Origin of the sequence: Shewanella mangrovi (assembly GCF_000753795.1) — a bacterium.
GTDB classification, from domain to species: Bacteria; Pseudomonadota; Gammaproteobacteria; order Enterobacterales; family Shewanellaceae; genus Shewanella; species Shewanella mangrovi.
Genome location: NZ_JPEO01000002.1, coordinates 519,041 through 576,711 on the forward strand (window position 1 = coordinate 519,041; position 57,671 = coordinate 576,711).

Consider the following 57,671-nt stretch of genomic DNA (forward strand, 5'->3'; position numbering starts at 1 on the left):
ATATCAGATAGTCCGATGGCAGGTCGCGATGGCATTTACTCCACCTTTTTAAGTGTGGTTTACCAATTTTAAGGTGTCATTCGTGGGTTAAGCCTATGAAAATGTGATGCCTTTGATCTGGCTCTCTTTTGCGTTTTCAATCGATGTGCTTCTATAAGCCATCAATTGAAAACGGAGCCAGCACATGAAAGATGAAACCCTCGCGATTCACTACGGTTACGAAACAGATCCCACCACAAAATCGGTCGCTGTACCGATTTTTCAAACGGTAGCCTATGAATTTGATAGCGCGCAGCACGGTGCAGATCTGTTTAACCTTGATGTGCCCGGCAATATCTACACCCGCATTATGAATCCCACCAACGATGTGTTGGAAAAACGCTTGGCCGCACTGGAAGGCGGCATTGGTGCACTGGTCGTCAGTGCCGGTAGCGCAGCGATTAACTACGCCATACTGACCTTAGCCAAAGCTGGTGACAATATTGTGTCGACGCCGCAGCTTTACGGCGGTACGTACACCCTGTTCGCCCATATGTTGCCAAGCCAAGGCATTGAGGTGAAGTTTGCCAAAGATGATAAGCCTGAGAGCCTCGCCGCCTTAATCGATGACAACACGAAGGCGGTGTACTGCGAATCTATCGGTAACCCTGCTGGCAACATTGTGGACTTAGGCAAAATTGCTGAGTTAGCGCATGCCAAAGGTGTACCGGTAGTGGTCGATAATACAGTCGCCAGTCCGGTGCTATGTAAACCGATTCAATTCGGTGCCGATATTGTGGTGCACTCCATCACCAAATATGTTGGCGGTCACGGCACTACGCTGGGCGGCGTAATAGTGGATAGTGGTAAATTTCCGTGGGCGCAGCATGCCGACCGCTTCCCACAATTTAGCCAACCTGAGCCGTCTTATCATGGCGTGGTCTACAACGATACCTTTGGCCCCGCCGCCTTCATCGCCCGCGCCCGTACGGTTCCACTACGCAATACAGGTTCTGCATTATCGCCAATGGCGGCCTTTATGCTGCTGCAAGGCATCGAAACTCTGCCGCTGCGAATGGAGCGCCATGTCGAAAACGCTATGAAAGTCGCGGAGTTTTTACAAAATCACGACAAGGTCAGTTGGGTGAGTTATGCCGGTTTACCTGATTCGCCGTATTACGCCCTCGCGCAACAATATATGGCGGGCAAACCATCGGCCATTTTGTCATTTGGCTTAAAAGAGGGCTATGAGGCTGGTGTACGTTTTTACGATGCGCTGCAGATGATTAAACGCTTGGTGAATATAGGCGACGCTAAGTCGCTCGCGTGTCACCCAGCGTCTACTACCCATAGACAGATGGAGCCACACGAACAAGCGCAAGCCGGGGTGAAACCGGAAATGATCCGCCTCTCCATCGGTATCGAGCATATTGACGACATCATTGCCGATCTCGACCAAGCGCTGCACGCCTAATCCGCGCGTTGGTCATAAAAAAGCGCGTCTCAGACGCGCTTTTTTATTAACACTTTCAATCGAATTACCAGCTTACCACGTCATTTCACCAGTATTCACTTTGGCACTCATCTCCAGTGATTGCTCACCGGCAATCGCAGGATATTGTGATTTCATTGCCGCAATCACGGCCGCTGAACCTTTAGCGGTTTGCAATACATCATCAAAGGTTTGCAGATATTGTTTGGTAAACGTCAGCGCGGTGGTGCCACTCGGCATTTGCGCAATATAGTGTCCGGGGATCACTTTGGCAGGGTTCAGCGCCAACATTGCATCAATATCGTCACGCCAACCTTGTCTTGCCGCCACACTTTGGGTATCGGCAGTCCACACATGTTGACCATACACGACACCAACACCACCTAAGATTGTGCGGGTTTGCGGAATCCACAGAAACGCTGCGTAATCATTAGCCTTATGTAATTCAACTGCCTCGCCATCGACCTTAAAAACACGACTATCGGTCGCCTGAGGTACGATAATTTGCGTTGGCGCACCGTCTTTTAATATCGGGCCCCAGTAAGCGATTTTAGCCGCTTTGGTGGCGTTGATATGATCAACAACCTTTTGCGTGGCAATCACTTTAGCATGAGGAAACGCCGCCACAATCGGTTGCAAACCAAAGTAAAAATCTGGATCGCCACAAGTGATCAAAATCGTTGTCAGTTGCTTACCGCTTTGTTTGATGAGCTCAACCAGCTTTTCCCCATCTTTGATGCTGAACTGTGCATCCACGAGCATCGCTTCGTGTGGCCCGGTGATCAGCGTCGAACTGATCGGAAAAATGCCCTGCTGCTGCGGATTATACGTTTGCAACTGCAGCTCCGCAGCATTCACTAGACTACTCAGACTTGCCAACAACACGGCGCTGGCGGCCAGCCAAGATTTGATAAAACGTTTCATCTTGTACTCCTGTTTTGCGGCTGAAAGCCGTTATGCACTCAGCGCTTGTTTAAGTTGGTTGACTAAGGCGGCGGGCTCACCATAAAAGCGGTTCACTGGTACATTGATAAACTGCTCGCCACGTTGCACTAATAAACTTGGAAATCCTTGCGCACCTGTCTGTGCCATCAGTTGCCGGGTCTGCTCAATCGCCTTGGCGGCAGACTCACTGGCAGCCTTGCTACTGAGCTGCTGCCACATGTCATTCGATATCGCCAGATTTGCGGCGATATCTTCAAGCACCGCTGTCTGGGTAATGTCTTTACCTTCAACATACCAAGCGTGTTGCGCAGCACTCAGAAACGCTAATGCGTCTGACGCACTGAAATGCTGCAACTCCAGCATTACAGCGCTGGCCGGCAATGAGTCCAACACCACGGATTGATCGCGGCACAACTGCTCTCGATACTGGTCACCAAACGTTGCGCCTGTCAGCTGCGCGATACGGGCATCATGGTCACGTACATGCAGATGCCAGTCGGCATCAATACGCCGACGGCTATACCCCATAAACAAACCACCAGCATGCAATTGGTTTTGCGCAGGCCACGCATCAGCAGTCGCCTGCAACAGCGGTAGTGCGCCATAACTCCAACCACATAGTGGGTCGATAATCCAATGCAAGGTAAATTCTGTTGCAGTACTCATGAGGAAATCTCCGGTGTTCAATCTATGCGTCTATTTTAAGTTTCACTTTGAGAAACAAAATCCTCATAATGAGACATAGTTTGTTTCATAAATCGAGCAGATGAATGGATAGGATCACTGCAGCACAGGTGTTTAATCGCATTTGCGAGCTCGGCAGTTTAAGCGCTGCCTCGCGGGCGATGGGAATGTCGCGACCGATGATTAGCCGCTATTTGGCCGAAATGGAAGATTGGGCCGGCACCCGCTTACTGCACCGTTCGTCGCGCAAGTTAAGCCTTACGCCTGCGGGCGAGCAGCTATTGCTACAAACTCAGGCACTGTTACAAGTGGCAGATGGCATCAGTCAGACCGAACTGCAACAAACTGTCGCGGGCACGCTGCGAATTTCCTGCGCCCACTTCACCACCAAGCGGATTTTAAATCCCTTGTTGCAGACATTTTTAAACCAGCATCCTGCGCTCAAAGTGGAAGTGCAGATCAGCAACCAAAACGTCAATCTTGTCGCCGATAGAATTGATTTGGCCATCAGAGTCACTAACGAACTCGACCCCAATATTATTGCCAGGCGCCTAGGGGATTGTTATTCGGTGTTGTGCGCCAGCCAACGCTACCTTGCCGAATATGGTACGCCGCAGTCGCCTGCGCAGCTCATCCAGCACAACTGTTTGCATTACAGCAATTTTGCCCATGGTTTCTGGCAGTTTAATGCGCCTGATGGCACGCCTATTCACGCCGACATCCAAGGCAATCTCAGCGTCAATGAATCTTCCATTTTACTCGATGCAGTGCTGAATGACGCTGGTATTGCCATGTTGCCGATACTGGATGCTGCCCCCTATATCGCAAAGGGACAACTGACGGCATTGATGACCGAGTACCAACCCCAACCGTTGGGGATTTATGGCATTTATCGCAGTCGATTACACCAGCCACTCGCACTTAAATTGCTACTCGAAGCGTTGAAGACGGCGATTCACAGCGCAAATCAGCAAGCACTCGCCAGCATTGGTGTTGAAACCCCATAAAAAAACAGCGCATATTGCGCTGTTTTCTAGAGATATATTGGCACTCAGACGACTAGCGCTGCGCGGCACTGTTCCAGCCCATGCCTGCGCCCATATGACGTCCCATCTTGCCGTAATGGCGGCCTTGTGGACATTGCTGACCACGATGGAATTTGCCATGGTGCATGCCACGATGCCCCTCGGCAAATCGCGCATGCATTTTTTGATGCCATTGCTGACGCGCCTGAGGATCGTTATGCATTTTCTCGCGCCACTGCTGCATTGCTTGCGGATCATGACGCATGTTTTGCATTGCTTGATTACGAGGGCAATCCACGGTGGTGGCACTACGGTTAGCGGGCATATTGTCAGCAACAGCAAAGGCGCCGGCAGATGCAGTCAGAGCAGTAACAAAAAGTGCTGCGGTAATTAAGGTTTTCATATCGGTTCTCCTTTCACTGTGTTCGTATGTATTACAGCAATAATTACCGTGAAAGGTTTGTCGCAAATCCCTTCTTTTCTGACAAAGCATGGCAAACACCAAGATTGACAAACTTTGCCACACTTTTTTATGCAATCTGTATATAGTAGTTAGCAACAGAGGTATGTAAGGTTTTGATATGGAACGGGCTTACCAGATATTAGTGGTTGATGATCACAAAGATATTCGGGACTTAGTGCAGCGCTTTTTGCAGCAACATGGGCTGCGGGTTGTCACCGCCGCCGATGGTGTGGAGATGTTCAAGCAGCTAAACGCCCAACGCTTCGATTTGATCATTCTTGACCTGATGCTCCCCGGCAAAGATGGCGTCACCCTGTGCCGTGAAATTCGCGCGAACAGCAATATCCCCATTATTATGCTGACCGCCTTAACCGAAGATGTGGACCGCATTATCGGGTTGGAAGTGGGCGCCGACGATTACATTCCCAAGCCGTTTAACCCGCGCGAACTGCTGGCACGCATCAAATCGGTCTTACGCCGCCACTTTGCCATTCCCAATATTGAAGAAAACGCAGGCTCAGCGCCAAGTCATTATCAATTTGCGGGCTGGCAGTTAAATGTTACCAGCCGCGAACTGCGTGACCCGGCCCAAGCGTTAGTCACCCTGACCTCAACTGAATTCACCACCCTAATGGCGTTTCTCTCACACCCGAATGTGGTATTAAGCCGTGATGATCTGCTGAAACTGATCCAAGGTCGTGGCGCCGATGTTTATGATCGGGCCATAGATACCTTGATTAGTCGCCTGCGTAAAAAAATCGAGCAAGATCCTAAACAACCCAAACTCATTAAGACCATCTGGGGCGGCGGCTATCAATTTAGTTGCGAGGTTAACCATGTTTAGCTGGTATCAAAGGCAAAAACTGATCCATCAGATTGGACTGGTGATTTTACTCGGCTTTGTACTGAGCTTTTTGCTGACGCTGTTTTTACTGTCTTATGATAAGTCGCAGCGGCTCAGCCAACTGTCAGTATTTGCAGCAGTGCAGCGGGTGATTTCAGTAGCAGACACACTCGCACAAACAGAACCGACGCTGCATGACACCATTTTAACAGCCAGCAGTAGTTCAGATTTGCAGTTGTCGTTGTCGAATGCACCGCGCGTTGCCCAGCAAACCAGTAACGATGGTCTATCGCGCAAACTGTTATCTCGGCTAAAAGCCGCGGGTATTGAACAGGCGCATATTCTGCTGGTATCGCAAGCTGAACGGCCGTTGATGGATTTACGTGCCATGAACGCCATGCACCGCAACATGATGGGCAGCGATAGCCAAACCAGCATGATGAACCAAAGATTTTCGCCGCGGCATCGTGGTCAGCGCCTCAGCTATAGCGCCACGGTCGATGGCTCAGTACAGCTCGCTAACGGCAAGTGGCTGAACTTCTCTTCCGGCATCGAAAACGATATTACTCATTGGTCAACCAGCGTGTTGATCGCCCTTATCAGCGTAATGCTGTTAACCGTGTTTATTGCCCTGCTGATCACCCGCAAGGCGTTGCAGCCGATAGCCGAACTCGGCAAAGCGGCACAATCGTTTGCCACAAGTAAACAAGTCCATAAAGTCAGCACACAAGCGCCGCAGGACTTAGTGCCCGCCATCAGCGCCTTTAACAACATGCAGCAACAACTTACCGATTACATTAAAGAGCGCACTAAGCTGCTGGCGGCAATATCGCATGACTTACGTACGCCACTGACTAGCCTGCGCTTACGACTGGAATTTATAGAACCGAGCGAAGATCAGCAGCAGGCGCTGCGCACGGTTGAAACCATGGACAAAATGCTCACAGCCACCTTACGTTTTGCCAAAAATGATGCTGAGCAAGAGCCAAGACAAAACACCAATATCGACAGTCTGCTGCAAACCATTGTCGATGAGTATGGCGACAAAAATGTACCGCTGCAGTATCAGTGTCAGCCGGGACTCGTCGGTAATGTTGCCCCATTGGCACTGCGCCGTATGACCGAAAACCTGATCAACAATGCCATTCAGCATGCGGGAAGCGATGCCGAGATTCGTATCTGTGTCGCCAGCGACGACGAACAGTTGCAATTGAGTATTGCCGACAATGGTGTTGGCATTCCTGAAGATAAACTGCAGGAAGTACTCAAACCCTTTACCCGATTGGATGATGCGCGCGATACCGACAGCGCCAATGTTGGCCTAGGGTTGTCCATCACCCAATCATTGGTCGCTAACTATGGCGGCCAGTTACAATTGCAGTCAAATCGCCCGCACGGATTGGTGGCAACCATCAGCTTGCCCTTGGTGTAAATGGCCGCTAAACAGAATTCTGCGGCTTAGGTTGCCATAGGCACGACTTGCTAATTGAGTAAGTTTTAAACAAAGGTGAAAGATAATGAATCCCGCCAAGGTAATACGCGCAAATGTCACGCAGCTCACCGACCTGCCGAATGTGGGCAAAGCAACGGCTGAAGATCTGCGCTTGCTGGGTATTGAGCAGCCCTCGCAACTGCAAGGCCAAGACCCATATCAACTCTATCTCAAGCTATGTGAACTCACCGGTGTACGCCAAGATCCGTGTGTGCTGGACGTTCTGATGTCAGTGGTGAGCTTTGCCGATGGCGAAGCCCCTCTGGCATGGTGGCACTTCACCGATGAACGAAAAAAGTTATATTCAGTTTAGGTTTTATAACTAATAACTTTCCAAAGCCGACTGCAGTAAGGCGACAGCCACTGTGACATTTTGAAAGTTAGTTACTAAAGCGTCACATTTTGACCAACGTCAACGTTTCGCTATGCCATTTTCCTTATGTTTAATTGCCCTATCTGGCAAATCATTCAGCCTCCCCAGCCTGACACTCGGCCCAGCACGATGATTTCAGCTTGATCAATTTTGACTTTGTAAGGAAAGACAATGAAAACTGCAGTATTGGTAATCGATGTGCAACGTGCCTTTTTTGAGCAGGAAACACTGCCATATGACGCTGCTGCAACCATCAACAACATTAACGCTGTCACTGAATGGGCTCGTGCCTCTGGTGCTCCAGTGGTATTTATTCAGCATCAAAATGCGCAAGTCATCGCGGGTAGCGATGCATGGCGCTTACAACAGGATTTAGTGGTACAGCCGGCAGATCAATTCGTGCAAAAATGCACGCCAGACGCTTTTCAAAACACCATTTTGAAACCACTTCTCGATCAACATGATATTGATCATTTGGTCATCTGTGGTTACGCCACCGAGTTTTGTGTTGATACTACGGTACGTCGTTCAGCAGCACTCGGCTACGCTGTCGATTTGGTTGCCGATGCTCATACTACCGATAACAAGCCACATAGCAGTGGCGAGTTTATTCGTCAGCACCATAACTGCACCTTGCCAGCAATCACCAGTTTTGGCGTGCCAGTAAGAGCGTTAACGACGGCAGAACTGACTCGCCCAGTTATCGCAACTCAGGCAATGTAACTGCTATCTGTCAGATACGACTGTGCAAAACCGCGGCATTAACCGCGGTTTTTTATTGCCTGCATGGCTGACATTCGTTCTGCTAATGCTAACGTCCAGTTAACTTGTTGATAATCATCGGCATCTGCTGTCGCATTTCATCCACAAACAACCGCAGTTTTGCAGGATAAAAACGCGCATAGGGATGGATCAAATACACTGGCAGCGGTTCAATCTGCCAGTCAGTGAGCACAGGTTGCAGTCGTCCGGCGCTGACATCTTGCGCCAACAACCATTCCGAGCCGACACAAAAACCCAAACCATTAACCGCAGCACTGCGTAACGCATACAAACTATCGGTAAAAAAACGTGGTGTTAGATTCAAGGTAAATGTCGTTTGCGGCTTTAGATGCTGCAGTGTTAATTGCCGACGATAGAAAGTTTGTAACGCCAACCAAGGTCGGTTTTCCAGTTGGCGAGGATGCTGCAAAGCGCCAGCGTCCGCGACCACCTCAGGGGCAGCCACCAGTATGCGCGGGACTTCAGCAATTTTGATCGCCACCATATTGGCGTCACTCACTTCACCTACTTGGATAGCACAATCAATATCTTCGGCAATAAAATCGTGAATAGCGCGATCATCATGCAGTAACCATTCAACACTTAGTCGCGGATAGCGCCGCATAAAGCCCGCCAGCGGTCCTACCAAAGCATCTTGTCCAAAAGCATGTGGTGCGATCACACGTAAGGTGCCTTCAGGTTCACGCAGGGTACCGGTCAGTTCACTATCGAAACGATCCCAACGTTCAAGCAACTCACGCGCGCCTTGATAGTAACGCTCGCCAACCTCAGTTAAGCGAAACTGGTGGGTGGTGCGATTGATAAGCCGAATACCAAGTTGTTGCTCCAACGCCTTTAAGCGACGGCTAACCGTGGGCTGCGTGGTATCGAGTTGTCGCGCCGCGGCCGAGAGCGAGCCAGCTTCTACGATACGCACTAAGGTACGCATCAATTCGACCCGATCAGGTACTGTGGTTAACGCCATGATATCTCTCCTCAATCGCCAGCAACGCCACTCATCGATGTCAGCATCATCCTTCAATGGTCAGAGTATAACGCCACATATACGCATTACGTATATCAATTGTTCAAATAAGCCATCTACAACACCAGTTATACATAGCAAACAATAGCGCTCAGTTGAGACACATAAAAGGATACTCACCATGCAGCCTAAAATCCCCCAAGCGCCAGCGCAGTTGTCGATGCCGCTAATGCTATTACTCTCTATTGCCTGTGGTGTCGCAGTCGCGGCGCTCTATTACAGCCATCCATTATTGCCATTGTTCGCACAATCACTGTCTGTCAGTGCCCAGCAGATCGGCGCCTTACCCACACTAACGCAAGCCGGTTATGCCCTCGGTTTACTGCTGTTAGTCCCGCTTGGAGACAAATTTGACCGCCGCAAGGTCATTGTCGTCAAAGGCTTAGCTCTTACCGCTGCATTGGCGCTTACGGCCGCCAGCCACGGCTTACCGCTATTGCTTGGCGCCAGCCTGATTGTCGGAATCACAGCGTCTATGGCGCAGGATATTATTCCAACCGCCGCGCACCTTGCTCCAGCAAATGAACGAGGCCGAGTCGTCGGCTTAGTCATGACCGGTCTGCTTAGCGGCATTTTACTGTCGCGAGTGGTGAGTGGCTTACTTGGCGATATCATTGGTTGGCGCGGCGTTTATTGGACCGCTGCCGTTGCTGTGCTGCTGCTGACGATTTTACTGTGGCGCGCCCTGCCTGCTACTGCGCCGCAAAGTCAGTTGTCAGCCGCAGAGGTATATCGCTCGATGTGGCGGCTACTGAAAGATCAACCGGCAATTCAAAAGGCGGCGCTTTCGCAAGGGCTATTAAATGCGGGTTTCAGTGCCTTTTGGACCACATTGGCGCTGATGCTGAGTCAGGCATTTCATCTTGGCAGCAGTGCGGCCGGGCTATTTGGTTTAGCTGGCGCTGCCGGCGCGCTGGTTGCCCCGGCAGTGGGGAAACTTGCCGACCGTTATGGCCCGCATAAATTAGCGCGAGTCGGCGCCCTATTCGTCAGTGTGAGTTTTGTGGTGATGCTGGTGCCGGTTTTCAGCCTGCCGATGCCAGCCTATCTGGCGCTGTTGGCGGTATTGACTGTCAGCTTTGATTTAGGGGTTCAGATAGCACTGATTTCCCATCAGACCATTATCTATAACACTGCACCAGCGGCGATGGCACGCGGTAATGCGTTGCTACTTGTCGGTGTGTTTATCGGTATGACCGCTGGCAGTTATGCCGCCAGCCAACTGTATACCGCCTTTGGTTGGCTAGGTGTAGTGGCATTTGCGTTACTGACATCGTTAGCAGCATTAGTATTGCGACTGCTGCCGGATAGCCATAAACCGAAACAGCTTAGCCTGAAGGCCAACGCCGAATAACAGCAGAAACAAGCGGGTAGTACGAAAAAAGGCCGATACGATATCGGCCTTTTTACGCTGTCAGCTCAACGGCGCTTGCTTGAATTACTCAATCAAAAAGTGCGCCCGCGCGGTGGCAATCAGTTGCTTACGACTGGTTTGCCAGCATTCAATATGCACGTTGGCCACACGGCGCCCCTGACGGGTAATGTGGCATTCAGCAAAACTGTCTTTATGGTAACCGGCACGCAGATAGTCGATAGAAAAATCCACCACCTTAGGTACTTTGCTGGTTTGCATAAACACCATCAGTTGGATAATCGCCGACATCTCCATAAAGCCGGCAATCACTCCGCCATGCAACGCAGGCAACACAGGGTTACCAATGTTGTCGTCATTGGCCGGCAGTTGAAACACTAACTCATCACCAAAGCGATTAACCTGCATGCCAATAAATTTGGCATACGGCACATGGCCGATAAGATCTGCAAAATCATTGGTTTCAGCAACCCGTGCCACCAGCGTTTTTACGTCGGTCAGCGGCTGTTTCGGCTCAGTCATACTGCGCCTCCTCGCCCATCAACGCCTTACGGAAGCTATCACCGATCATTTCCGGGCTGATGCGCATGAACGAACCCACCGCATGAGCAATCGGATCATCCACACTATCCTGATAGGCAATGGCGCGGGTAAAGGCGACACTAGATGACAAACGGTAGCATTCGGCCATGCCAAATATCGGCTTATGCGGTTGCGCGGGCTTCATATAATCGACCCGCAAATCCAGCGTCGGCGAGATTTCCAAGGTGCCAAATTTCTCTTTAATAGCGCAGACCACGGCACAGCCACTGCCCGTATCCATCAAGGTGGTGATCACCCCACCGTGCAATACACCAGTATCGGGGTAACCAATCAACTCTTCGTTATACGGCAGCTCTAGCAACACGTGATGCTCGCTGGCTTCGTGCACTTTAAGCCCGAGACGGCGACACTGCGCCAACTGTTCCACAAAACGTGTGGCCAGCGCCGTCATCGGAAAATAATCAGGATTTGTCTTCATTGTTCTCTTTTTTTCGACTCAACATCGGCCCTAACGGTTTACCACCGAGCAGATGCATATGCACATGGAACACCTCTTGGCCAGCATGCTGGTTGGTGTTCACAATCAAGCGAAAACCGTCTTCGGCAATGCCCATCTCAGCAGCGAGCTTAGCCGCCACCGTAAACAGGCGCCCAAGCGCAGCTTCGTCTGAGGCTTTGACATCATTGATGGTGGGAATGACATGGTTAGGCACAATTAACAGGTGCGTGGGGGCTTGCGCTGCAATATCGCGAAACGCAGTCACTAGGTGATCTTGGTAGACGATATCAGCGGGGATTTCACGTCTGACAATCTTACTGAACAGGGTTTCTTCAGCCATTTTACACTCTCCGGTGATTATCAATGTCAGTGACACAGTGTAGCAGTTGTGTCATCACGAAACGTCGGCGCAGATTTCTGCAGCGCTCATTATACGTTGATAGATAAGCGAATGCGCCTCATCACTAACATAACAGCTTCAATCGCCAGCAAGAAGCTGTAAAGTGATGCGAACACTTATGCGCAATAAAACAGCAACCGCTAGCAGATTGCCGAAAAAGCGATTTATTTCTGCTGGTCAGATTGCCGTGACAGGCGATTTTTGGCAGCATGTTGAGCACTTCCTCACACTTCAAATTAAGCATTCCAATGATCAGTTATCAAATTACCGCCGTTGATCCGGTGGCTCATTTATTTGAAGTATCGATGCGCGTTGACGCGCCAGCAAAACAACAAGAATTCTGGTTACCAGCTTGGTTACCCGGCAGCTATATGATCCGCGATTTCGCCAAAAATATTATTGGCTTACGCGCTTCAGATGAGATTAATCGTCCGCTACAAATTCAGCAACTGGACAAACAGCGCTGGCTGATCGAATCCGACGCCGATGTACTGCATTTACGCTACAAAATTTACGCGTGGGATCTGTCGGTGCGCACCGCCCATCTCGATCAAACCCATGGTTTTTTCAATGGCAGTAGCGTATTTCTCGCCGTGCGAGGCCAAGAACATCACCCGCACGAAGTTGAAATTCTGCCACCGAATAATATCAGTGACTGGCAAGTTGCCACCACACTGCCACGTATTAAAGGGGATGATTTCGCCTTTGGCCGTTTCCGCGCCGCCGATTACGACGAACTGATTGACCATCCGGTGGAAATGGGCACCTTTACCCTTGGCAGCTTTGAAGCCTGCGGTGTACGCCATGATGTCGTACTCACGGGCCGTCACCACTGCCATATGCCGCGCTTACTCAAAGATCTGACCGCCATTTGCGAAAGCCAGATCACGCTATTTGGTACCCCGGCACCGTTCGAACGTTATCTGTTTATGACGCAAGTGCTGAAAAATGGCTTTGGTGGTCTGGAACATCGCGCGTCAACGGCCCTGCACTGCGCCCGTAACGAACTACCAAAATCGATGGATGCGCCGGTAGATAAAGACTATCGCAGCTATCTCACCCTCTGCAGCCATGAGTATTTCCACAGCTGGAACGTCAAACGCATCAAACCGAAAGCGTTTATTCCGTACCAACTGGAAAGCGAAACTTATACGCCGCAGTTGTGGGCCTACGAAGGCATTACCTCGTACTACGATGATTTGATGACGTATCGTAGTGGCCGGGTGGATAAACAAAGCTATTTAGAACTGCTCAGCCAGACCTTTACCCGCGTGTATCGCGGTACTGGCCGACTGCAGCAAAGCCTAAGCGATTCCAGTTTTAATGCGTGGACCAAGTTCTACAAGCAGGATGAAAACGCTGGCAACGCCATCGTCAGCTACTACACCAAAGGCGGTTTATTTGCCCTCTATCTGGATCTGACGCTGCGCCTAGAAACCAACGGCGAAAAAACGCTCGACGATCTAATGCGCTTGTTGTGGCAACGCTTTGGCCAAAAGGCGATTGGGACTGACGATGATAGTCATCAGCAGCTTTATAGCGAACTGCTGGGCCGCGATGCCAGCGCCGAATTTGCCTGGATTGATAAAGCAGAAGACCTGCCGCTGGCGCAGCTACTGGCCAAATTTGGCGTGGAATTGAAACTGCGCGCGAGCAGCAGTAACAGTGACCAAGGCGGGGGCGAAGCTGAAGGGCTCAACGTTGGCTTCGGCGCTAAATACAAAGCTGAAGGCATGGGCATTCGTATCGTCAGCGTTGCCAATGGCTCACCTGCTCATAAAGCCGGTTTGAGTGCCAAAGACTTATTGATTGCCGCTGACAACTTGCAAGCTGGCGCGCAATTTGAGCAATTCCTGCAACTCTATCAGGAACAGAAAAGCGTCACGCTGCATTGGTTCCGCGACGATGTGTTGATGAGCGGCGAGTTGCCGATTGAAGTCGCGGCAAAAGATACTGTCTCGCTGTTGATTAGCGATGAAGAGAAAATCAACGCTTGGCTTGGCTAAGCGCGAAAGTCATTCGCTGCAATTAGGCGAATTCAGCATAAATAGAGAGCGGCATTGCCGCTCTTTTTTTGGGCTTATTTTCTTTGTTTAACAACTTATAAACGCACTTATGGCGCGTTCACCCGCTTCGCCAAATCGCTTAAATTTCAATAAATAGCAGCTTCGCTCACACTTAGGTCGCAATGACTGTCGCCTCTTATATTTGTATGATAATTATGCAGAATTAATACTCACACTCGGGTTCAACAACAAGGAAACGTCATGTCAGTATTACGCTTAGTAGCCGCCTGTGTACTTGTCTCAGCATTGTTTATCAGCGATGCCCAAGCAACGACGTCCGACCGTATAACGCTCAACTTCAACACAGGTTGGCTCTATTACCCAGGCGATATTGCCAATGGCCAACAAGCGGCGCTATCCGAAAGCCGCTTTACAGCTGTATCACTGCCACATGCCAATAAGTTAATGGACAAACATGCAGATGTTGATGCCGACGCGTTTCGCTTTGTGTCTTGGTATCGTCGTCATTTTGCTCTGCCAGAGCGCTACCAACAAAAACGGGTACTGCTCAATTTTGAAGGCGTCGCGACGGTCGCCGATGTGTTTATTAATGGTCATCACATTCAGCAACATAGAGGCGCTTACAGCGAATTTACTGTCGATGTGACCGATTATGTTCGCTTTGGCAGTGCCCAGGACAACCTAGTCGCGGTGCGCGTTGATGCCACCAAACATAGCGACATTCCGCCCGAAGGTGACAAAGTCGACTACATGCTATTCGGTGGTATCGTTCGTGATGTCAACATGCTGCTGACTAGCCCTGTGTATTTAAACCATAGTTTTGTGCGTGCCACGTCGCTGACACAGACAAAAGCTGAGGTCGCCGCCTCCAGCAACATCATCAATACCACAGGTAATCCACAATCGTTGACCCTGCGGAGTGAACTGCGTGATGCCGCGGGGCAGTTAGTGGCCGAAAATACGCAAGAGCTGCAAATCAGCGCTGCGCCAACGACAACCACCGCCGATCTGCTCAGCCAAATAACGACACCACAGCTGTGGGACGTAGATGCCCCTTATCTTTACCACGCCACGCTGTCGCTGCTGCAGCATGGCAAGCTCATTGATAGCGAGCACTCGCGCCTAGGACTTCGCAGTGTCAAATTCGCCCCTGATGGCTTTTACCTGAATCAGCACAAATTGCCGCTGATAGGACTTAATCGACACGAACAATGGCCATGGCTTGGGCGAGCGGTGCCAAATCGCCTGCAAGTGCGCGATGCCGATCGACTCAAATATGAGCTTGGGCTCAACATCGTGCGCCTGTCTCACTATCCACAAGATCCAGCATTTTTAGATCGCGCCGATGAAATCGGCCTGCTGGTACTGGAGGAACTGCCCGGTTGGCAACATATTGGCGATAGCGCTTGGCAGCAACTGGCGTTAAACGATCTTGAAGCGATGATCCTCCGTGATCGCAACCATAGCGCCATCATCTCTTGGGGAGTTCGCATCAATGAATCCGCCGATAACCATGATTTTTACCAAGCGACCAATCGGCTGGCACAGCAGCTAGATCCCAGCCGTGAAACTCATGGAGTGCACACCAATGAAAATCCCGATGGTGAGTATCTCGAAAACGGCTTTTATGGTTACAACGACTATAACTGTTGGGATGGCACCCACGACTTAAAACCGCCGCGCAGCATGCCTTGGTTAATCACCGAAACTAACTGCAAGTGGAAACTGGTATTACCCAACGCCAGTGACGCAGCGTGGGTTGAGCATATGAACGAGTTTGCCCGCATCAGCAACGACGCGCTGGCTAACCCACATATCCTCGGTGCTATCGGCTGGAGTTATGTGGATTACAACACTGAAGTTGACTACAACAACACCCACAAGAATTTTTATAGCGGCGTCTATGATCTGTTTCGCTTACCCCGTTTTGCGGCCTATTTTTATCAATCTCAGCGCGATCCGGCGCGCTACGGGCCTATGGTGAAAATTGCCAGTTTCTGGAACCAAGACTCACCCGACAAGGTCACCATTGCCACCAATGCGGAAGAGGTCGAATTATGGCTCAATGGCAAATCGCTTGGGGTTTTCACACCTAACCTCTATACACAACTGCCTCATCCGCTGCTTGAAGTACCCGTCACGTTTGCCGCTGGCGAACTGCGCGCTGAGGCACGTATTCACGGACAAATCGTGGCGGTAGATAGCGTCTATTCCGCCAACACAGCCAGCCAACTCAAGCTCAGTGTCGACGACAAACAATTACAGGCCGATGGCGCTGATCTCACCCGTGTCATTGTTGAGGCGCAGGATAAACAAGGGCATTGGGTCGCCAGCAATCACAGCGAAGTGACGTTTGCGCTGCAGGGCGTCGGCACGTTATTGGGCGAGAATCCGCTCAAGCTCGAAAATGGCCGCGGCATTATTTTTGTGCAAAGCGACTATCTGCGCACCGGGGCGATCACGGTCAGCAGCAGTGCTGCGGGGCTGAAAACTGATGCTGTTTCACTGCGTTCGGCGTTGCCGACGGCAACTTATGTACCACTACCAAGTGCTCAAGGTCAGCATTAATGGCAATGTGGCTAAGCTGGCGATAGTGGATAAGGTCAAACTGGTGACCGGAAATTCGGTGTTCTTGCCCGTAAGCTGCGCAAAAATCACCGACATTCCGGCGACCGGGCAAGCACTCAAAGCGGTGACCACAATCAGCATATCGCCGCTGATGCCGAGCGCCAGCAGTGCCAGTAACACAACCCCAGGAAACAGCAAATTCCGCATAAATACGCTTATCCACGCCATGCCGCTAAACCAGATACGACCAATTCTCACTGGCGCCATTGCGGCGCCGACCAGAATCATGGCGAGCGCCGTGTTCATTTTCCCCACATGACCAATGGCATCATGCAACGCGGTTGGCAAATGCACTGACAGCACGAAGAAGATGCAGCCCACAATCGCCGCCAGTGTATTCGGGTTTAACACCACTTTGATTAATGCGCTGCGATCTAACCGACCAGAGTGCGTTAATAAGCCATGGGTCCACACAAAAATGCCGTTGACGGCAATATAAACGGAGCCGTAAAACGCGCCATTACTGCCGACCAAGGCCACCACAAACGGCAACCCCATAAAGCCACAGTTTGAATAGACCGCGGTAAACTGCATCTGCTCGGCGATGCCGCGTTGCTGCAACGCTTTGCCATTGAGCAGCAGTTTGCTCATCACGATAAACAGCATATGAATGCCAAAAGACAGGCCGCCCACCAGCATAAAGTTGTGCCACAGTTCAGGCGAGTATGGAATTTGAAAGGCGTTAAATACCAGACATGGCATCACCACGTAACACAGTAGCCAGGTCAATTTATCACAGGCGGACTTATCTAAAATTTTAGATCTGGCGAGGCCGTAACCGAGTCCCATCAGCAAAAACAGCACCATTATCTGATTAACAATTACGCCAACACCCATGTTCTTTGTAGTCGCCTATCCTATTGAAAGGGATAGTATACGCTGTTATTGACGCTTGTTAATGGCTCATTAACAGCGTCGAATTTTGCGGCCCTAGAGCGGCGCAGAGTTTTATCAGTATTTCCGCAATTAAGCTGCGGCAGTTGCGGGGCTTAGCGCGACAAACATTTCGTGGGCTGGTTATTTTTTATTCTACATTTGCCAGCTATAGTGAAGTTAGCTCGGCACCTGTAAGCATGACGACTCGCAGGCAAGTTTCGCGCGACACCTCGGATGTTATGGGGTGAATTTTCCGCTGACTATTTGGAATGGATGCAAATATGGCTCATGAAAAACACCTCGCCAGAACCATCGACGGCGCACTTATCCATCTACTCGACAAAGACAACACCATTAAAATATCGCCTTCTGCGTATTTCAAAAAATACGTAAGAGTGCTGCTGCCCTACGCGATCACGCCGTTTAGTAACACTGGGCGTATGTTTCTGGTCAATCGCGAATATAAGCCGCTCGGCATTGGGGATTTTAATGAGTGGGTGGACTATACCGAATATCAGTGCAGCCTGTCTCAACAGAGCTATGAGCAGTTGAGCGAGCTGCCGTTAGTCGACGGCTTAAAAAACGCCGCTGGTATTTTTCTGTACCAAGACTCTACTTGTCCGTGGGATGCGCAAGCGCATATGGACAGTTATCATCAAACCTTGAAACAGCTGGTGACCATTCTAAAAAGTAACATTATCTGCGGCTGACATTAGCCGACTCATGGTTTAAATGATTCAAATTCATAACATTAATGAATAATAAACATTAGTCATCACACTGGTCTATCAGGGTATTATGGTGTGATATAACCAAATGCTGAGTCTACATCTTGCTGGATAGCGGATGCGTTATGTTAAATCCACAGCAACACTCGTGCATAACGTGATAACGACGCCATTCTGCATCTTATCTCGTGAATACCTTGGCCATTCATTATGGTGACGCTAATACTTTCTGGACGCAGTCACATCATTTGCTGATGCTGCAGCTCATTGTTTATCGCATGGCCAATCCACTTGGTGCCAATAAAGAACTGGAGATCACATGAATCACAAACTGACGTCACTACTGTTAGCCGCAGGTTTTTTAACCGCTGCTAACGGCATTGCTAACGCCGCAGAACCCGCCAAAGCTACGGGTCAGGAACTCTATCAAGCGGGCACCCAAGGTCATTTTAAAGGGCCTGAAAAATACTTTACCGGTGATGTATCGGTCGACATGATATTCCCCGCCAACGATACCGCCCATTACTCAGGAGCTTATGTCACCTTCCAGTCTGGCGCTCGCACTGCTTGGCATTATCATCCAGCAGGTCAACATATGATTGTGACCTCAGGTGTCGCACTTACCGGTACCCGCGATGGCAAAATCATCAAGTTTAAAGCTGGTGATAGTGTCTGGTGTCCACCGAATATTGAACACTGGCATGGTGCAACGCCAGATGCACCGATGACCCATCTGGTGATCACCGCCAGCAAAGACGGCCAGAACGTGGTTTGGGGTGACAAAGTGACCGATGCCGAGTATCTCGGCAAGGCTAAGTAGTTCGCTCACTCACAAGCGTTAGCCAAGCCACCTCAGCAACCATCGCTATCGTATTTAGCGATGACCTTGTTGCTTGGGTGGTTTTTTTATTGCTGAATTCCGCAAAAAACCACCCATTTAGCCAGCCCAAACACGTTAGTGCCGACCGTTAAATTTGTGCCTGATAATCCTTTAGGCCCCGCGCAATGTTGGGATGCAGTAGTTGCTGCACCATCCACGGACTAAACAGAAATGCCTGATGTTCAACCGCCTGCAACAGCCGCGCAAAATCGACCCACTGATATTGATCAACCTCTGCCGCAACCGCGTTCACCTCGCCTGCCGCCTGCGCGGCAAAAATCGGGCAAAACTCATGTTCGACAATGCCGTTGCTGTCACGAGCGTAGTAACTAAACTCATCAAAAATCGGCTGAATATGCTGCAACGCTAATCCCAATTCATCACCTGCTCTACGCGCAACCGCAGCTGTGAATACCTCCTCCGGCAGCGGATGACCGCAAAAGGAGTTGCTCCAGACGCCCGGCCAGGCGATTTTGTGTAATGCTCGGCGGGTGAGCAGTAGTTGCTGCTGCGAGTTGAACACATAACATGAAAATGCGAGGTGCAGCGGCGTGTTGTGGTTGTGGAGCGTGGCTTTATCGGCCGTACCAATGGGTGAGAATGCATCGTCCAGTAACACGACGAGTTCTTTAGGTGGCATAAGTGTCATCCTATTACAACTAAGGTTATCTCTATCCGTTCCTGATCCACTATCCTAGTGCGCCGTCCTGAGCGTAATTTTAATGGCGATAACATCGGCATCAATTGCCAGCGTCATTCCAAGTGTAGACGGGTTCCCTTGCTGTCAGCCAGCTATCCCCCACAGGCAAAACAAAGGGCGATAATGAATATCGCCCTTGAGATACTTATCACAATCTGAACTTAGAACGTCGCCGCGTCGATAACGTAACGATAGCGCGCTTCCTTGTTCACAACACTTTCCCACGCGTCGTTAATTTGATTTGCTTTGATCTTTTGGATCTTAGGCAGAATATTGTTCGCCGCGCAGTAGTTCACCATCTCTTGAGTTTCTTTAATGCCACCAATCAAAGACGCATTAAAATTCACGCGCGAGAACGCCAGATACAATGCATTCACTGTCACTTCGGACTTAATCGGCATGCCCACCTGAGTAAAAGTACCGTACGGCTTCACTATCGCAGCGTAGGCCGCCACATTGAAGTCATATGGAATAGTGCTCAACAAGTAGTCCATTTGGCCGTTGTATGCGCCCAGCTTGCTCAGGTCGTCTACCACCACGGCTTCTTTTGCACCGAAAGCCAAAATATCTTTCACTTTAGAAGGCGACGTCGTGAACGCGTAAACTTCGGCACCTTTCGATACCGCAAACTTAATCGCCATATGGCCCAAACCACCAATACCGGCAATGCCCACTTTCATACCTGGCTTGATATCAGCACGCATCAGTGGTGAATAAGTCGTGATACCGGCACACATCAGTGGCGCAGCTTCTTCAAAGCTGATGTTTTCAGGCACATGCATCACAAAGTTTTCTTCGACGACGATGTTGTTTGAATAGCCACCTTGCGAAATACCGGTTGGTGAGCGGTCATCCGGATAGCCATAAGTAAAGATGGTGTCTGGGTTGTACTGCTCTTCATCGGTGTCGTGATGATGGTTGTGGTTACCGACCATACAACCTACGCCAGCACGGTCGCCCACTTTAAATTTAGTGACGTTTTTACCCACGGCAGCCACCACACCCACGATTTCGTGGCCCGGTACTTGCGGATATTTCTGTTTGCCCCAGTGACCTTTCTCTTGGTGAATATCAGAGTGGCAGATACTGGCGAACTTAATGTCGATCAGTACGTCATTATCACCGACTGGACGACGTTCAAATTTCCACGGTTTCAGCTTGCCTGATTCATCAAAGGCGGCGTAGCCTCGTGATTGAATGTTGCCAGCGGCTGGACTAGCAAACACGTTCATTGGGCCGGCCAACATAGCGCCCATACCGACAGCGCCGGTGAATTTCATCACTTTTCTTCGGTTATGATCATGATCTTTACCGTCACACATTCAAAATCTCCTTAGTCAGGTTGGTCATCTTCCGCGATGCCATGTGTTGCACCTATACGTCATAAATCATTGATTGATTAATTCTTTATGAAATAAGGTCTGTTATTGTTTAACGTTAACGCTAAACCACCACAATTCGCATTATCGTCGCCGCTAGCAGTAGCAAAAACTGGCAAGGTTCTGCCATGTTTCCAGCATTGTGCATACGCCTCGCCGTGCAGAATATCCACATCATTTTAGCTACTGACATTGTCAATGAATTTGCCAATATCCAATAGCATGTTCCTGTAATTTTCTTGCCCGATTTTACAAATTTGGCGCTTAACACGCTAAATCAGGCAACTGAAATTAAGATGAAGACGGCTCTCGGTTATCGACGCCATTCGTTAAACACCACCAGTGCCGCGGCCAAACTCAGCGCTGATGCCTTCAACCAAAAGGTTACTTTTTCATTACGCTTAATTAACTGTTAATCTTTGCTCTCTAGCGTGAGCCGATATTCGTTGCGCTGCATTCATACAGACATAGCGCTTTTGTCTTAATCAACAACAATAAATAATAGGAATGCGATGAAATCTTTGCCGCTAACCCTCAACGCCGCCTTGCTGTGTGCCACCGCCTTTTTGACTCAGAACGCACTGGCAGCTTCCACCGTAGAAACCTCAGGCGATATCGGCCTAGTGGCCATTCCCGTCGCCGCATGGGGTCTGAGCCAACTGAAGGACGATAGCGAAGGTCAATATCAGCTTTATTGGGGCGTTGGCGCCACCTTCCTCACCACCGAACTGCTGAAGTACACGATTCACGAACGCCGTCCCGATGGCAGTGATAACGACAGTTTTCCTTCCGGTCACACCTCGATTTCATTCGCCGCCGCCACCTATGTGCAGCAACGTTATGGCTGGAAGACGTCCATCCCCTTCTACGCCGCCGCCACTTATGTCGGCTGGTCACGGGTTGACTCAGATCGTCACTACACCAAAGATGTGGTCGCCGGTGCTTTAGTGGGTTATCTCAATGCCCGTTATTTCACTGAGCCTTTTCACGGTGTGCAGGTTGCCGCGTATTCAGAAGGTGATGCTGTCGGTATTAAGCTGCATATGGCATTCTAAGCTTATTGAGATTAAGCAACGGTAGACTCCGTGAAAAACCAGTCGTTTATCAAAAAGTTGGGCTACGCCATTAACGGTTTTATCTACGCAGTTAAAACCGAACACAATATGCGCCGCCATCTTGCCGCGGCGATATTGGCCGTCGCAGTATTTGCCTGGCGCCAACCCAGTGCCATCTGGTGGGCGCTGATTGTGTTGTGTATCGCGCTGGTGTGGGCGGCGGAATTAATCAACTCCGCCGTTGAAGGCCTGATTGACCATCTCCACCCAGAGATTCATCCGCAGATTGGCCATATCAAGGATATGTTGGCAGGTATGGTGTTGGTGTTCAGTCTCGCTGCCGTGGTGGTTGGCGTATTGGGCTTGTATTCGACCCTGTAATCAGTCGTCAATCAATACCGCGCGGTTTATTCATAATCATAAGGGGTGAAATTAATCCCGTAGCCAAAAGGTTTGTCACTCGGCGCTTGTTCAGGTTCAGTCGCAAAAATTTTGATGTCGCCAATGATTTCAAAGCCAATCTGGCGGCCAATGACATCCAGCATATCGGCGCTTTGATCCGCATTGAGCGCCCATGTTTTCATCGTCATAATCGCGGGGCCCCGCGGACATACAAAGCCATCTTGTAACTCGCCGACAATACCATCGCCTAACACAGTAAAGTGGCTAAATTCGGTGGTTTCTGGCTGTTTACTCATGAGTTGTCCTTTTCGTTAGTCGCATTACACAGATCAAAGCCGATGCAGGCAAAATTAGCTAGCCCAGCTATTATCTGTTTGCCTGTCCATCATATGCAAATTGCCATCTCGCAAAAGTTAGAAGGCATTATCACCTTTCGTAAATTTGGCCGTTACACCGCTGCCCCGACGTCGCGAAATACTACGGCGCGCCGAAGGGAATTGGGTATGCTTGAAAGTTGGCAATTTCATCTGTTAAGAAATCCGTTGCTTTTTTGCACGATGTGCTAAATCACCTGCGGTGGGCGCATGCACACGCAGTTCAGTGGCACGCTGTGAACACAATCCCTGTGCGCTCGACGCCAGCATCGACGTACAGGATGTACTAATGCCGTAGAGCACACGGATGTGCGAGAACGGCCATGCTGGCGACGGTTACTGCCCCGCATGTGCTGGAAAATTTCGGTGAATTCCTGTGAATTTGGGCGTGGCTGCACGTCCGACTAAGATCAATTTTTAGTATCGCAGACGGCGAGTTGTTGTAGGTCACTGACGGCGAGATCTTCGAGGAATGGGAAGAAAGCTTCGTTGGAGTTGAGCTTGAGGTACAACTTACACTATGATGCGTTATTTAAGGTAAACCATTTAAAAACAACAGCTTAAATAACAATATTATATTTCAACAACAATTTTTTAATGACCTCAATATTCACCTCCTTTTTATGTCATCAAAACGTGAGGAAAACTGAATCCCAAACAGATCACATCATTAACATTTCTCAATGAATGTCTTTAGTCACTAAGACAAAAAGTAACCATTTTTGGTTACTAGTGGCAATAGTAACACCTTAGAGTTACTATCATTAAAAGTAACCATTTTTGGTTACTAGCGGCAATAGTAACACCTTAGAGTTACTATCATTAAAAGTAACCATTTTAGATTACTAGTAACAATTTTAGGTTACTAGTGGCAATGGTAACACCTTAGCGTTACTATCATGAAAAGTAACAATTTTAGGCTACTAGTAGCAATAGTAACACCTTAGCGTTACTATCATGAAAAGTAACAATTTTAGGTTACTACTAATAAACACGATTATGGTTGGTTTTATGGTGAAGGTGAAAGAAAAAATAGTTGTAGAAAGAAACGAGCTTAACACTCCCATAGCAGTACTAAGTGGGGACATCATTCGCTCTACAGACCTATCAGACGAAATGTATGAAGATTTGCTCTACACATTACATAACCAACTAGCTTTAATTAGAACCTCTGACCCAAATAATAAATTTGAAATAAGTAGAGGAGATGCGTTTCAGATTTTTGTTAAAGATGCTAAGAATGCTGCAACTTATGCTCTTCTCATTAGAACTAGTTTAAGAAGCAGAAATAGTCGTTATGATTGTCGGATAAGCGTAGCTATTGGAAATAATGAAGGCATGGTGTTTAGAAACTCTTTAGGTAGCTCTACAGGTAACATATTTACACTATCTGGGAGAAACTTGGATAGTATGAAGCCAGCCACTTTAAAAATAACCACACCCATAAAATCTTTTAATGAAAATTTTGAACTGCTAACTAAATACCTAGATAATCAAATGTCTGGATTAACAGAAAGACAGTCTGAAATTGTGTATGAAATATTAAAGAATATCACCCTAAACAATAAGAATATCACTCAAAAAGAAATAGCCGAAACTTTAGAGGTTAATAGAGTATCAGTAAATCGCTCGATTAATTCTGCAAATTTAAATCTAATAACTGAATATGTCGAATTTTTCTCAAAAAAAATAACGGAGTATTTTATTTGAACAACTTCCCAATATTATTCACCTCGCTAATTATATTGCATATATTAGGTGACTTTTATTTTCAACCTAATAGCTGGGTTAAAGATAAAAACAAAAATCACATAAGTTCATTAAAACTGATTAATCATGCTGTTATACAGGCAATTATGTCTTGTATCCCAATATTATATGTAACAACTTATTGGAAAACGATTCTTTGTACATTCTTTATAGTTGGTATTACACATTGGGCGATTGACATTTTGAAAACTTACAAGAATGGCTTACGCTATTTAGTCGTAGATCAAATCCTGCATTTTTCAATCTTATTTCTAATATCTATACATGCATCACAGTTAGATTTATCATCAATAGAGATTAAAAACTATGTTTTTAATAAATACATTTTAAGTTTGACTTTAGGATTTCTTCTTATTCTTAAGCCAACATCGATATTTATCGGAACAATGCTGAGCAAATATTCTTTATCCATTGATGAGAATAAAGGCCTTATTTCTGGAGGGGAGACCATAGGGTATTTAGAAAGAATAATAATCCTTATATTCACAATTACAGGCGAATTTTCCGTCATTGGCTTTATATTAACCGCTAAGTCAATATTTAGATTCGGCGATATGAAAAGCGCTCAAGATCATAAGCTAACCGAATACTTTCTCCTTGGGACATTAATTTCTGTAACAATTACAATAACTGTTGGACTAATAATAAAATACTTTATTTTAAAATAAAATATTTTACCTATGGAGATTTTTGGCAACACCAATTCCCCTCGGCGCGGCGAAGGTGCGTTGGGCAGACATTGAGCAAGCGAGGCATTCGCCGTTCCCGCACATCCATGTGCTCCACGGCATTAATACATCCTGTATGTCGATGTCTCGAAGCTACGCTGCGGAATGGATTCCGAATCAGAGCGATTTGCGAAAATGGCAAACCAGAAGCGCCGTAGCGTTTCGCGACGTCGGGGCAGCTGGGGGATTGACAAGGGGGCGAGGCTGTCCAGCCCCCTTGTCCTCTGGTGTGGAGCGAGTAGCTCCACGACTTTGGCAAACGCAGTTTGCTATCACGCAGTGATAAGCCCAACGGGAAGTTTGAAGGCATCACCTTCAACCAAGCAACGCAAGTAATAACCCCAAAATCACCAAAAACTGAACCCCACATACCAGCTTAAAAAACTTCAACGGCTCCCGTTGCAGTAACGGCACAAACTGCCCTGCCACCGCCACCCGCGCGGGCGTCGACAGTGCGGTAAAAAACTCATGGGTATCAGCATAACGATCAGCCGGATTAATACTCAGCGCACGGCGCACCGCTGCATCCATCCACGACGGCACTTCGGGCGCTAACTCAGCGATAGATTGGTATTTGAGTGCGGCAAAATCTTTCGCGCTGCGGCACTCGGCCAACTTGCCATAAAACGGCAGTTTGCCGGTGAGCATCTCAAAAGTGATCACCGCCAGCGAGAACAGATCTGACTGCATACTGCCGATGTGGCCGAGCAGCAACTCGGGTGCAGAATAATCGGCAGTGCCGAGAATATGGTCGCGCTCGATGGGAGAGGCGATTTCCGCCAAACCGCGCACATAACAGGAGCCGAAATCCAACAGTTTCACCCGTTTGTCTTGGCAAACCATCACGTTACCGGGCTTGAGATCACGGTGCACCATCTCTCGCCGATGCAGCGCTCTTAGCCCTGCTTCCATCTGGCTGACCAGATGCAGTGTGGTGTCAGGGTCGCATTTTTTGCCCGCCAGCCAGTTATCTAAAGGCTGGCCGTTGAGGTATTCGGTCAGGTAATACAAGGCAGATTTAGGTTGGTCGTGATCCACCAAAGCCACCACGTTTTGATGACGAATGCGGCTGCCAATCCAGCTTTCTTGCATAAAGCGCTCGATGTAGGCGGCATCATCAATGTAGTTGACCGACGGGGTTTTCATTACCGCCAACTGCCCTTGCGGGTTTTGCACCAGATACACCTGACTGCGCTCGCTTTCGTGCAAAATTTTACGCACGCGATAGCCGTCAAGGCTTTGCCCGAGAGACATCGGTGGTGGGAAGGGTTTGCTGGATAAACGCAGATAGAGGTCGTTTTTATCCATCGACGGCAAGCTGGCCACTTGCAGATATTGGCAGCTGAGGTTGTCGTCACTGCCGGCGGCTAACGCCAGTTCCACCAGTGAACGGCACAGATGCTCGCAGTCTTCATCATCTTGGACGGGATGATTGACCAGATGTTCGACCAAGGAGTTATGGCTTAAGTAGCCATGAATGCCGTCGGTCATCAGCAAAATAGCATCACCTGCTTGCAGGGCTAAGCTGCTGTAATCAATTTCTAATTTTGGTTCTAGCCCCAATGCACGGGTTAAGAATGTGCCCTCGCCTGCGCTGCCTTTACTGCAAGCATGATCGCGTGTCAGTTGGCGTAATTCGCCTTGACGCCACAGGTACACCCGCCCATCGCCCACATGCATCAGATGCAGGCTACAGGATTTAATAATGGCGGCACTAAAGGTACATACGTAACCCCGGCTGGCGTCGCGAAAATCGCGACCCAAGCCGAGTAACCATTGGTTGATGGCGGCAAGCACTCGCTGGCTGGCGGTTTGTACCGACCAACTGGCTGGCGTGGAATAATAATCGGAAAGGAAACTACTGACCGCTGTGCGCGCCGCTTGCTCGCCCGCTTCGGCGGCGCTGACGCCATCGCAAATCACTGCCGCAATCCCTTTATTGTGCAACAACTCAGATTCAGGCACGCGAATGCCGATGGCATCTTCGTTGCGCAGTTTGATGCCTGCGCTTGAGGCTTGTCCCGCCAGCAAGTGTAAGCCGCTGGCGAAGGGGAGTTCTGGCTGGCTCGCGGCAGATGTTGCCGCGCTGGCAAGGGTTCGCGCTGCAGCGTTGGCGTCTGCTGGCACTTTCATTGACGAATCGGCTGGCGCATCGGTTGCCACATCTTTTGCCACACCTTTTGCCAACTCTTTTGCCACATAAGTCGCTGAGTTCATCGGCGCTCCTCCCTTCCATTTTCACGCCAGAAACGCGTTACCCGCGCCCTTATGACTGGCGCGGGTTTCATACGGTTTACCGCAGTAAACGGCGAACGTATCGCTTGGATTAACTGACGCTGATCAGCGTCACTTCGCCGTTTTCATCCACTTCCGCCATATGGCCTTGCGGCTCGCGCATCAGCAGCAAACAGGCCACACCGAACAGCGCGGAAACCGCAATGGTGTAGAAGAAGGCTTGTACTGACACTAAAGAGTAGACGGTCAGGAAGAACACCGCACCCACGTTACCGTACGCGCCCGTCATACCGGCGATTTGGCCAGTTAAACGGCGTTTAATCAACGGCACTGCGGCGAATACGGCACCTTCACCCGCTTGGACGAAGAATGAGCAAGCCATTACCGCAACAACCGCTAACGGTAGGCTCCAGCTGGCATCAATCTGTGCCACGGTGAAGTAACCCGCAGCTAAGCCTGCAGTTAAAATCAACAGGGTCGATTTACGGCCAAAACGGTCTGAAATCCAACCGCCGCCTGGGCGAGACATCAGGTTCATAAAGGCGTATGAAGAAGCCACCATACCCGCTTGCGCCAAACCTAAGCTGAAGGTTTCAGCGAAAAACATTGGCAACATCGACACTACCGCCAGCTCAGAGCCGAAGGTCGAGAAGTACAATACGTTCAGTACGGCCACTTGCTTAAATTGATAACGTTCAAACTCAGGCACTTCTTTTTCAAATACATGACGGTTAACTTGCCAAGTATTATAAAAATCAATCACTAACAGTACAGCTAGCACCACAATCACTGCCGTAACCATGGTTGGCGTCAGCATTTTCACGCCTGCTGGAGAGAGCTTCCAACACAGCAAACCGAGCGTAGCGTACATTGGCAGTTTCATCAGCAGCAACAACCAGAAATCGCCTTTGCTGGTCACTTCCATCGCGCCAGATTTCTTTGGCTTGAAATAAGTTGAGCCTTTCGGGGTATCACTGGCACCGATGTAATAGATCACACCGATGATAATGCTCATTACACCAGTCAGCGCAATTGCTACACGCCAGCCGTAAGGTTCGCCAATGGCCAGTGCTAACACAGGCAAAGAGAACGCAGCTGCCGCTGAACCAAAGTTACCCCAGCCGCCGTAGATGCCTTCTGCGGTGCCCAGCTCTTTGGCAGGGAACCATTCACTGATCATGCGGATACCCACCACGAAGCCTGCACCAATAAAGCCCAGCAGGAAGCGAGCAATCGCTAACTGGATGAAGCTGTCAGCAAAGGCAAACAGGAAACAAGGCGCTGAACAGATAATCAGCAACGACGAGTACACTTTGCGCGGACCGAATTTGTCGGTCACCATGCCGATGACCACCCGCGCAGGAATAGTCAACGCCACGTTCAGGATCAACAGGGTTTTGACTTGCTCCTTGGTAAGCCCCAAGCTTTCGCTAATAAGGCTCATCAACGGCGCAGCGTTAAACCACACCACGAATGACACAAAGAACGCCATCCAACTCAAGTGCATGATTTTCATCTTGCCCTTGAACGAAAACAGATTAAATTTTTCCTGACTCATGATTATGCTCCTGCCAGCCAAACGCCGGTTTCATCAATTCGAACAGCCACTTTCTCAGCGCTGAGCTGTGGTTCTTCCAAACACTCACCTGTGGTGAGGCGATAATGTTGCTTATACAGCGGTGAGCAGACGTACAACTCACCGGCTAATTCACAAATCTGGCCGCGTGCCAGCAGGCTAACGCCGCTGGCTGGGTCACGGTTATCCAGCGCAAATACGCCTTGTTGTCCCAGATTAAAAATCGCCACAGCACGCCCAGCGACCCAGGCGGCGATACCTTTTCCTACCGGCAATGCGGAGGGATCACATACTCTTTCCCAGCTCATAGGGTTTCCTCCTCAGCTGCTGGTGTTAGATTGATGGCGGGAATACGTTGCCCGCGCACCCGTTGGTATGGCAAAGCAGCCGCAGTTGGCGCCGCTTGCGGATTGACAAACTCACTGAAGCGCGCGCGCAGTTCAGGGGTTTCAACACTGGTTTTCCACTCGCATTGGTAGCTATCCACCACAGCTTGCATCTGGCTTAACAGCTCATCGCCGATGCCGAGCGAGTCTTCCAAAATCACTTGTTTGAGGTAATCAAGGCCGCCGTCGAGGCTTTCGAGCCAGACGGAGGTACGTTGCAGCTTGTCAGCAGTGCGCACGTAGAACATCAACACTTTGTCGATAAGCTCAACCAATTCGGCATCGTTCAAATCGCTGGCGAACAGGTCGGCGTGACGGGGTTTCATGCCACCGTTACCGCAGACATAGAGGTTCCAGCCTTTGTCGGTCGCAATCACGCCGATATCTTTGCCTTGGGCTTCGGCGCATTCTCGGGTACAGCCCGATACCGCCATTTTCAGTTTGTGTGGTGAGCGCAAGCCCTTGTAACGGTTCTCTAACTCAATCGCCATGCCGACTGAGTTTTGCACCCCGTAGCGGCACCAAGTGCTGCCGACACAAGACTTCACGGTACGCAGTGATTTTCCGTAGGCGTGGCCGGTTTCAAACCCAGCGGCGATCAGTTGCTCCCAAATTTCTGGCAGTTCAGATAACTTGGCGCCGAACAGATCGATGCGCTGACCACCGGTGATTTTGGTGTAGAGGTCGTAACGTTTGGCCACTTCGCCGATAGCAATCAGTTTGTCGGGGGTGATTTCGCCACCGGCGATGCGCGGTACGACGGAGTAAGTGCCATCTTTTTGCAGGTTGCCGAGGAAAGCATCGTTAGTGTCTTGCAGTTGATCACGGCTGTCTGACAACACATGGCCGTTGTAGAGCGAGGCAAAAATTGACGCGGCCGCAGGCTGGCAAGTGTTACAACCCACGCCATGCACGTGTGATTTACCGTGTTTGGCCAGCAAGGTGGCGAAGTCTTTAATACCTTCCACTTGGCACAGGTGGAACAGCTCCTGACGGCTGTACTCGAAGTGGCTGCACAGGGCTTTGCTCACTTCAACACCTTGCGCGCTCAAGCCTTCGTTGATCACCTTCTGCACACTGGCAGAGCAACCACCGCAGCCAGACGCCGCTTTGGTACAACGCTTGATATCACCAAGCGACGCCGCACCATCGGCCACGGCTTTGAGAATGCTGCCACGGCTCACCTGATGACAAGAGCAGATCAAATCGTTATTGGATTTTGGCAAGGCAGGCGCATCACCCGACAGCAACAAGGCGGCCGCGCTACCTTCAATCTTGTGGCCGCTGAGATAGAGGTTCAGCAGCGTGCCGTAATCACTGGTATCGCCCACCAGCAGCGCGCCGGTGATCACGTTACCTTCATCATTGAGCCACAGTTTTTTGTAGATGCCTGCAGGCTCATCCATCAGTTCAACAAAACGGCTGTCTTCGCTACCGCGGCTGTTACCAATGGCAGCCACATCCACGCCCATCAATTTGAGCTTGGTGCTCATATCGGCACCTAAGAAGTCACCGTGGTGTTTTTCGGCAATTTCAAGTGAATGAACAATATGCCCTAACGCCACTTTCGCCATTTGGTAGCCGGGTGCGACTAAACCAAAGATGCGGTCTTGCCAGCTGGCGCATTCACCAATGGCGTAAACATCCGCCACTGTGGTTTGGCAGAAGTTATCGACCGCGTAACCGCCGCGGGCGCCTTTTTCCAGCGCGCAGCTGTCAGACAGGTTGTCGTATGGGCGAATACCGGCAGAGAACACCAGCATGTCAGTATCGAGCAATTCGCCATCGGCAAACTTGAGGCGCAGACGGCCAGTTTCACCATCAACGATCTCTTGCGTCACTTTGCTGGTGTGGATTTCCACCCCGAGAGCGGCGATTTTGGCCTTCAGCAGTGCGCCAGCTTTGGCATCCAACTGTACCGGCATCAACTGTGGGGCAAACTCCACCACGTGGGTTTTTAATCCGAGCAGTTTCAGCGCATTGGCCGCTTCCAAGCCGAGCAGACCACCACCAATTACCACACCGGTTTTGGCATTTTTAGCGGCCGCTTCAATCGCCAGCAGATCGTCAGTGGTGCGATACACCATGCAACCTTCGCGATCGCGGCCATTAATCGGTGGCACAAAACCGTAAGAGCCTGTGGCTAACACCAGCTTGTCGTAACTTTCACGAGTACCATCAGCCAGTAGCAGTGATTTGGCGTCATTGTCGATGCCGACCACAGTGGCACCCAGTTTCAAACTCACGCCCCACTCGGCATATTGCTCGGCGGTGGTCATGGCTAAATCGTCCAGCGCAGCGCCATTAAAGTAAGACGATAGCTGCACGCGATCGTATGCCACGCGTTTTTCGGCGCCGATGACTAACACATCCAGATGCTGCTGCAGGCCTTGCTCGCACAGCTGTTCAACAAAGTTGTGGCCCACCATGCCGTTGCCGACGACCACTAATTTTGGCTTTGATTCAAAGTTTGACATACCTTTCTCCCGTGCTCACTGGCCTTACTGGTATTGAATCCGCTGCGAACAGCGATGCTTCAAACTGATAAAAATGCTGTAAAAACAATCTACAAAAACAAAAGGCGCCAACCTGCCCTCGCTCGACAGCCGCGAATTCGCGAGCTCACTGAGCGTGAGGAGATTGGCGCCTTTGCCATGGTTAAATTTTCAGTTAATCCGCGCGATGCCCCTTGGGTGCTATTCGCTGCGGTTGCCCCCCGAAGGTGGCCAAACAATATCGGTAACGCTATCTACGCGGCAGCAACGTGCTGCAACAACTGCTGTGCTAACTTGTCCATGCTGATGCCGCAGTGCATCGATTTCTGTCTGAGCAGTTGAAATGCTTCTTGCTCATCACGGCAGCCTTGCTTAATCAACACGCGACACAGGGCGTCGATTGCTGGGTTGGCCAGCCCTTTACCACTGGTGGCTAATGCCAATGCCGAGTCGGCTGTTGCCGCTTTGCCAAGCAGCAACAAAATGGCGGCCAAGGTGGCATTCACCGCGGCGGCTTGCAGGCTGTTATCGCTGGCACCTGGACGCGCCATATCTGCAAAACGGGCTAATACTTCGTCATCGGTGCCGAGCAGTTGTAACTGTGCTTGGGTACCTTGTGGCGCACATGGGTGCAACAGTTCACACGTCACCGCACCATTGCGCCAAAACACCAATTCATTCTCAACTCGTGGGTTGATCTCCGCTTCACCTTGATGACCACGGAAAATCAAAATTTGTTGTGGCTGACTGTATGCCGCCATCGCGCTCAGCACCGCCAGATAGTGATCATCTAAGCCGTGATGGAAATAAGTCCGCACACCGTATTGGCAGTTTGCTGGGTTGAAGAAACGCACCGCTTGAGTCAGTAAGCTACGTAAGCCCAAGGTACGATGCAGTTCACGAATACGTGACCACAGCGGCAGCATGCTATCGAGCGCCATATAGACGACGCCTTTGCTATCGAGCGCTTTGGCAGCACTCTTGGCATCAATCGCAGTAGGAATGCCCGCTTGTTTCACAAACGCCGCCACATGATTGCGCTTAGGTGAGGCTAATTCATCACCATGCAGCAATACCCGTTGGCCTTTTTTGCCAAGACGCAGTGCTGCAAACAGCAACCACGGAAACTGCTCGCGCTTACCGGCATAACACGGCCAATCCAAGCTCACCGCCAGCTCAGGTACGCTGACAAATACACTGAAATCCCGTAAGCCCAGCGCCGCACCGGCGACTTCCTCGGCGGTTTCGCCGCGATGACGCATGATCATCAGCAATGCGCCAAATTGCAGGTCATCCATGTCACCCTTGGCCCATAAGTGGATCATGGCGCGGGTTTCGTCGACCGTCAGCGTGCGCGCTTTCTTGGGGCCAGCGGCCAAGGCATGCACCAGTTCACGGGCAGTGATGTTAAACTCAACATTAACCGGCGATAGCATGGCGCAGCCCTCCGCTCACAGATACCTTCTGTTCGCCAACGTCGATGTCGTTGAGCAGCTGTTGTAACTCACGCCCCACGGCAACCACTTCACCGATGATCATCAGGGTTGGGCCTTCGCTGCTGATGGTCTTTGCCACCGCCGCCATAGTGCCCACTGTGGCATAGTGCAGTTGTTGGCTGTCACGGCAACCGGCGCTGATAAACACCATAGGTAACTCGCTTGAACCACCAGCGAGCAGCAAAGACGCCGCGATTTTCTGCGCTTGGTCTTTGCCCATGTAGAACACCAGTGTGCTACCGAGATCGAGCAGTGCACGCCAGTGGTGAGTAGTGTCGCCACTGGCTTGATGGCCCGTCACTAAGGTGACCGAGCGTGATACACCGCGATGGGTTAGCGGAATTGCGGCAGCCGCGGCACAGCCTAATGCGGCAGTCACGCCCGCCACAAATTGCGATTTAATGCCATGCTCGGCTAAAAACAGCGCTTCTTCAGTGCCACGACCAAACACATTGGGATCACCGCCTTTGAGGCGCAACACTTTTAAACCCCGTTGTGCCAGCGACAGTAGCTTGTGGTTGATTGCATCTTGGCTGGAAGATACCTTGCCACCGCACACTACGCCGCCGCGTTTGCCCATGTCGTAACGCTCGCAGCTTTCTGGCAACAGCCCCAGAATGTCGCTATCGACCAGCGCGTCAAACACCACAGCTTCTGCTGTACTAATCAATTTGAATGCCGCTAAGGTCAGGTTGCCCAAACTGCCACAGCCTGCACCGACTAACGCCACTTCACCCGCAGCTAACTGTGGCAATTGGCTACTCGCCAACATCGCTTGCATGTTATGCATTGTGTGCTCCCCCCAAGGTTACCGCCACGGTGGACTCAGCAAATTCGCTGTCCAAAATCGCGATTAATTCACCGCGGCAGCTGCCGCAACCGGTACTGCAGCCGGTGAGCTGCTGCACGCCTTCAATACGGCATTTGCCGGTAAAGCTGTGTGCGACGGTGAGGATTTGCTCACGGGTTACGCCTTTGCAGACGCACACCAGTGGGCTGTCACCCGCACGCACTAAGGTTTCAATATCATTGAGTAATTTGGCGCTGACGTTTTGCCCAAGCAGCTTGACCATCGCGTCTTTATCAATCGCAATTCGCAGTGGTGAGATGAGGATAATCGCGCGGATACGACCACTGCTGAGCTCGCACTGAATGGTCACGCCATCCAGTTGCCAAGTGAGCGCATTACCGCTAGCGAGCGCTGAGTTTGCTAATGCCAGATGTTGGCAACTGCCCTGCTTTAGTACCTGTTCAAACAGATACAAGGCGCCGCTAATGTTGCCGTTCGCATCCAGCATCGATGCTGGCAACTCGCCCCACACCATGGCTTGCTGAAGTTCGCGGCGGCTTTGCAGCGTGACCGGTTGGCCTTTAAAAGCAGGCTGTTTTGAGATCGGATCGTGGCGGCTATCGAGTAGTTGGTTAACGCTAAAACTGCCTGTCTCGCGGCCAGTCCAATGCATTGCCATAAACAGTTGGTTGGTTTGCAGCGTGTCGTCCGCCAGCAGTTGCACCAATAACTCGGCACCGTTGGCGTTTTGTAAAGCGACTAACTGCCCCGCTTGCAACTGCTGCGCAGCGATGGTGCTTGAGTGGGCGTAGACGCATGGTTGCTGCTCATGCGACACCAGTTGCGCTACATGGCCGGTGCGAGTGCGGGTGTGCCACTGATCGCGGCTACGGCCAGAGATCAGCAGCAGTTGCTCAGAAGTGTCGTGAGTGTCAACTGCCGCGGGCACCACAAAACGGGCGCGACCATCGGCAAACGAGAAGCGACCATCGGCATACAGACGCGGATCATGATTGGTGTTTAATGGCCACTGCTGTGGCTTGAATGCGGCATATTCAGCATCACTGAGTGAGGCAAATGCAGAGAGATCTAATTGCTTGTGCGGATAAGCGTGTTTGACCTTGGCCGAAAGTGCGGCAAATTCGCGGAAGATGTCCGCGCTAGACGCAAACTCAAACCCCGGAAAGCCCATTTTCTGTGCTACGTCGCAAACCATTTGCCAATCAGCTTTCGCTTCGCCTTTGCTGGCGATAAACGGGCGTTGGCGAGTGATGCGGCGCTCACAGTTGGTGGTGGTACCCGATTTTTCTGACCAGCCTTGGGCTGGCAGTAGTAAGTCCGCCATGCCAGCAGTATCGGTGTCGCCTGTGATATCTGACACCACCACAAATGGGCAAGTCTCGAGCGCCTTTTGCACTAATTGACTATCGGGCATGGATACCAGCGGATTCGTCGCCATGATCCATACCGCTTTGATTTTTCCATCGGCCATCGCTTGAAACAGCTCCAGCGCACTCAATCCTGGCTTAGTTGCAATATTGCTGCTTTGCCAGAAGTCAGCCAACAACGCGCGCTCGTCTTCGGCAAAGCCCAGGTGATTGGCGAGCTGCGTTGCTAAGCCGCCCACTTCGCGGCCACCCATGGCATTTGGCTGTCCGGTCAGCGAAAAGAAACCACAACCCGGTTTACCAATGTCGCCCTTAAGCAGATGGCAGTTGATAATGGCATTGGTGGTATCTGTCCCATGTACCGATTGATTCACGCCCATGCAGCTGGCGGTGACGACCGATTTTTTATCACGATACAGCGCTAACAACTCATCGAATTGCGCAGCAGTGATACCGCATTGCGCCAGTACGTCACTTTCGCTTGGCAGCCAATGTTGCAGCTGTGCCAGCGCATCAGTAAGACCTTGAGTATGGTCGGCAATATATGCAGTATTTACCGCCGCTGTTTGGCTCAGTTTGTTGAACAGTAGTGAGAACAGCCACAGATCGCTATCAGGGCTGATCGCTAGATGCAGATCGGCCTGACGCGCAGTGGCGGTACGACGCGGGTCGATCACCACCAACTTAGTGCCGTGGGATTCACGAGCACGCAAAATACGTTGGAACAATACCGGATGGGTCCACGCTGTATTGGCACCGACCAACACCACCACATCGGCCAATTCAAAATCTTGATAGCAGCCGGGAACCACATCTTCACCAAACGCGCGAATATGAGCACTGACGGCAGACGACATACACAGGCGTGAATTGGTATCCACGTTAGCCGTGCCCCAAAAGCCTTTCGCCAGCTTGTTGGCCACATAATAGTCTTCGGTGAGCAGTTGGCCGGAGAGGTAAAATGCCACTGAATCGGCGCCATGTTCCGCAATCGCCGCGGCAAATTTTTCGGCGATTAGATCGGTCGCTACATCCCAAGTCAACGAGCTGTTGGCTTTTGCTAAGCGCGGGTAACGCAACGCCTGTGGCAGCGGTAAGGTGTCGAGTAAACGTTCGCCCTTCTGGCACAAATGGCCAAAGTTAGCGGGATGCTCGGCATCACCTTTGAGTGTCAGTTGTGAAGAGCCATAGTGTGTTGGCTGCGACACAATCATGCCGCAGCCGACCCCACAATATGCACAGTTAGTTTGAATTTGCTTCACCGCGAGCCTCCTCTCTTGATGAAGACTCTTTTGCAACGGTTAGGCCAAAAATTAGACAGCGCTGATTTATAAGCAATTTTTATAAAATCAGCTGAAGATGATAATTAACTATTGCGCAACAAAAGTGCATTTTTTGCTAGAAACGAACAACTTTGGTGCAAAATATCCTTATAAATCAACTACCTATAAAGTGGTAGATAACGATTTACATACCTATAAAGAGGTATACATTAAGAGGTAAAGCGATCTATTTTGATACTAAACCCCAAGATTACCAACAGGCTAACGTTGTCGACTCAATGCTTGTAGTTTGGCCATATAACGCTGTCGATTTTCATCACTTACTGCGGTTGCCAGCGCTTTTTTAAGGGCCTTTTCGGTAGCCTCTAGCTGTCCCTGCTCCCAATGAATCGTGGCGAGTAGCAGATAGGCTTGATGAAAATAGGGATAACGTTCGAGAAACTGCCGAATCAAACGCTCTGCCAACACGAAATCTTGTGCATTGACCGCCGCTAATGCCTGTATATAGAGTTCAGCAGGTTGTTCCGGTGCTACCCGAGCCAATTGTGCTGACAGTTGCGCCGCTAAACTTTGCCTTCCCTGCTTATCTGCAAGATAGCGGTAGTTCATCAGTAAGGTCACATCGCGCGCATCGAGCGATAAGCCGTATTGATAAAACTGCTCAGCAGTCGCTTCATCGCCAGCGCGGCGGTGAATAAGTCCCATCAAGGCTACCAGTGGTGTGGATTGTGGTGCTAAGGCTAATCCTTGCTTGGCCTGCAGATAGGCATGTGTCAGCTTACCTTGCATTAACGCTTCTCCAGCGAGATTGCGATAGAACATCGCTAAAAACTCGTGTTCAGGCACTACCTTACCGGTGAGTGAATCGCCCGTGGAGAAATAATCGATACTTAAAAAACGACGAGGATTGGGCGATAGCTCTTGCATATTGATGGTATCAAACAGATAAGCACGCACATGATCTGAATAGGTCGCAATCGACTGCTCCACCTTGAGTAGCACTGGCATATCGTGCAATAACCGAAACCCAATCGGAACCTTATACGCTTTGGCATAAGCGAACGTGAGCATAGCTAACGTCATGCAGTTCCCTTGATGTTGCGCCATGGCATCTTTGGCAATCAGATTCTGACCTTCGTAATTAAAGTCTCCGAGTAAGGTTTGCAGAAATTGACTCAGTTGCTGATATTTGGGTAGCGATGCAATCTCTTTTCGCTCAACAAAGCGTGCTAATAACTGCAATTGCGCAGGAGTAAGTTGATATAGCGAGGTGACACTGGGCGGCTGCCAACCGCTATCGACAGGACGGAAAAGCTCGTCATTGCCACTCGGCATTGCTATAGAAGAATGAGTATTGCTGGTACACGCTGTGGTGAGCAGCACCAGACACAAAAGCGTGATTGCTCGTAACATAAAAGCGCCCTCTTACGAGATGAGCCAATGCAAACCACCACATTGTCTCAGCCAGACACTTAATATTAACGATAGCAGATATAAAAAATGCCGGCATAGTTGCCGGCATTGTTATCTCAAACGAATTGAGATCTATTATTTACCCAGAATTTTTTCTGGAGTACGGCCGTCGTCGTGACAAGCTTCACAAGTAGGACGTTGACCAACGTTCATATCATGTGGAGCGTGGCAGTCAGCACATTTCAGCATGCCGTCGTGTGGCTTATGAACAGCGTCCATATCAGCCAGACCACCGTGACAACCTTGGCATTGTTGGAATTCATATTCGCCATCGGCAGATGGAGAACCATCTTTGTGGCAAGAATCACAACCACCGTTCATTTCAACGTGGAACTCAGCCAGTTTTTGTTCTTCTGCGAAAGCACCAGTAGACAGCGCCATTGCAGCCAAACCTGCACCAAACAGAGCACCAAGAACTTTTTTGCTCACCATATTTCCTCCGGTAACACAAACTGGCGGGAATTCTTTTAACAGCAACGACACCCGTCCAGTCTGTTTAATAGCACGACTTTAAATTTATCCTGCCTTACTGCGGCAAGTTACGAAACTAAATATCAGTCAGCGATACTTTAACAACTTATAAAAAACCAAAATGTGCGCTAAATCAACTTAATGTCGAATACGAAATTGGATTTACAAAAATTTTAGCTGAGAAAACAGAGGTTAACCAGTAATTACATCATTCACTAAATTACAACAAAAAAGAAGGCCAAACCGGCCTTCTTCTCCATTATTTAGCGATTTTTCTCGCTCAAGCAGCGTTGCGTAGCGCTTGAATACGTTTATCGAGTGGCGGGTGACTCATTAACAATTCCGCCATAGAACGCTTACCGTTAATACCAAATGCAGCCATATTCGAAGGCATCTCGCCAGTTTCCGGCCCATTCTTTAATCGCTCTAATGCTGCAATCATCTTGCTACGGCCGGCCAACTTGGCTGAACCCGCATCAGCGCGATATTCTCGAATGCGCGAGAAGTAAGCCACGATGATTGAGGCCAGAATCCCAAACAGGATCTCTAATACCATAACCACCGCAAAATACGCTAAGCCACTTAAGCCTTCACCCTCTTCTTCATCACCAGAGAGGAAGTTGCTGATCACGCCAGCGACAACGCGGGCAGCGAAGATCACGAAGGTGTTAACCACCCCTTGGATCAAGGTCAGTGTCACCATATCACCGTTGGCAACGTGGCTCATTTCATGAGCTAACACGGCTTCAACTTCATCAGCATTCATGCCGTACATTAGTCCAGAACTTACCGCGACTAACGAGTTGTTCTTGCTCGGGCCGGTTGCAAAGGCATTCATTTCGGGTGATTGATAGATTGCCACTTCCGGCATTTTGACGCCCGCTTGCTGCGCTTGACGCGCAACTGTTTCCAACAACCAGCGTTCGGTGTTATCACGCGGATGAGTGATAACTTGGAGCCCCATTGATTTTTTTGCGATCCATTTAGACATCGCCAAACTGATAAAGGCACCACCGAAACCAAAGATTGCCGCGAATACCAATAACCCACCCATTGTGCGGGTATTGACGCCCAGCAACGACATCACGATTGATGCCACTACCAATACGGCCAAGTTGGTTAACAGAAATAGAATTACACGCTTCATATAAACTCCTGTGGAGAATATTCGCCACGATTTAGTACGCTTTACCAGACATAATATGTCCACTTTTTAATAATTCAAGGTCATGCGAATTAAATAATGTTTAACTAATACAAACCTTGCATTTGCGCGCAGTCTAGGCGTTACAACTTAATCAAAGCTTAATGCTAAGTTGCTGAATAATCGCTGCAGATTGTTGTTGTGAAGTGGCATTTGCTAGTATGGTTAGACCTCTTGACCAGCATGGAGAATAATAATGACAGCTAATGCACTTTTATTGAGCAGTTCACGTGCAGGGGACACGCTATATCTCGAACATGCACTGCCGCTTATTGCAGCAATGACCAACCACACTAAGAAATGGTTGTTCATTCCCTATGCCGGTGTCAGCAAACCCTATGAGCAATATTTGGAAACGGTTGCCAGCGCCTTGGCTCCACTGCAACTGGATATTTCATCAATCCACCAGCATGGCGATCCAAAACAAGCGATTAAAGATGCCGATGGGATTATTGTCGGCGGCGGCAATACCTTCCATCTGCTGCACGAGCTTTATCGTTATGATTTGGTGCATCTGATCCGTGAAGAAGTCGCTGCGGGCAAACCCTATATTGGCTGGAGCGCAGGGTCTAATATCGCCGGTCAAAGTATTCGGACCACCAACGATATGCCGATTATTGAACCGCCGTCATTTACCGCGTTGGGCTTAATACCATTTCAAATTAATCCCCACTACAGTAACGCGACGATTGCTGGGCATAATGGCGAGTCACGCGCACAACGGATTTTGGAGTTTACCTGTGTTGATCCACTCACGCCGGTACTGGGAATTCAGGAAGGCACGGCGCTAAAACTGGACGGCGATAAATTGCAGTTAATTGGCGATTTACCTGCATTTCTGTTCAGTGGTCAGGAACAGGAAATCCCGGTACCTGCAGGCAGTGACCTGTCGCACATGTTGAGCTGAATTGATTCCCGTGACAAAAAAGCCAGCAGTTGCCGGCTTTTTAACGTATGCGGACTCAGGCTTTACTGGTCAGCAACGGGGCTAAATCCAAATACTCTGCCACGTTGGCGACGGAAAAATCCTCTAAATATGGGACTTCCCCAAGGAAAGGCGCCGCCATCATCTCTTTCAAGCTAATGAGGTTTTCCTGATATCTTTGCATCTGTGGCCCAGTATTATTGGCAACCCAGCCTGCCACCTGCAGCCCATCTGCCAAAATTGCATCACGTGTTAACAACGCATGATTAAGTGCGCCAAGCCGCATATTGACCACGATAATCACCGAGATCCCCAGCGCACTCACCACTTCAGATAAGTAGCGGTTATCCCCCAATGGCAAACGCCAACCGCCGGCACCTTCCATCAAGCAGAAATCCGCCACCGAAAACTGGGTAAAATCGAGTGATGACAGAATCGCCTCAGGGCTAATGTCGATTCCACTATCTTCGGCGGCAACATGTGGCGCAATAGCAGGTTCAAAGGTGAAGGGGTTGATGCGGTCATAGTCGAGTTGCAGGCTGGATTCCGACATCAACAGTTGTGCATCACTGTTGCGTAATCCGTCTGCGGTGCGTTCACACCCCGATGCCACAGGTTTAATCCCTAAGGTGCGCATGCCGTGGAACGTGCGCGCCTTATGTAACAGCGCAGCAGAGACAGCAGTTTTACCACTGTCGGTATCAGTACCAGTCACAAAAAAAATCATCGGTTCACCTGAAATGAAGTAAATAAGGACGCAGTTATTTCTGTGCCTGTAGATATAAAATTTGGTAGCTCAAGGCTAAACCTTGGGGTTGCCGTAATGCTTGAGCTTGCTGTTCTAACTGTTGCCAATATCGCTTACCGCGCAAACCAGCATTTGTGGTAACCGATGATGCGCCTACACCTTTAATGGAATAAAGCAAACTACGCAGGTCGTCAAAATAGCAATGATGTTGCTGCTTCGTGCTGGTCAGCGTTTGCCATGGCTGACCAGCAAACGCCTGCTGCCACATCTCGGCGCTATAAAATGCGCGCTTTTGCAAACCAAGCTCTGTTAGCTCGGGCAGACTGCCATCCACTACTATTGCAATCGCCAACTGCCCTTGTGGGCGCAGCACCCGATAAGCTTCACCAGCGACCTGTGCCATCGACGCACACCATTGCAATGCAAGATTGGAGAAGTAGCCATCGAGACTATCGTTCGACAATGGCAGTTGCTGCGCATCGGCACATATTGGCTGATAACATTCATAGCTTTGGCGAAGTTGACTTAACATTCCTTGCGCTATATCAACCGCTATCACTTGTGTTGGGCTTAAGGCTGAGAAATCAGTGCCTGGCCCCGCGCCGACGTCCAACAGGCGCTCCACAGTAGGCTTGAGTAACTGTAATAGCTGCGCACGGCTTTGGCGCTGCACGACATCGTGGCTCTGGTAATCACTCGCCGCTTGCGAGAAACGATGTGCCACCGCATCATAACTGTTCGCGGCAGCTGCTGACTTAAGTATCCCCATTGAACACCTCGGCGATAGCAGCCACCAATTGTTCCACCTGTTCTGCGGTATGACGCGCACTCAGGGTAATCCTTAAACGACCACTGCCTTGCGGCACTGTCGGCGGACGAATCGCTCCCACCAGTAGTCCGCGCTGCTCGAGCTGTTTTGCCACATGCAGCACACGGTCACTTTCACCGATCAGGATTGGCTGAATTGCGGTAAGAGATGGCAGTAGCGGCAACCCAGCAGCTGTCGCTAATTGGCGAAATAAGTGGATATTGTGTTGTAAATCTTGCTGCAAATTGCCGCGCTCGGCCAACTGCAGTGCGATGTGCGCCGCAACACAACACGCGGGAGATAACGCCGTGGAGTAGATATATTCGCGGCTGTTGGCCACCAAAAAATCAATTAATGTCTGGCTCCCGACAATCGCGGCGCCCTGACAACCTAACGTTTTGCCAAACGTAATCAGCCGTGCGAATGGCTTAATATTCAAGGTGTCTGTCAGTAAAAAGCCATGGGCATCATCAACAATTAGCGGGCAATTATGTTGCTGACAAAGCGAGTTTAATTCGGCTAGCGGGGCAACGTCGCCATCCATGCTAAATACCGATTCGGTCAAGACTGCTAAGGGCAATGATGACTCAAAAAGCCGCGCTGCGGCCGTGACATCGTTATGTGGGAAACGCTTAAGTTTTACCTTGGCATCACGCAGCCCATCAATCATTGAAGCGTGGATCAGCTTATCAGCCAGCACCACGTCATGTTCACTAAATAAGCTTTTTAGTAAGGCGGTGTTGGCCGCAAACCCGGAGCTAAACAATAATGCGGCTTCATCACCAGTAGCGGCACATAAGGCTTGCTCCAGCTGGTAGTGGGCTTGACTGTAGCCGCACACCAAAGGCGAAGCCGTACTGCCGACACCATATTGCTGTGCACCCGCATAGAGCGCGTCAGCAACTTCTTCGGCAAAGCTCAGCCCCAAATAATCGTTGCTGGCAAAATTGAGCAGTTGTTGCTCCCCAGCGCAGATCATCGCGGCTTGATTGAGTAAAGGGCTGCGCAACTGACGTTGCCGCAGTAACCCTTGTTGTCTGAGTATTTGTTGCCGCTGCTCAATAAGCTGGAGCAGCTGAGTCGGACTCACTTATAGTGCACCTGCGTCGTAAAATTCGCCGGAAGCCTTGGCTTGCTTAGCTTGCTGATGTTTAACCGCCTCAGCGAGCTCCGCGCCCTCTTGCTCCAGAACAGCCGCCTGCCCCTGCTCTGGGGTTAAACCCAAGCGCTTAAACAACGACATATCGTCGTTTTCCTCAGGGTTGGCGGTCGTTAGCAGTTTGCAGCCGTAAAAAATCGAGTTAGCACCGGCAAAGAAACACATGGCCTGCATTTCATCACTCATTTCTTCACGTCCTGCCGACAGGCGAACGCGAGACAACGGCATGATAATCCGCGCTACCGCTATGGTACGGACGAACTCCAGTGGGTCGAGATCTTCCTGTTCTGCCAACGGTGTACCTGTGACTTTTACTAGCATATTGATCGGTACCGAATCTGGATGCTTCGGCATATTGGCCAGTTGTTGCAGTAACCCCGCGCGGTCTGACGCTTGTTCGCCCATACCGACAATGCCACCAGAACAGACTTTCATACCCGCGGCACGCACATGCTCCAGGGTATTTAAACGGTCTTCATAGGTGCGAGTGGTGATAATGTCACCGTAAAATTCTGGTGATGTGTCGAGGTTATGGTTGTAGTAATCCAGCCCCGCCGCCGCTAACTCGTTAGCTTGCTGCTGATCCAACATGCCGAGCGTCATACAGGTTTCCATCCCCAACGATTTGACTTCTTTCACCATCTCAGTGAGATAAGGCATGTCGCGCGCTTTAGGATTACGCCATGCAGCGCCCATGCAGAATCGGGTTGCACCGGCAGCTTTGGCACTACGCGCTTCGGTCAGTACCTTTTCCATTTCCAGCAAGCGCTCTTTTTCTAAACCTGTGTCATAGCGCGCACTTTGCGGGCAGTACTTACAATCTTCTGGGCAGGCGCCCGTTTTTATCGATAGTAAGCGACTCACTTGCACTTCGTTGGGATTAAATTGCTGGCGGTGAATGCTATGCGCTTGAAACAGCAAATCATTCATCGGCAGCGCAAATAACGCCTCAATCTCTTGTCGTTGCCAATCGTGGCGCACTACTGCATCAACCATATCTGCGTTCCTGTTATCTCATGCCCAGCACAATGCGGCTTGAAGCAAAATTTTATTTTGGCTAGCATACCCATGCCCATTCAGCTGTCAACAAAGATAGCCGACACAAGTTTACTTTTGATTATATTATGAACAATATTGATTACTCGTTCGACCAGCAGCATCTGTGGCATCCCTATAGTTCCATGCAAGCACCGGCCACAGTATTTGGTGTGACCTCTGCCAGCGGCGTTACGCTTACGCTTGATAATGGTCAGCAGTTAATCGACGGCACCAGCTCGTGGTGGGCCTGTATTCATGGTTATAGTCACCCGCAGATTCTGGCAAGCATGCAACAACAACTGTCTCAACTGAGTCATGTTATGTTCGGTGGTATTACCCACGAACCGGCGATTGAGCTCGGTAAGCAGTTATTGGCGCTGGCACCCGACAACCTCAGCAAAGTGTTTTTCGCTGATTCAGGTTCCATCTCTGTTGAAGTCGCGATGAAGATGGCGCTGCAGTATTGGCAAGGCCGAGCAGCAAGCGACAAAAGTAAGATTCTTACGGTGCGCCGGGGTTACCATGGTGACACCTTTGCCGCCATGAGTGTCTGCGACCCAACTGAAGGCATGCACAGTATGTTTGGTGCTAATGTCGCCCAGCAACTGTTTGCACCAGCCCCGCAAACGCCGTTTGGCGAAGACTGTTCGGCGAACGATACCGCGGAATTAGCGCAACTATTAGCCAAACAACACCATGAGATTGCGGCGCTAATTATTGAACCCATTATGCAAGGCGCAGGCGCCATGTGGTTTTATAGCGCTGACTATCTTAAGCGTCTACGCGAGCTTTGCGATAAGTACCAAGTGTTGTTGATTTTGGATGAAATCGCGACTGGCTTTGGCCGCACCGGTAAAATGTTTGCCTGTGAACATGCCGCTATTCAGCCCGACATCATGTGTGTCGGTAAAGCGCTGACCGGCGGCTATATCAGCCTAGCGGCTACGCTGTGCAGCGATGAGGTCGCCAGTGGTATTAGCAATTCGCCAGCGGGCGTATTTATGCATGGCCCAACCTTTATGGCAAATCCACTAGCGTGCGCCGCCGCGCGTGCTAGCCTCAAACTCATTGCAACCGGAAACTGGCAACAGCAAGTGAGCGCGATAGAAGCGCAAATGCACCGTGAGTTAGCCCCTGCAAGAGACATAAAGCAAGTCAAATCCGTCAGAGTATTAGGCGCGGTAGGTGTGATTGAAATGCACCATACGGTCGATACCGGCAAGTTGCAGCAAGAATTTGTTAAGCGAGGAGTTTGGGTACGGCCTTTCAGCCGCTTTATTTATATCATGCCCCCTTATGTCATTAGTGCTGAACAGCTCACCGCGTTAACAACGGCGATGCTAGACGTTGCCGCTATTAGTGCCGATGACGATACGGCACAATTTATCAGTCACGGCTGATGCTCATACAAAAGGCGGCGCAATTGACGCGCCGCCATTTGACAACATCACTTCGTAAACAGACTGCCGCTTAAGATTTTATCGACTAATGACGGCATAATTTCGCTAGCTTTGCCCTCATAGTGCAGATGGAACAAGCTATGGCGCTCTTTCGGGGTTAAATTCACTTCGACCGACAGTGCACCGTGGTGATTGGCAATATCAACAAACCCTGCAGCCGGGTAGACCGTGCCCGAAGTGCCAATCGCGATAAACAGATCGCACTCCTCCAACGCATCATGAATTCTGTCCATACCAATCGGTATTTCACCAAACCACACGATATGCGGCCGCAGGCGCTGCGCCGGAATACAGCAAGTACAACAATTATCTGGACCAAAGGGTTCATGCAGCCTAAAAATTTGCCCGGAACGCGGACAGCGGCCCTTAGATAACTCGCCATGCATGTGCAGCAACTTATGGTTACCAGCACGTTCATGCAGGTTATCCACGTTCTGCGTCACCAGCAGAAAGTCCCCCGCGAAAGCTTGCTCCAGCTTAGCCAACGCCTCATGCGCTGCATTAGGTTTGACCTCGGGCACTTGTAGTTGTCGCCAACGGTCATTATAAAAGCTTTCTACCAGCTCAGGATTGCGCATGTAACCTTCGGGCGTGGCGACATCTTCGATATGATGATCTTCCCAAAGCCCATTTTGATCTCTGAACGTACGTAAGCCAGATTCTGCCGAGATCCCTGCCCCGGTCAGCACTACAATTTTTTGGTACATGCATGACCCCTTTTTCATTTTGTCTCATACTGCCCAGCCGTCACTATAGGGGCAATAGTTCCTTGGTATAACCCCACAAAAAATAATGCCAATCTGTTTGTTTTTATTGAGATATAGGTCAATAAACCACTTTTGTGCTTAAGTTAGCCTCAAAAAAGCCAGCGAAGGTTTAAGTTTGTAAAAACTGCTCATATAATGAGTCCAACACCCACTGATGAACCCTCAGCTGTGATAACGGGTTCTGCAATCAAGAGATTCACCATGACAGATGGAAATCAAGCACTAAAAAAAGCGGGTCTAAAAGTCACCCTGCCGAGAATAAAGATCCTGGAATTGATGCAAGGACCAGAGAATCAACATATCAGCGCAGAAGACTTATATAAAAAATTGCTCGATATGGGCGAAGAGATTGGCCTAGCCACTGTCTATCGTGTGCTTAACCAATTTGATGATGCGGGTATTGTGTCTCGTCACCACTTTGAGAGCGGTAAAGCGGTGTTCGAGCTGTCGACACAAGACCATCACGACCACTTGGTGTGTTTGACCTGCGGTAAAGTGATTGAGTTTACTGATGAAATGATTGAACGTCGTCAGCACGAGATTGCGCAAAGACACAATATCAAGCTCACTAACCATAGCCTCTATCTATACGGTAGCAGTATCGATGGTAAGTGCGATCACGGTGACGAAGAGTAAGCAGTACTCAGCGTGAGCAAGAAGCCGACCTTTAGGTCGGTTTTTTTATGTCCCTGCTCTTAGATAGCTGCCACAAAAAAGGCGCCTTTCGGCGCCTTTTTAAGGTCAGAACGACTTACCAACCCGTTTTTTCGCGCAGCGCTTTACCAATATCCGCCAGTGAACGAACAGTGGTCACACCTGCAGCTTCCAGTGCCGCAAACTTGTCAGCCGCAGTACCTTTACCGCCAGCGATGATCGCACCAGCGTGGCCCATACGTTTGCCTGGAGGTGCAGTCACACCGGCAATATAAGAAACTACTGGCTTAGTTACGTTAGCTTTGATGTAAGCTGCCGCTTCTTCTTCAGCAGTACCACCGATTTCACCAATCATCACGATAGCTTCAGTCAGTGGGTCGTTTTGGAACATTTCCAATACGTCGATAAAGTTAGTCCCTGGGATTGGGTCACCGCCGATACCAACACAAGTTGATTGGCCGAAACCTTCATCAGTGGTTTGTTTTACCGCTTCGTAAGTCAAAGTACCTGAACGAGAAACGATACCCACTTTACCTGGCTTGTGGATGTGACCTGGCATGATACCAATCTTACATTCACCCGGTGTGATAACACCTGGACAGTTAGGACCGATCATGCGCACGCCGGTTTGTTCCAGCTTCACTTTAACCTGCAGCATATCCAGCGTTGGGATGCCTTCAGTGATACAAACGATCAACTGAATACCGCTGTCGATAGCTTCCAAAATCGCATCTTTACAGAAAGGTGCTGGTACATAGATAACAGATGCAGTCGCACCGGTTTCAGCTACTGCGTCTTTTACAGTGTTGAACACTGGCAGACCCAGATGAGTAGTACCGCCTTTACCTGGAGATACACCACCTACCAACTGAGTACCATAAGCCAGAGCTTGCTCAGAGTGGAATGTACCTTGACCGCCAGTGAAACCCTGACAGATCACCTTGGTATCTTTATTGATTAATACAGACATTATTTGCCCTCCGCAGCTTTAACCACTTGCTGAGCTGCATCAGTCAGGCTGCTCGCCGCGATGATATCCAGACCGGATTCAGCCAATACTTTCGCACCAAGTTCAGCGTTAGTACCTTCAAGACGAACCACAACCGGTACTTCAACACCAACTTCTTTTACTGCACCGATGATACCTTCAGCGATCATGTCACAACGCACGATACCACCGAAGATGTTCACCAATACTGCTTTTACATTGCTGTCAGACAGAATGATCTTGAACGCTTCAGATACACGTTCTTTAGTGGCACCGCCACCAACGTCCAAGAAGTTTGCTGGCTTACCGCCATGCAGGTTTACGATGTCCATAGTTCCCATCGCTAAACCAGCACCGTTCACCATACAACCTACGTTACCGTCCAGTGCCACGTAGTTCAGTTCAAACTTAGCAGCATGGGCTTCACGTGGATCATCCTGTGAAGGATCGTGCATATCTTTGATTTTTGGTTGACGGAACAATGCGTTGCTATCAACACCAATTTTACCGTCTAAGCAATGCAGGTTGCCTTCAGTGGTAATAACCAGTGGGTTGATTTCCAGCAGTGCGAAGTCGTGTTCCAAGAACATGGTGGCTAAGCCCATGAAGATCTTGGTGAACTGCTTGATTTGAGTTGGGTTAAGACCCAATTTGAAACCTAAGTCGCGACCTTGGAAAGGCTGAGGACCAGTGATTGGGTCAATCACTGCTTTGTGGATCAGCTCTGGGGTTTCTTCAGCGACTTTCTCAATCTCAACACCGCCTTCGGTAGATGCCATGAACACTACGCGACGTGAGCCACGGTCCACGACTGCACCTAAGTACAATTCAGTGGCGATATCAGTACAGCTTTCGACCAAAATCTTGGCAACCGGCTGACCTTTTTCATCAGTCTGATAGGTCACCAGATTTTTGCCTAACCATTTTTCGGCAAATGCGCGGATCTCTTCTTTGTCACCGGTGACTTTCACACCGCCAGCTTTACCACGGCCGCCCGCATGTACCTGACACTTAACTACCCAAGTGTCGCCACCGATACGGCCTGCAGCTTCAACTGCTTCCTGTGCTGTGTCGCAGGCATAGCCTTCTGACACTGGCAAACCGTATTCTGCAAATAAGGCTTTTGCCTGATACTCATGCAAATTCATGATTGATTATCCGTAAACTACGTTTTTGGACAAACTGGCCCTCACCCGAAGGCCAGTCACGAGGTACTGCTTGTCGCCGCCTTACAGGTCAAGCAACAAACGAGTTGGGTCTTCCAGCAAGTCACGGATTGTGACGAGGAAGCCCACTGATTCACGACCATCAATAATGCGGTGATCGTATGAAAGCGCTAAATACATCATTGGCTGAATTTCTACCTGACCATTCACTGCCATTGGACGATCTTTAATGGCATGCATACCGAGAATGGCACTTTGTGGCAGATTCAGAATTGGGGTCGACATTAGCGAACCAAATACACCACCGTTAGTTACGGTGAAGTTGCCGCCAGTCATGTCTTCAACGGTCAGCTTGCCGTCACGGCCTTTAATTGCCAGTTCACGAATCGCTTTTTCCATATCCGCGAGCGTCATGGTGTCGGTGTCACGCAGCACTGGTGTTACCAAACCACGAGGCGTTGATACCGCGATGCTCACGTCAAAGTAGTTGTGGTAAACGATGTCGTTACTGTCGATAGACGCGTTCACTTCTGGATAGCGTTTCAGTGCTTCGGTAACAGCTTTCACGTAGAAAGACATGAAGCCCAAACGAATACCGTGCTTCTTCTCGAACTCATCTTGATACTTCTTACGAATGTTCATGATAGGTTTCATGTTAACTTCGTTGAAGGTGGTCAACATGGCAGTCGAGTTCTTCGCTTCCAGCAGACGGGTTGCAATAGTCTTACGCAGACGTGTCATTGGCACACGCTTTTCGCTACGCTCGCCGCTCAGTGCAACTGGTGCAGGTGCTGCAGCAGCTGCCGCTGGTTTGCCTGCTGATTTCACAAACGCTTCTACGTCTTCTTTGGTAATACGACCGCCAACACCAGTGCCTTTAATTTGGCTAGGGTCAACGTTATGTTCAGCGACCAAACGACGTACTGAAGGGCTCAGTGCATCATTGCTCTCGGCAGGAGCGTCTGCAGCTTCCGCTTTTGGCGCTGCCGCTTCTGCTTGTTCCTTAGAAACTTCTTGGCCAACAACAGCACCTGGCTCAAATTTGGCAATGACTTGTTCGCCCAGAACGGTGTCACCTTCTTGGAACAAGAACTCGCTGATAGCACCATCTTCAGGTGCTACAACTTCCAGCACGACTTTATCGGTTTCGATATCAACCAGGTTCTGATCGCGTGAAACAGCCTCTCCTGGCTTAACGTGCCAAGTGGCGATGGTTGCATCCGCTACTGATTCTGGCAGGACTGGTACCTTGATTTCGATACTCATGGAAAGCTTTCCTTTTATATAAATTTATTACTTCAGATTTAATGCGCTTGCGATCAGAGATTCCTGCTGGCGCGTATGCAATTCCGGATAACCACAAGCTGGTGCAGCAGAGGCTTCCCTGCCGGCATAGCTCAATTGGGCTCCTTTTGGAATCGAAGTCCAGAAATGGTGCTGACTGCAATACCATGCACCTTGGTTCTGAGGCTCTTCCTGACACCAAACGAAATCTTTCACATGTTGATAATCGGCTAATACTGCGTCCATCTCTTCATGTGGGAACGGATATAGCTGTTCCACACGGACAATCGCAACATTATCGATATTTTCTTTACGACGACGATCTAACAGGTCGTAGTAAACTTTACCGCTACAGAACACCACACGATCGACTTTTGCAGAGTCAAGTGCGTCAACTTCACCAATCACGTTACGGAAGCTACCTTCTGCCAGCTCTTCCAAAGAAGACACCGCCATTGGATGACGTAACAATGATTTAGGTGACATCACCACCAACGGACGACGCATTGGGCGCACCACTTGGCGACGCAGCATGTGGTAAACCTGCGCTGGTGTAGATGGAATACACACCTGCATATTGTGGTTAGCACACAGCTGTAGGAAACGTTCCAAACGTGCTGATGAGTGTTCTGGGCCCTGACCTTCATAACCGTGAGGCAGTAACATTGTTAAAGCACACAGACGGCCCCACTTCTGCTCTCCTGAAGACAAGAATTGGTCAATTACTACTTGCGCACAGTTAGCAAAGTCACCGAACTGCGCTTCCCAGATGGTTAAACCCGCTGGTTCAGCTGTGGCGTAACCATATTCAAAGGCCAATACAGAAGCTTCTGACAGTACTGAGTCGTTGATATCGAAAGGACCTTCTTTATCTGCCACATGACGCAGTGGGAAATAAGTAGTGCCATCATTTTGGTTGTGCAACACAGCATGACGGTGGAAGAAGGTACCGCGGCCAGAATCCTGTCCGGTAATACGTACGCGCTTTTTATCTTCCAGAATCGTGGCGTAGGCTAGCGTTTCAGCGAAGCCCCAATCGAGCATCTTCTCGCCTTTTGCCATGGCATCGCGGTCGGTATAAATCTTAGCAACGCGGCTATGTAGCTTATGTGTTTCAGGTACATAACTAACTTTTGCGGCTAACTCTTTCAGATGCTCCAGCGGCATACTGCCTTGATAAGGCTCATCCCACTCGCGGTTTAGATATGGTGTCCAGTCAACAGTGTGCAGCGTCATAGGACGCCACTCTTTGACGACGCAATCGCCCTTATCCAACGCATCGCGATAGCTGTTCACCAGAGAGGTGACATCGCCAGCATTCAATGTTTGCTGCTCGATCAAACGATCTGCATAGATTTTACGGGTCGTTGGATGCTTTTTGATTTTGCTGTACATCATCGGCTGAGTTGCACTTGGCTCATCAGCTTCGTTATGACCATGACGACGATAGCAAACCAGCTCAATAACCACATCACGTTTAAAGGTGTTGCGGTAATCAACCGCCAGTTGCGAAATGAAGGCAACTGCTTCTGGATCATCACCGTTGACGTGGAAGATAGGTGCCTGCACCATCTTCGCAATATCAGTACAGTATTCTGTTGAACGGGTATCTTGATGATTCGAGGTAGTGAAACCCACTTGGTTATTCACCACGATACGGATAGAACCGCCGACTTTAAATGCGCGAGTTTGCGACATGTTAAAGGTTTCTTGCACGATCCCCTGACCCGCTATGGCAGAGTCACCGTGAATAGTAATCGGCATCACCTGAAGGCCATCATCACAACCACGACGGTCAAGACGGGCACGAACTGACCCCATCACTACCGGGTTTACAATTTCAAGATGCGATGGGTTGAAAGCCAACGCCAAATGCACGTTACCGCCCGGTGTTTCAAAATCTGAAGAGAAGCCTTGGTGATACTTAACGTCACCTGACCCCAGTCCTTCTTCATGGTGTTTACCAGCAAACTCATCAAATAGTTCACCAGGACGCTTACCGAGGATGTTAACCAGTACGTTCAAACGACCACGGTGAGCCATACCGATCACAATCTCTTTAGTACCCGCTTCACCACCGCGATAAATAATTTCGCGAAGCATGGGTACTAAGGAGTCTCCACCTTCCAGTGAAAAACGTTTTGCGCCAGGGAATTTTGCACCAAGATATTTTTCCATCCCTTCGGCAGCATTAAGACCTTCCAACAGACGGGATTTTACCTCTGCGGAATAAGTAGCCTTGCCTAACGTGGGTTCCAAACGCTGTTGGATCCAACGTTTTTCATCAGTGTCGGTAATATGCATATATTCCGCACCGATGGATTCGGTATAAGTCACCTTTAGCGCTTTAACCAAATCGGCAAGCTTCATGGTGCCATTACCATGTGCAAACGAACCTGTATTGAACTCACGCTCCATATCTTCGGCAGTCAAACCATGGAACGCAGGATCTAGCTCGGCAACGGTGTCGCGCTTCCACAATGCTAGCGGGTCAAGCTGAGCATTTTGGTGGCCACGAAAACGGTAAGCGTTAATCAACTGCAGTACTTTAACTTGCTTAGCATCTAAATCGGGATCAGTCATTCGGCCGGCAGTCTTACTACTACGGCTGTCGCTTGCCAATGATCTAAAATAATCGCGAATTTTCGAGTGAGCAGGTTCAGGTAAGGTAGAGTCGTTACCGTTTACTGGAGGGAGATTATCAAAGACGGCACGCCAGTCGTCAGAGACTGCACTGGGGTCTTCTTGATAGGCTTCATACATCTCTTCTACATAGGTCGAGTTTGCCCCACTCAAGTGAGACGATTCGAGCCAAGCTTTCATGATGCCTTGGTGCATTTTTATTCCTTTCAATCTTGGTATATGTGCATCGCTTTACTTCAGCTACTTCACTGAATCTGACTACTTGAATCCAATTCCGTTTCCTGTAGTCAACCTGTCGTCCGTTACACACGAAAGAGAGCCACTTCCTGCACATGAGAAAGTGACTCCCGCACGAGCTATATCATTATGGATGCTTGCCCGTCTTGTTGCATTTATACCGCCCGATTCAACAGCATGGACTTGATGTGTCCAATGGCTTTCGTTGGGTTTAGACCTTTCGGACAGACATCCACGCAGTTCATAATGCCGTGGCAGCGGAATACACTGTAGGCATCGTCTAATCCATCTAAACGCTCTTCGGTCGCAGTGTCACGACTATCGATTAAGAAACGATAGGCATGCAACAAACCACTTGGGCCGACAAACTTGTCAGGGTTCCACCAGAACGAAGGACAAGCCGTTGAACAACAAGCACACATAATACATTCGTACAGACCATCCAAGTGTGCGCGCTCTTCAGGAGATTGCAAATGTTCACGTGCTGGTTGCTTGTCATCGTTGATCAAATATGGCTTGATCTTCTCGTACTGCTTATAGAATTGGCTCAAATCTACAATCAGGTCACGTACCACTGGCATACCAGGCAATGGTCTGATTTCAAGCTTTTTGCCTTTAAAGGTTGAAACTGGGGTAATACAGGCAAGGCCGTTCTTACCATTCATGTTCATACCGTCAGAACCGCACACCCCTTCGCGACATGAGCGACGAAATGCCAGTGTTGGGTCTTGCTCTTTCAGCTTGATCAACACGTCCAGCATCATCATGTCAGAGCCATCTGGAATTTCCAGTTGGTAATCCTTCATGTAGGGCTTTTTATCTACATCAGGATTGTAGCGATAAACAGCAATGTCTAATTTCATCTCGCGACTCCTTAGTAGGTACGTTTCTTAGGTGGGAAGGCTTCACGGAACTTAGGTGACATGTTCACATCACGGCGGTCCATAGATTCAGTGTTTGGATCGTACAAGCTATGACACAACCAGTTGGCGTCATCACGCTCTGGATAGTCTTCACGGCTGTGCGCACCACGACTCTCGGTACGGAAGTTAGCAGCGTAAGCTGAAGCAATTGCAGTCGCCATCAGGTTATCAAGCTCCAGACATTCGATACGTTGAGTATTAAATTCTTTCGAGTCATCCGACAGTTTGGCATTGGCCAGACGAGCACGGATCGCTTTCAATTCTTCCAGACCTTCAGCCATCGCATCACCGCTACGGAATACCGAGAAGTGTAACTGCATACACATCTGCATATCTTTGCGGATTTGGAATGGATCTTCACCCTCTTTGGTGTTTTCCCAACGGTTAAGACGTTCCAACGATTTCGCAATTTCAGCTTCAGTTGCTGGTTTTGGCGTATCCATCTGTTCTAATGCCGCGCCCAAGTGTTGGCCAGCAGCACGACCAAAGACCACCAAATCAAGCAGTGAGTTACCGCCCAGACGGTTAGCACCATGCACTGATACACAAGCGATTTCACCCACAGCGAACAGACCGACCACGTCAGTTTCTGTACCATCGGCTTCTTTATGAATCACCTGACCAGTAACACGCGTTGGCAAACCACCCATCATATAGTGGCAGGTTGGAATAACTGGAATAGGACCATCAGCTGGATCGATATGCGCAAATGTACGTGACAATTCACATACACCTGGCAGACGCGCTTCTAAGGTTTCTTTACCTAAGTGATCCAGTTTTAGCTTCAGGTGTGGACCAAGACCGCCATCGGTACAGCCACGACCTTCGCGAATTTCGGTCATCATTGAACGTGCTACCACGTCACGAGAAGCCAAATCTTTCGCGTTTGGCGCATAACGCTCCATAAAGCGTTCGCCGTCTTTATTCAGTAGGTAACCGCCTTCACCGCGGCAACCTTCGGTAACCAAAACACCCGCGCCAGCAATACCAGTCGGGTGGAATTGCCACATTTCCATGTCCTGCAGCTGCACACCTGCACGCGATGCCATACCGATACCATCACCCGTATTAATGTGCGCATTAGTCGTAGAAGCAAAGATACGGCCTGCACCACCGGTCGCCAGTACAGTGGCCTTGGCTTTGAAATAGACGATTTCACCGGTTTCGATTTCCATTGCAGTACAACCTACAATGGCGCCATCTTCATTTTTTACCAGATCAAGCGCATACCATTCGGAAAACACCTGAGTTTTGTTTTTTACGTTCTGCTGGTAAAGGCAGTGAAGTAACGCATGTCCGGTGCGGTCTGCGGCAGCAGCGGTACGGGCAGCTTGTTCGCCGCCGAAGTTTTTAGACTGACCACCGAATGGACGTTGGTAGATTTTACCATTGTCAAAACGCGAGAAAGGCAAGCCCATGTGCTCAAGCTCAATAATCGCTTCAGGACCTGTTTGGCACATATATTCAATCGCGTCTTGGTCACCAATAAAGTCTGAGCCTTTAACGGTGTCATACATATGGTATTCCCAGTTGTCTTCATGGGCGTTGCCCAGCGCAACTGTAATACCGCCCTGTGCGGACACTGTATGAGAACGGGTTGGAAATACTTTTGACAGAAGCGCACAGCTCTTGCCTTCCTTAGAAATCTGCAGTGCAGCACGCATACCGGCGCCACCAGCACCGATGACGACTGCATCAAACTCTCTTACCTGAATAGCCACTTATACACCCCACACAATCAGAATGCCGCTAGCCAGATATGCAAAGGCTGTCACGACAAAAACAAACTGAAGCACGCCACGTAAAGATACACACTTCACGTAGTCGGTCAGTACCTGCCATACACCAATCCAAGCGTGGATAAGCAATGCAATCAATGCGAGTAAGGTAAACACTTTCATTGGCAGGGCGGAAAATAAACCGTGCCAAACGTCATAAGTGAGAGGACTACTGACAGCGGCGAATGCCACTAAAAATAATGTATAACAGGCTAAAACAACTGCGCTCGCGCGCAACATAATATAGTCATGGACACCGCTTCGTCCGAACGATGCTGCATTGGTTACCATACCCAAACCCCCGCCAGAATCGAAAAGATGATGGCGAGTACGAATACCGCCTTAGCTGACGCCTTACCTGACGCCAGTTCTTCCCAACGACCGGTATCCATTACTAGGTGGCGTAAACCGCCCAGCAGATGGTAACCAAGTACGGTGAGAATACCCCATACGATCAACTTCAATAAGAAGCTATCAAGCAGTGATTGCACATACTGAAAACTTTCTGGTGACTTTAAAGATGCGTTAAGCAACCATAGCAGTACACCAACCGCAAACAGCATGATGACACCGGAAACCCGGTGGAGAATGGACGCAATTGCAGTCGCCGGAAAGCGAATGGTCTGCAGATCTAAATGGACAGGTCTTTGCTTTTTCACGTTCTGCTCACTCAGCTCCATTGAGCATTATTGTTATGCGAATCGCCCTTCTAGCGAGGGCGGCTTGTGATATAGATCACATTACTAATTTGGCAAATGGACTAGGTGGAACAATCATCTAACTGATTGACTGCTTTAGCAATTCATCAGTATAGCACATTGATTTTGGCTA

General features: G+C 49.7%; 53 protein-coding genes (1 of these 53 cut by a window edge). 19 read left to right on the forward strand and 34 right to left on the reverse strand.

Annotation, left to right across the window (positions count from 1 at the left end; genetic code table 11):
- Both HR45_RS04885 and HR45_RS04890 read left to right on the forward strand, forming a co-directional pair.
- Positions 1-72, forward strand: partial view of a MipA/OmpV family protein gene (locus tag HR45_RS04885; protein ID WP_052074507.1) — the end only. Its footprint begins 681 nt before the window's first position; the window shows 72 of its 753 coding nt (coding positions 682-753); its start codon lies off the left edge, out of view; the stop codon is at positions 70-72.
- Between the two features lie 112 nt (positions 73-184).
- Positions 185-1,453 carry an O-acetylhomoserine aminocarboxypropyltransferase/cysteine synthase family protein gene (locus HR45_RS04890; RefSeq protein ID WP_037440180.1) on the forward strand — a complete coding sequence of 423 codons (1,269 nt, stop codon included), beginning with the start codon at positions 185-187 and terminating at the stop codon, positions 1,451-1,453.
- Between the two features lie 72 nt (positions 1,454-1,525).
- Here HR45_RS04890 and HR45_RS04895 read toward each other — a convergent pair whose 3' ends face one another.
- Positions 1,526-2,395: a Vmh family MBL fold metallo-hydrolase gene (locus HR45_RS04895; protein ID WP_037440182.1), complete on the reverse strand. Its 870-nt coding sequence runs from the start codon at positions 2,393-2,395 to the stop codon at positions 1,526-1,528.
- 30 nt (positions 2,396-2,425) lie between these two features.
- The gene (locus tag HR45_RS04900; protein ID WP_037440184.1) at positions 2,426-3,082 is read right to left on the reverse strand and encodes a DsbA family protein; all 657 of its coding nucleotides are present in this window, start codon (positions 3,080-3,082) and stop codon (positions 2,426-2,428) included.
- A gap of 104 nt (positions 3,083-3,186) precedes the next feature.
- On the opposite strand from HR45_RS04900, the gene HR45_RS04905 reads away from it, so the two are divergent.
- Entirely contained in the window at positions 3,187-4,107 is a 921-nt protein-coding gene (locus HR45_RS04905; RefSeq protein ID WP_037440186.1) for a LysR family transcriptional regulator, read from the forward strand.
- 52 nt (positions 4,108-4,159) lie between these two features.
- Here the strand turns inward: HR45_RS04905 and HR45_RS04910 are convergent, their stop codons facing one another.
- Positions 4,160-4,528 (reverse strand): hypothetical protein, encoded by a 369-nt coding sequence (locus HR45_RS04910; protein ID WP_037440187.1) that lies wholly within the window; start codon positions 4,526-4,528, stop codon positions 4,160-4,162.
- 178 nt (positions 4,529-4,706) lie between these two features.
- Between HR45_RS04910 and HR45_RS04915 the strand changes: the two genes are divergently transcribed.
- The 4 genes from HR45_RS04915 to HR45_RS04930 all read left to right on the forward strand — a co-directional run bounded on the left by HR45_RS04915 (position 4,707) and on the right by HR45_RS04930 (position 8,020).
- Positions 4,707-5,432 carry a response regulator gene (locus HR45_RS04915; RefSeq protein ID WP_037440189.1) on the forward strand — a complete coding sequence of 242 codons (726 nt, stop codon included), beginning with the start codon at positions 4,707-4,709 and terminating at the stop codon, positions 5,430-5,432.
- The gene (locus tag HR45_RS04920; protein ID WP_037440191.1) at positions 5,425-6,864 is read left to right on the forward strand and encodes a sensor histidine kinase; all 1,440 of its coding nucleotides are present in this window, start codon (positions 5,425-5,427) and stop codon (positions 6,862-6,864) included. Before HR45_RS04915 ends, HR45_RS04920 begins: the two co-directional genes overlap by 8 nt.
- A gap of 85 nt (positions 6,865-6,949) precedes the next feature.
- Positions 6,950-7,237, forward strand: coding sequence for a helix-hairpin-helix domain-containing protein (locus tag HR45_RS04925; protein WP_037440193.1), 288 nt, complete (start codon positions 6,950-6,952; stop codon positions 7,235-7,237).
- Between the two features lie 231 nt (positions 7,238-7,468).
- Positions 7,469-8,020, forward strand: a complete 552-nt coding sequence (locus tag HR45_RS04930) for an isochorismatase family protein (protein WP_037440195.1) — start codon at positions 7,469-7,471, stop codon at positions 8,018-8,020.
- Between the two features lie 88 nt (positions 8,021-8,108).
- On the opposite strand, the gene HR45_RS04935 is transcribed toward HR45_RS04930, so the two are convergent.
- Positions 8,109-9,044: a LysR family transcriptional regulator gene (locus HR45_RS04935; RefSeq protein WP_037440197.1), complete on the reverse strand. Its 936-nt coding sequence runs from the start codon at positions 9,042-9,044 to the stop codon at positions 8,109-8,111.
- A 181-nt stretch (positions 9,045-9,225) separates the two neighbouring features.
- Here HR45_RS04935 and HR45_RS04940 point away from each other — a divergent pair, with 181 nt between their 5' ends.
- The gene (locus HR45_RS04940) at positions 9,226-10,458 is read left to right on the forward strand and encodes an MFS transporter (RefSeq protein ID WP_052074508.1); all 1,233 of its coding nucleotides are present in this window, start codon (positions 9,226-9,228) and stop codon (positions 10,456-10,458) included.
- 84 nt (positions 10,459-10,542) lie between these two features.
- Here the strand turns inward: HR45_RS04940 and HR45_RS04945 are convergent, their stop codons facing one another.
- The 3 genes from HR45_RS04945 to hinT are packed head-to-tail and all read right to left on the reverse strand — an operon-like array spanning position 10,543 to position 11,858.
- On the reverse strand, positions 10,543-10,998 hold the full coding sequence (locus tag HR45_RS04945; protein ID WP_037440199.1) for a PaaI family thioesterase: 456 nt from the start codon (positions 10,996-10,998) through the stop codon (positions 10,543-10,545).
- The gene (locus tag HR45_RS04950) at positions 10,991-11,497 is read right to left on the reverse strand and encodes a PaaI family thioesterase (protein WP_037440201.1); all 507 of its coding nucleotides are present in this window, start codon (positions 11,495-11,497) and stop codon (positions 10,991-10,993) included. Before HR45_RS04950 ends, HR45_RS04945 begins: the two co-directional genes overlap by 8 nt.
- Positions 11,481-11,858 (reverse strand): purine nucleoside phosphoramidase, encoded by a 378-nt coding sequence (hinT, locus tag HR45_RS04955; RefSeq protein ID WP_037440203.1) that lies wholly within the window; start codon positions 11,856-11,858, stop codon positions 11,481-11,483. The genes HR45_RS04950 and hinT overlap by 17 nt, the downstream gene beginning before the upstream one ends.
- Positions 11,859-12,166: 308 nt before the next feature.
- Here hinT and HR45_RS04960 point away from each other — a divergent pair, with 308 nt between their 5' ends.
- Together HR45_RS04960 and HR45_RS04965 are read left to right on the forward strand one after the other, a co-directional pair.
- Complete coding sequence (locus HR45_RS04960; RefSeq protein ID WP_037440205.1) at positions 12,167-13,924, forward strand: M61 family metallopeptidase; 1,758 nt, start codon at positions 12,167-12,169, stop codon at positions 13,922-13,924.
- Between the two features lie 261 nt (positions 13,925-14,185).
- Positions 14,186-16,513, forward strand: a complete 2,328-nt coding sequence (locus HR45_RS04965) for a glycoside hydrolase family 2 protein (RefSeq protein ID WP_052074509.1) — start codon at positions 14,186-14,188, stop codon at positions 16,511-16,513.
- Here the strand turns inward: HR45_RS04965 and HR45_RS04970 are convergent.
- The gene (locus tag HR45_RS04970; RefSeq protein WP_037440207.1) at positions 16,487-17,410 is read right to left on the reverse strand and encodes an AEC family transporter; all 924 of its coding nucleotides are present in this window, start codon (positions 17,408-17,410) and stop codon (positions 16,487-16,489) included. The genes HR45_RS04965 and HR45_RS04970 overlap by 27 nt on opposite strands.
- 320 nt (positions 17,411-17,730) lie before the next feature.
- Here HR45_RS04970 and HR45_RS04975 point away from each other — a divergent pair, with 320 nt between their 5' ends.
- Positions 17,731-18,159, forward strand: coding sequence for a hypothetical protein (locus HR45_RS04975; protein WP_037440209.1), 429 nt, complete (start codon positions 17,731-17,733; stop codon positions 18,157-18,159).
- A 337-nt stretch (positions 18,160-18,496) separates the two neighbouring features.
- Positions 18,497-18,997, forward strand: a complete 501-nt coding sequence (locus HR45_RS04980) for a (R)-mandelonitrile lyase (protein WP_052074510.1) — start codon at positions 18,497-18,499, stop codon at positions 18,995-18,997.
- Between the two features lie 148 nt (positions 18,998-19,145).
- Here HR45_RS04980 and idi read toward each other — a convergent pair whose 3' ends face one another.
- The gene (gene idi, locus HR45_RS04985; protein ID WP_037440211.1) at positions 19,146-19,697 is read right to left on the reverse strand and encodes an isopentenyl-diphosphate Delta-isomerase; all 552 of its coding nucleotides are present in this window, start codon (positions 19,695-19,697) and stop codon (positions 19,146-19,148) included.
- Positions 19,698-19,918: 221 nt separating this feature from the next.
- Positions 19,919-21,079, reverse strand: coding sequence for an NAD(P)-dependent alcohol dehydrogenase (locus tag HR45_RS04990; protein WP_037440213.1), 1,161 nt, complete (start codon positions 21,077-21,079; stop codon positions 19,919-19,921).
- Positions 21,080-21,648: 569 nt separating this feature from the next.
- Between HR45_RS04990 and HR45_RS04995 the strand changes: the two genes are divergently transcribed.
- Positions 21,649-22,191, forward strand: a complete 543-nt coding sequence (locus HR45_RS04995; protein ID WP_052074511.1) for a phosphatase PAP2 family protein — start codon at positions 21,649-21,651, stop codon at positions 22,189-22,191.
- Positions 22,192-22,221: 30 nt separating this feature from the next.
- Positions 22,222-22,572 carry a diacylglycerol kinase gene (locus HR45_RS05000; protein WP_037440214.1) on the forward strand — a complete coding sequence of 117 codons (351 nt, stop codon included), beginning with the start codon at positions 22,222-22,224 and terminating at the stop codon, positions 22,570-22,572.
- Positions 22,573-22,598: 26 nt separating this feature from the next.
- Here the strand turns inward: HR45_RS05000 and HR45_RS19555 are convergent, their stop codons facing one another.
- The gene (locus HR45_RS19555; RefSeq protein ID WP_052074512.1) at positions 22,599-22,889 is read right to left on the reverse strand and encodes a hypothetical protein; all 291 of its coding nucleotides are present in this window, start codon (positions 22,887-22,889) and stop codon (positions 22,599-22,601) included.
- A gap of 1,089 nt (positions 22,890-23,978) precedes the next feature.
- Between HR45_RS19555 and HR45_RS05010 the strand changes: the two genes are divergently transcribed.
- Positions 23,979-24,677, forward strand: coding sequence for a LexA family transcriptional regulator (locus tag HR45_RS05010; RefSeq protein ID WP_156104008.1), 699 nt, complete (start codon positions 23,979-23,981; stop codon positions 24,675-24,677).
- The gene (locus HR45_RS05015) at positions 24,674-25,405 is read left to right on the forward strand and encodes a DUF3307 domain-containing protein (RefSeq protein WP_052074513.1); all 732 of its coding nucleotides are present in this window, start codon (positions 24,674-24,676) and stop codon (positions 25,403-25,405) included. The genes HR45_RS05010 and HR45_RS05015 overlap by 4 nt, the downstream gene beginning before the upstream one ends.
- A gap of 375 nt (positions 25,406-25,780) precedes the next feature.
- On the opposite strand, the gene HR45_RS05020 is transcribed toward HR45_RS05015, so the two are convergent.
- The 10 genes from HR45_RS05020 to htpX all read right to left on the reverse strand — a co-directional run bounded on the left by HR45_RS05020 (position 25,781) and on the right by htpX (position 40,205).
- Positions 25,781-27,682, reverse strand: coding sequence for a bifunctional protein-serine/threonine kinase/phosphatase (locus tag HR45_RS05020; protein ID WP_241461055.1), 1,902 nt, complete (start codon positions 27,680-27,682; stop codon positions 25,781-25,783).
- Positions 27,683-27,791: 109 nt separating this feature from the next.
- Positions 27,792-29,258, reverse strand: a complete 1,467-nt coding sequence (locus HR45_RS05025) for a NarK family nitrate/nitrite MFS transporter (protein WP_037440217.1) — start codon at positions 29,256-29,258, stop codon at positions 27,792-27,794.
- Between the two features lie 2 nt (positions 29,259-29,260).
- Positions 29,261-29,584, reverse strand: a complete 324-nt coding sequence (gene nirD / locus HR45_RS05030; RefSeq protein ID WP_037440219.1) for a nitrite reductase small subunit NirD — start codon at positions 29,582-29,584, stop codon at positions 29,261-29,263.
- Positions 29,581-32,139, reverse strand: a complete 2,559-nt coding sequence (gene nirB / locus HR45_RS05035) for a nitrite reductase large subunit NirB (protein ID WP_037440221.1) — start codon at positions 32,137-32,139, stop codon at positions 29,581-29,583. The genes nirD and nirB overlap by 4 nt, the downstream gene beginning before the upstream one ends.
- Positions 32,140-32,411: 272 nt before the next feature.
- Positions 32,412-33,593 carry an ANTAR domain-containing protein gene (locus HR45_RS18990; RefSeq protein WP_052074514.1) on the reverse strand — a complete coding sequence of 394 codons (1,182 nt, stop codon included), beginning with the start codon at positions 33,591-33,593 and terminating at the stop codon, positions 32,412-32,414.
- The gene (gene cobA / locus HR45_RS05045) at positions 33,577-34,443 is read right to left on the reverse strand and encodes a uroporphyrinogen-III C-methyltransferase (RefSeq protein ID WP_063355090.1); all 867 of its coding nucleotides are present in this window, start codon (positions 34,441-34,443) and stop codon (positions 33,577-33,579) included. Before cobA ends, HR45_RS18990 begins: the two co-directional genes overlap by 17 nt.
- Positions 34,436-37,093, reverse strand: coding sequence for a nitrate reductase (locus HR45_RS05050; protein ID WP_052074515.1), 2,658 nt, complete (start codon positions 37,091-37,093; stop codon positions 34,436-34,438). Before HR45_RS05050 ends, cobA begins: the two co-directional genes overlap by 8 nt.
- Positions 37,094-37,375: 282 nt before the next feature.
- Positions 37,376-38,527: a tetratricopeptide repeat protein gene (locus HR45_RS05055; RefSeq protein ID WP_156104009.1), complete on the reverse strand. Its 1,152-nt coding sequence runs from the start codon at positions 38,525-38,527 to the stop codon at positions 37,376-37,378.
- Positions 38,528-38,662: 135 nt separating this feature from the next.
- Positions 38,663-39,016 carry a tetraheme c-type cytochrome CctA gene (gene cctA / locus HR45_RS05060; RefSeq protein WP_037440449.1) on the reverse strand — a complete coding sequence of 118 codons (354 nt, stop codon included), beginning with the start codon at positions 39,014-39,016 and terminating at the stop codon, positions 38,663-38,665.
- 322 nt (positions 39,017-39,338) lie between these two features.
- Complete coding sequence (gene htpX, locus HR45_RS05065) at positions 39,339-40,205, reverse strand: protease HtpX (RefSeq protein WP_037440225.1); 867 nt, start codon at positions 40,203-40,205, stop codon at positions 39,339-39,341.
- A 253-nt stretch (positions 40,206-40,458) separates the two neighbouring features.
- Between htpX and pepE the strand changes: the two genes are divergently transcribed.
- On the forward strand, positions 40,459-41,169 hold the full coding sequence (gene pepE, locus HR45_RS05070) for a dipeptidase PepE (protein WP_037440226.1): 711 nt from the start codon (positions 40,459-40,461) through the stop codon (positions 41,167-41,169).
- Positions 41,170-41,224: 55 nt separating this feature from the next.
- On the opposite strand, the gene bioD is transcribed toward pepE, so the two are convergent.
- The 4 genes from bioD to bioB are packed head-to-tail and all read right to left on the reverse strand — an operon-like array spanning position 41,225 to position 44,898.
- A complete protein-coding gene (gene bioD / locus HR45_RS05075; RefSeq protein ID WP_037440451.1) occupies positions 41,225-41,911 on the reverse strand; it encodes a dethiobiotin synthase in 687 nt (228 codons plus the stop codon).
- A gap of 37 nt (positions 41,912-41,948) precedes the next feature.
- A complete protein-coding gene (gene bioC / locus HR45_RS05080; protein WP_037440228.1) occupies positions 41,949-42,704 on the reverse strand; it encodes a malonyl-ACP O-methyltransferase BioC in 756 nt (251 codons plus the stop codon).
- Positions 42,691-43,833, reverse strand: coding sequence for an aminotransferase class I/II-fold pyridoxal phosphate-dependent enzyme (locus tag HR45_RS05085; protein ID WP_037440230.1), 1,143 nt, complete (start codon positions 43,831-43,833; stop codon positions 42,691-42,693). Before HR45_RS05085 ends, bioC begins: the two co-directional genes overlap by 14 nt.
- On the reverse strand, positions 43,834-44,898 hold the full coding sequence (gene bioB, locus HR45_RS05090) for a biotin synthase BioB (protein WP_037440232.1): 1,065 nt from the start codon (positions 44,896-44,898) through the stop codon (positions 43,834-43,836).
- 128 nt (positions 44,899-45,026) lie between these two features.
- Between bioB and bioA the strand changes: the two genes are divergently transcribed.
- Positions 45,027-46,340, forward strand: a complete 1,314-nt coding sequence (gene bioA, locus HR45_RS05095) for an adenosylmethionine--8-amino-7-oxononanoate transaminase (RefSeq protein ID WP_037440233.1) — start codon at positions 45,027-45,029, stop codon at positions 46,338-46,340.
- A 47-nt stretch (positions 46,341-46,387) separates the two neighbouring features.
- Here bioA and cobB read toward each other — a convergent pair whose 3' ends face one another.
- On the reverse strand, positions 46,388-47,107 hold the full coding sequence (cobB, locus tag HR45_RS05100) for a Sir2 family NAD+-dependent deacetylase (RefSeq protein WP_037440235.1): 720 nt from the start codon (positions 47,105-47,107) through the stop codon (positions 46,388-46,390).
- Positions 47,108-47,368: 261 nt separating this feature from the next.
- On the opposite strand from cobB, the gene fur reads away from it, so the two are divergent.
- Positions 47,369-47,803, forward strand: a complete 435-nt coding sequence (gene fur, locus HR45_RS05105; RefSeq protein ID WP_037440237.1) for a ferric iron uptake transcriptional regulator — start codon at positions 47,369-47,371, stop codon at positions 47,801-47,803.
- 115 nt (positions 47,804-47,918) lie between these two features.
- Here fur and sucD read toward each other — a convergent pair whose 3' ends face one another.
- The 8 genes from sucD to sdhC form a co-directional block, all read right to left on the reverse strand.
- Entirely contained in the window at positions 47,919-48,791 is an 873-nt protein-coding gene (gene sucD, locus HR45_RS05110; RefSeq protein ID WP_037440239.1) for a succinate--CoA ligase subunit alpha, read from the reverse strand.
- Positions 48,791-49,957: an ADP-forming succinate--CoA ligase subunit beta gene (gene sucC, locus HR45_RS05115; protein WP_037440241.1), complete on the reverse strand. Its 1,167-nt coding sequence runs from the start codon at positions 49,955-49,957 to the stop codon at positions 48,791-48,793. Before sucC ends, sucD begins: the two co-directional genes overlap by 1 nt.
- Before the next feature lie 81 nt (positions 49,958-50,038).
- Positions 50,039-51,241 (reverse strand): 2-oxoglutarate dehydrogenase complex dihydrolipoyllysine-residue succinyltransferase, encoded by a 1,203-nt coding sequence (gene odhB / locus HR45_RS05120; protein ID WP_037440243.1) that lies wholly within the window; start codon positions 51,239-51,241, stop codon positions 50,039-50,041.
- Between the two features lie 27 nt (positions 51,242-51,268).
- Positions 51,269-54,097 (reverse strand): 2-oxoglutarate dehydrogenase E1 component, encoded by a 2,829-nt coding sequence (gene sucA, locus HR45_RS05125; RefSeq protein ID WP_037440246.1) that lies wholly within the window; start codon positions 54,095-54,097, stop codon positions 51,269-51,271.
- 197 nt (positions 54,098-54,294) lie between these two features.
- On the reverse strand, positions 54,295-55,002 hold the full coding sequence (locus HR45_RS05130) for a succinate dehydrogenase iron-sulfur subunit (RefSeq protein WP_037440248.1): 708 nt from the start codon (positions 55,000-55,002) through the stop codon (positions 54,295-54,297).
- 11 nt (positions 55,003-55,013) lie between these two features.
- Positions 55,014-56,783, reverse strand: coding sequence for a succinate dehydrogenase flavoprotein subunit (gene sdhA / locus HR45_RS05135; RefSeq protein ID WP_037440250.1), 1,770 nt, complete (start codon positions 56,781-56,783; stop codon positions 55,014-55,016).
- The gene (gene sdhD, locus HR45_RS05140) at positions 56,784-57,131 is read right to left on the reverse strand and encodes a succinate dehydrogenase, hydrophobic membrane anchor protein (protein WP_037440252.1); all 348 of its coding nucleotides are present in this window, start codon (positions 57,129-57,131) and stop codon (positions 56,784-56,786) included.
- Positions 57,125-57,520: a succinate dehydrogenase cytochrome b556 subunit gene (gene sdhC, locus HR45_RS05145; RefSeq protein WP_037440255.1), complete on the reverse strand. Its 396-nt coding sequence runs from the start codon at positions 57,518-57,520 to the stop codon at positions 57,125-57,127. The genes sdhD and sdhC overlap by 7 nt, the downstream gene beginning before the upstream one ends.
- Between the last annotated feature and the right edge of the window lie 151 nt (positions 57,521-57,671).

Excerpts from the sequence above, each read along its gene's own strand:
- HR45_RS04890 (WP_037440180.1), top strand. The coding sequence starts at position 185 with ATGAAAGATGAAACCCTCGCGATTCACTACGGTTACGAAACAGATCCC.
- HR45_RS04895 (WP_037440182.1), bottom strand. The coding sequence starts at position 2,395 with ATGAAACGTTTTATCAAATCTTGGCTGGCCGCCAGCGCCGTGTTGTTG.
- HR45_RS04900 (WP_037440184.1), bottom strand. The coding sequence starts at position 3,082 with ATGAGTACTGCAACAGAATTTACCTTGCATTGGATTATCGACCCACTA.
- HR45_RS04905 (WP_037440186.1), top strand. The coding sequence starts at position 3,187 with ATGGATAGGATCACTGCAGCACAGGTGTTTAATCGCATTTGCGAGCTC.
- HR45_RS04910 (WP_037440187.1), bottom strand. The coding sequence starts at position 4,528 with ATGAAAACCTTAATTACCGCAGCACTTTTTGTTACTGCTCTGACTGCA.
- HR45_RS04915 (WP_037440189.1), top strand. The coding sequence starts at position 4,707 with ATGGAACGGGCTTACCAGATATTAGTGGTTGATGATCACAAAGATATT.
- HR45_RS04920 (WP_037440191.1), top strand. The coding sequence starts at position 5,425 with ATGTTTAGCTGGTATCAAAGGCAAAAACTGATCCATCAGATTGGACTG.
- HR45_RS04925 (WP_037440193.1), top strand. The coding sequence starts at position 6,950 with ATGAATCCCGCCAAGGTAATACGCGCAAATGTCACGCAGCTCACCGAC.
- HR45_RS04930 (WP_037440195.1), top strand. The coding sequence starts at position 7,469 with ATGAAAACTGCAGTATTGGTAATCGATGTGCAACGTGCCTTTTTTGAG.
- HR45_RS04935 (WP_037440197.1), bottom strand. The coding sequence starts at position 9,044 with ATGGCGTTAACCACAGTACCTGATCGGGTCGAATTGATGCGTACCTTA.
- HR45_RS04940 (WP_052074508.1), top strand. The coding sequence starts at position 9,226 with ATGCAGCCTAAAATCCCCCAAGCGCCAGCGCAGTTGTCGATGCCGCTA.
- HR45_RS04945 (WP_037440199.1), bottom strand. The coding sequence starts at position 10,998 with ATGACTGAGCCGAAACAGCCGCTGACCGACGTAAAAACGCTGGTGGCA.
- HR45_RS04950 (WP_037440201.1), bottom strand. The coding sequence starts at position 11,497 with ATGAAGACAAATCCTGATTATTTTCCGATGACGGCGCTGGCCACACGT.
- hinT (WP_037440203.1), bottom strand. The coding sequence starts at position 11,858 with ATGGCTGAAGAAACCCTGTTCAGTAAGATTGTCAGACGTGAAATCCCC.
- HR45_RS04960 (WP_037440205.1), top strand. The coding sequence starts at position 12,167 with ATGATCAGTTATCAAATTACCGCCGTTGATCCGGTGGCTCATTTATTT.
- HR45_RS04965 (WP_052074509.1), top strand. The coding sequence starts at position 14,186 with ATGTCAGTATTACGCTTAGTAGCCGCCTGTGTACTTGTCTCAGCATTG.
- HR45_RS04970 (WP_037440207.1), bottom strand. The coding sequence starts at position 17,410 with ATGGGTGTTGGCGTAATTGTTAATCAGATAATGGTGCTGTTTTTGCTG.
- HR45_RS04975 (WP_037440209.1), top strand. The coding sequence starts at position 17,731 with ATGGCTCATGAAAAACACCTCGCCAGAACCATCGACGGCGCACTTATC.
- HR45_RS04980 (WP_052074510.1), top strand. The coding sequence starts at position 18,497 with ATGAATCACAAACTGACGTCACTACTGTTAGCCGCAGGTTTTTTAACC.
- idi (WP_037440211.1), bottom strand. The coding sequence starts at position 19,697 with ATGCCACCTAAAGAACTCGTCGTGTTACTGGACGATGCATTCTCACCC.
- HR45_RS04990 (WP_037440213.1), bottom strand. The coding sequence starts at position 21,079 with ATGTGTGACGGTAAAGATCATGATCATAACCGAAGAAAAGTGATGAAA.
- HR45_RS04995 (WP_052074511.1), top strand. The coding sequence starts at position 21,649 with ATGAAATCTTTGCCGCTAACCCTCAACGCCGCCTTGCTGTGTGCCACC.
- HR45_RS19555 (WP_052074512.1), bottom strand. The coding sequence starts at position 22,889 with ATGAGTAAACAGCCAGAAACCACCGAATTTAGCCACTTTACTGTGTTA.
- HR45_RS05010 (WP_156104008.1), top strand. The coding sequence starts at position 23,979 with ATGGTGAAGGTGAAAGAAAAAATAGTTGTAGAAAGAAACGAGCTTAAC.
- HR45_RS05020 (WP_241461055.1), bottom strand. The coding sequence starts at position 27,682 with ATGAACTCAGCGACTTATGTGGCAAAAGAGTTGGCAAAAGGTGTGGCA.
- HR45_RS05025 (WP_037440217.1), bottom strand. The coding sequence starts at position 29,258 with ATGAGTCAGGAAAAATTTAATCTGTTTTCGTTCAAGGGCAAGATGAAA.
- nirD (WP_037440219.1), bottom strand. The coding sequence starts at position 29,584 with ATGAGCTGGGAAAGAGTATGTGATCCCTCCGCATTGCCGGTAGGAAAA.
- nirB (WP_037440221.1), bottom strand. The coding sequence starts at position 32,139 with ATGTCAAACTTTGAATCAAAGCCAAAATTAGTGGTCGTCGGCAACGGC.
- HR45_RS18990 (WP_052074514.1), bottom strand. The coding sequence starts at position 33,593 with ATGCTATCGCCGGTTAATGTTGAGTTTAACATCACTGCCCGTGAACTG.
- cobA (WP_063355090.1), bottom strand. The coding sequence starts at position 34,443 with ATGCATAACATGCAAGCGATGTTGGCGAGTAGCCAATTGCCACAGTTA.
- HR45_RS05055 (WP_156104009.1), bottom strand. The coding sequence starts at position 38,527 with ATGTTACGAGCAATCACGCTTTTGTGTCTGGTGCTGCTCACCACAGCG.
- htpX (WP_037440225.1), bottom strand. The coding sequence starts at position 40,205 with ATGAAGCGTGTAATTCTATTTCTGTTAACCAACTTGGCCGTATTGGTA.
- pepE (WP_037440226.1), top strand. The coding sequence starts at position 40,459 with ATGACAGCTAATGCACTTTTATTGAGCAGTTCACGTGCAGGGGACACG.
- bioC (WP_037440228.1), bottom strand. The coding sequence starts at position 42,704 with ATGGGGATACTTAAGTCAGCAGCTGCCGCGAACAGTTATGATGCGGTG.
- bioB (WP_037440232.1), bottom strand. The coding sequence starts at position 44,898 with ATGGTTGATGCAGTAGTGCGCCACGATTGGCAACGACAAGAGATTGAG.
- bioA (WP_037440233.1), top strand. The coding sequence starts at position 45,027 with ATGAACAATATTGATTACTCGTTCGACCAGCAGCATCTGTGGCATCCC.
- cobB (WP_037440235.1), bottom strand. The coding sequence starts at position 47,107 with ATGTACCAAAAAATTGTAGTGCTGACCGGGGCAGGGATCTCGGCAGAA.
- fur (WP_037440237.1), top strand. The coding sequence starts at position 47,369 with ATGACAGATGGAAATCAAGCACTAAAAAAAGCGGGTCTAAAAGTCACC.
- sucD (WP_037440239.1), bottom strand. The coding sequence starts at position 48,791 with ATGTCTGTATTAATCAATAAAGATACCAAGGTGATCTGTCAGGGTTTC.
- sucC (WP_037440241.1), bottom strand. The coding sequence starts at position 49,957 with ATGAATTTGCATGAGTATCAGGCAAAAGCCTTATTTGCAGAATACGGT.
- odhB (WP_037440243.1), bottom strand. The coding sequence starts at position 51,241 with ATGAGTATCGAAATCAAGGTACCAGTCCTGCCAGAATCAGTAGCGGAT.
- sucA (WP_037440246.1), bottom strand. The coding sequence starts at position 54,097 with ATGCACCAAGGCATCATGAAAGCTTGGCTCGAATCGTCTCACTTGAGT.
- HR45_RS05130 (WP_037440248.1), bottom strand. The coding sequence starts at position 55,002 with ATGAAATTAGACATTGCTGTTTATCGCTACAATCCTGATGTAGATAAA.
- sdhD (WP_037440252.1), bottom strand. The coding sequence starts at position 57,131 with ATGGTAACCAATGCAGCATCGTTCGGACGAAGCGGTGTCCATGACTAT.
- sdhC (WP_037440255.1), bottom strand. The coding sequence starts at position 57,520 with ATGGAGCTGAGTGAGCAGAACGTGAAAAAGCAAAGACCTGTCCATTTA.